At 48.7% G+C, this 55553-nt stretch carries 63 protein-coding genes, 1 rRNA gene, 1 other RNA gene and 1 other annotated feature (1 of these 66 cut by a window edge); of the genes, 45 read left to right on the top strand and 20 right to left on the bottom strand.

Features of this window, described 5'->3' with window-relative positions; genetic code table 11:
- Window positions 1–144: 144 nt before the first annotated feature.
- Window positions 145–2510 (top strand) — a sequence feature (most likely nonfunctional fraction of RNA operon).
- A 235-nt stretch (window positions 2511–2745) separates the two neighbouring features.
- Window positions 2746–2861, top strand: a 5S ribosomal RNA gene (gene rrf, locus EYR25_RS19065).
- A gap of 225 nt (window positions 2862–3086) precedes the next feature.
- Here the strand turns inward: rrf and hemB are convergent.
- The 12 genes from hemB to rraA form a co-directional block, all read right to left on the bottom strand.
- Window positions 3087–4097, bottom strand: coding sequence for a porphobilinogen synthase (gene hemB, locus EYR25_RS19070; protein ID WP_133182220.1), 1011 nt, complete (start codon window positions 4095–4097; stop codon window positions 3087–3089).
- 9 nt (window positions 4098–4106) lie between these two features.
- Window positions 4107–5984, bottom strand: coding sequence for a sensor domain-containing diguanylate cyclase (locus EYR25_RS19075; protein WP_133182222.1), 1878 nt, complete (start codon window positions 5982–5984; stop codon window positions 4107–4109).
- On the bottom strand, window positions 5977–6780 hold the full coding sequence (locus EYR25_RS19080; protein ID WP_133182225.1) for a TatD family hydrolase: 804 nt from the start codon (window positions 6778–6780) through the stop codon (window positions 5977–5979). The genes EYR25_RS19075 and EYR25_RS19080 overlap by 8 nt, the downstream gene beginning before the upstream one ends.
- Entirely contained in the window at window positions 6780–7292 is a 513-nt protein-coding gene (locus EYR25_RS19085; protein ID WP_133182227.1) for a hypothetical protein, read from the bottom strand. The genes EYR25_RS19080 and EYR25_RS19085 overlap by 1 nt, the downstream gene beginning before the upstream one ends.
- Before the next feature lie 49 nt (window positions 7293–7341).
- Window positions 7342–8091 (bottom strand): twin-arginine translocase subunit TatC, encoded by a 750-nt coding sequence (tatC, locus tag EYR25_RS19090; protein WP_023266862.1) that lies wholly within the window; start codon window positions 8089–8091, stop codon window positions 7342–7344.
- Window positions 8092–8094: 3 nt separating this feature from the next.
- Window positions 8095–8538 carry a Sec-independent protein translocase protein TatB gene (gene tatB, locus EYR25_RS19095; RefSeq protein WP_133182229.1) on the bottom strand — a complete coding sequence of 148 codons (444 nt, stop codon included), beginning with the start codon at window positions 8536–8538 and terminating at the stop codon, window positions 8095–8097.
- Between the two features lie 6 nt (window positions 8539–8544).
- A complete protein-coding gene (gene tatA / locus EYR25_RS19100) occupies window positions 8545–8811 on the bottom strand; it encodes a Sec-independent protein translocase subunit TatA (RefSeq protein WP_133182231.1) in 267 nt (88 codons plus the stop codon).
- 59 nt (window positions 8812–8870) lie between these two features.
- Window positions 8871–10520, bottom strand: coding sequence for a ubiquinone biosynthesis regulatory protein kinase UbiB (ubiB, locus tag EYR25_RS19105; protein WP_133182233.1), 1650 nt, complete (start codon window positions 10518–10520; stop codon window positions 8871–8873).
- On the bottom strand, window positions 10517–11137 hold the full coding sequence (locus tag EYR25_RS19110; RefSeq protein WP_133182235.1) for a ubiquinone biosynthesis accessory factor UbiJ: 621 nt from the start codon (window positions 11135–11137) through the stop codon (window positions 10517–10519). The genes ubiB and EYR25_RS19110 overlap by 4 nt, the downstream gene beginning before the upstream one ends.
- Window positions 11137–11892 (bottom strand): bifunctional demethylmenaquinone methyltransferase/2-methoxy-6-polyprenyl-1,4-benzoquinol methylase UbiE, encoded by a 756-nt coding sequence (gene ubiE, locus EYR25_RS19115; protein WP_133182237.1) that lies wholly within the window; start codon window positions 11890–11892, stop codon window positions 11137–11139. Before ubiE ends, EYR25_RS19110 begins: the two co-directional genes overlap by 1 nt.
- 241 nt (window positions 11893–12133) lie before the next feature.
- The gene (locus EYR25_RS19120) at window positions 12134–13186 is read right to left on the bottom strand and encodes a formimidoylglutamase (RefSeq protein WP_133182239.1); all 1053 of its coding nucleotides are present in this window, start codon (window positions 13184–13186) and stop codon (window positions 12134–12136) included.
- 130 nt (window positions 13187–13316) lie between these two features.
- The gene (gene rraA, locus EYR25_RS19125; RefSeq protein WP_011624278.1) at window positions 13317–13802 is read right to left on the bottom strand and encodes a ribonuclease E activity regulator RraA; all 486 of its coding nucleotides are present in this window, start codon (window positions 13800–13802) and stop codon (window positions 13317–13319) included.
- A gap of 323 nt (window positions 13803–14125) precedes the next feature.
- On the opposite strand from rraA, the gene EYR25_RS19130 reads away from it, so the two are divergent.
- From EYR25_RS19130 to EYR25_RS19145, 4 genes are all read left to right on the top strand, one after another.
- Entirely contained in the window at window positions 14126–14374 is a 249-nt protein-coding gene (locus EYR25_RS19130; RefSeq protein WP_023266869.1) for a YgjV family protein, read from the top strand.
- A gap of 358 nt (window positions 14375–14732) precedes the next feature.
- A complete protein-coding gene (locus EYR25_RS19135; protein ID WP_133182241.1) occupies window positions 14733–15245 on the top strand; it encodes a phosphatase PAP2 family protein in 513 nt (170 codons plus the stop codon).
- 73 nt (window positions 15246–15318) lie between these two features.
- Window positions 15319–16359: an MJ1255/VC2487 family glycosyltransferase gene (locus EYR25_RS19140; protein ID WP_133182243.1), complete on the top strand. Its 1041-nt coding sequence runs from the start codon at window positions 15319–15321 to the stop codon at window positions 16357–16359.
- Between the two features lie 140 nt (window positions 16360–16499).
- The gene (locus EYR25_RS19145) at window positions 16500–18035 is read left to right on the top strand and encodes an alpha/beta hydrolase (protein ID WP_133182245.1); all 1536 of its coding nucleotides are present in this window, start codon (window positions 16500–16502) and stop codon (window positions 18033–18035) included.
- Window positions 18036–18050: 15 nt separating this feature from the next.
- Here the strand turns inward: EYR25_RS19145 and EYR25_RS19150 are convergent, their stop codons facing one another.
- From EYR25_RS19150 to EYR25_RS19165, 4 genes are all read right to left on the bottom strand, one after another.
- Complete coding sequence (locus tag EYR25_RS19150; RefSeq protein ID WP_023266874.1) at window positions 18051–18662, bottom strand: DedA family protein; 612 nt, start codon at window positions 18660–18662, stop codon at window positions 18051–18053.
- A 167-nt stretch (window positions 18663–18829) separates the two neighbouring features.
- Window positions 18830–19750 (bottom strand): manganese-dependent inorganic pyrophosphatase, encoded by a 921-nt coding sequence (locus tag EYR25_RS19155; protein ID WP_133182247.1) that lies wholly within the window; start codon window positions 19748–19750, stop codon window positions 18830–18832.
- 130 nt (window positions 19751–19880) lie between these two features.
- Entirely contained in the window at window positions 19881–20342 is a 462-nt protein-coding gene (locus EYR25_RS19160) for a NanQ anomerase/TabA/YiaL family protein (RefSeq protein WP_011624946.1), read from the bottom strand.
- Window positions 20343–20469: 127 nt separating this feature from the next.
- Window positions 20470–22863 (bottom strand): TonB-dependent receptor plug domain-containing protein, encoded by a 2394-nt coding sequence (locus EYR25_RS19165; protein WP_133182249.1) that lies wholly within the window; start codon window positions 22861–22863, stop codon window positions 20470–20472.
- A gap of 307 nt (window positions 22864–23170) precedes the next feature.
- Here EYR25_RS19165 and EYR25_RS19170 point away from each other — a divergent pair, with 307 nt between their 5' ends.
- From EYR25_RS19170 to EYR25_RS19185, 4 genes are all read left to right on the top strand, one after another.
- A complete protein-coding gene (locus EYR25_RS19170) occupies window positions 23171–24226 on the top strand; it encodes an alpha/beta hydrolase (protein WP_133182251.1) in 1056 nt (351 codons plus the stop codon).
- A gap of 139 nt (window positions 24227–24365) precedes the next feature.
- Window positions 24366–24941, top strand: a complete 576-nt coding sequence (locus EYR25_RS19175; protein WP_023266878.1) for an LON peptidase substrate-binding domain-containing protein — start codon at window positions 24366–24368, stop codon at window positions 24939–24941.
- A 52-nt stretch (window positions 24942–24993) separates the two neighbouring features.
- Window positions 24994–25911 (top strand): pseudouridine synthase, encoded by a 918-nt coding sequence (locus EYR25_RS19180; RefSeq protein ID WP_133182253.1) that lies wholly within the window; start codon window positions 24994–24996, stop codon window positions 25909–25911.
- Window positions 25912–26058: 147 nt separating this feature from the next.
- Window positions 26059–26424 (top strand): hypothetical protein, encoded by a 366-nt coding sequence (locus tag EYR25_RS19185; protein WP_133182255.1) that lies wholly within the window; start codon window positions 26059–26061, stop codon window positions 26422–26424.
- Window position 26425: 1 nt separating this feature from the next.
- Here EYR25_RS19185 and EYR25_RS19190 read toward each other — a convergent pair whose 3' ends face one another.
- Window positions 26426–28273, bottom strand: a complete 1848-nt coding sequence (locus EYR25_RS19190; RefSeq protein WP_133182961.1) for an alkaline phosphatase D family protein — start codon at window positions 28271–28273, stop codon at window positions 26426–26428.
- Between the two features lie 180 nt (window positions 28274–28453).
- Here EYR25_RS19190 and EYR25_RS19195 point away from each other — a divergent pair, with 180 nt between their 5' ends.
- Genes EYR25_RS19195 through EYR25_RS19210 form a run of 4 tightly spaced genes read left to right on the top strand, consistent with a single transcriptional unit; the run spans window position 28454 to window position 31720 of the window.
- Window positions 28454–29383, top strand: a complete 930-nt coding sequence (locus EYR25_RS19195; protein ID WP_133182257.1) for a dTDP-4-dehydrorhamnose reductase family protein — start codon at window positions 28454–28456, stop codon at window positions 29381–29383.
- A complete protein-coding gene (locus EYR25_RS19200; protein WP_133182259.1) occupies window positions 29376–30665 on the top strand; it encodes an ATP-binding protein in 1290 nt (429 codons plus the stop codon). The genes EYR25_RS19195 and EYR25_RS19200 overlap by 8 nt, the downstream gene beginning before the upstream one ends.
- Window positions 30662–31213 carry a response regulator transcription factor gene (locus EYR25_RS19205; RefSeq protein WP_133182261.1) on the top strand — a complete coding sequence of 184 codons (552 nt, stop codon included), beginning with the start codon at window positions 30662–30664 and terminating at the stop codon, window positions 31211–31213. The genes EYR25_RS19200 and EYR25_RS19205 overlap by 4 nt, the downstream gene beginning before the upstream one ends.
- A gap of 30 nt (window positions 31214–31243) precedes the next feature.
- Window positions 31244–31720 carry a hypothetical protein gene (locus tag EYR25_RS19210; RefSeq protein ID WP_133182263.1) on the top strand — a complete coding sequence of 159 codons (477 nt, stop codon included), beginning with the start codon at window positions 31244–31246 and terminating at the stop codon, window positions 31718–31720.
- Between the two features lie 76 nt (window positions 31721–31796).
- Here the strand turns inward: EYR25_RS19210 and EYR25_RS19215 are convergent, their stop codons facing one another.
- The 3 genes from EYR25_RS19215 to EYR25_RS19225 form a co-directional block, all read right to left on the bottom strand.
- A complete protein-coding gene (locus tag EYR25_RS19215) occupies window positions 31797–32507 on the bottom strand; it encodes an SDR family oxidoreductase (protein WP_133182265.1) in 711 nt (236 codons plus the stop codon).
- Between the two features lie 25 nt (window positions 32508–32532).
- Entirely contained in the window at window positions 32533–34098 is a 1566-nt protein-coding gene (locus tag EYR25_RS19220; RefSeq protein ID WP_133182267.1) for a cryptochrome/photolyase family protein, read from the bottom strand.
- Between the two features lie 348 nt (window positions 34099–34446).
- A complete protein-coding gene (locus EYR25_RS19225) occupies window positions 34447–35184 on the bottom strand; it encodes a LexA family transcriptional regulator (protein WP_133182270.1) in 738 nt (245 codons plus the stop codon).
- A 191-nt stretch (window positions 35185–35375) separates the two neighbouring features.
- On the opposite strand from EYR25_RS19225, the gene EYR25_RS19230 reads away from it, so the two are divergent.
- The 32 genes from EYR25_RS19230 to EYR25_RS19385 all read left to right on the top strand — a co-directional run.
- Window positions 35376–35675 carry a helix-turn-helix domain-containing protein gene (locus EYR25_RS19230; RefSeq protein ID WP_133182272.1) on the top strand — a complete coding sequence of 100 codons (300 nt, stop codon included), beginning with the start codon at window positions 35376–35378 and terminating at the stop codon, window positions 35673–35675.
- Window positions 35676–35795: 120 nt separating this feature from the next.
- Window positions 35796–36281, top strand: a complete 486-nt coding sequence (locus EYR25_RS19235) for a MerR family transcriptional regulator (RefSeq protein WP_133182275.1) — start codon at window positions 35796–35798, stop codon at window positions 36279–36281.
- Window positions 36278–38287, top strand: a complete 2010-nt coding sequence (locus tag EYR25_RS19240; RefSeq protein WP_207953664.1) for a transposase domain-containing protein — start codon at window positions 36278–36280, stop codon at window positions 38285–38287. Before EYR25_RS19235 ends, EYR25_RS19240 begins: the two co-directional genes overlap by 4 nt.
- Before the next feature lie 42 nt (window positions 38288–38329).
- On the top strand, window positions 38330–39313 hold the full coding sequence (locus EYR25_RS19245; protein ID WP_133182278.1) for an AAA family ATPase: 984 nt from the start codon (window positions 38330–38332) through the stop codon (window positions 39311–39313).
- A 42-nt stretch (window positions 39314–39355) separates the two neighbouring features.
- Window positions 39356–39568 carry a hypothetical protein gene (locus tag EYR25_RS19250; RefSeq protein ID WP_133182280.1) on the top strand — a complete coding sequence of 71 codons (213 nt, stop codon included), beginning with the start codon at window positions 39356–39358 and terminating at the stop codon, window positions 39566–39568.
- Window positions 39569–39571: 3 nt separating this feature from the next.
- A complete protein-coding gene (locus EYR25_RS19255; protein ID WP_133182282.1) occupies window positions 39572–39841 on the top strand; it encodes a hypothetical protein in 270 nt (89 codons plus the stop codon).
- A gap of 14 nt (window positions 39842–39855) precedes the next feature.
- The gene (locus EYR25_RS19260) at window positions 39856–40380 is read left to right on the top strand and encodes a host-nuclease inhibitor Gam family protein (protein WP_133182284.1); all 525 of its coding nucleotides are present in this window, start codon (window positions 39856–39858) and stop codon (window positions 40378–40380) included.
- Between the two features lie 2 nt (window positions 40381–40382).
- Window positions 40383–40835, top strand: a complete 453-nt coding sequence (locus tag EYR25_RS19265; RefSeq protein WP_133182286.1) for a hypothetical protein — start codon at window positions 40383–40385, stop codon at window positions 40833–40835.
- A 4-nt stretch (window positions 40836–40839) separates the two neighbouring features.
- Window positions 40840–40911: hammerhead ribozyme type II (locus tag EYR25_RS19270), an RNA gene on the top strand.
- A 16-nt stretch (window positions 40912–40927) separates the two neighbouring features.
- On the top strand, window positions 40928–41146 hold the full coding sequence (locus tag EYR25_RS19275; protein WP_133182288.1) for a hypothetical protein: 219 nt from the start codon (window positions 40928–40930) through the stop codon (window positions 41144–41146).
- Window positions 41146–41766 (top strand): gp16 family protein, encoded by a 621-nt coding sequence (locus EYR25_RS19280; RefSeq protein ID WP_133182291.1) that lies wholly within the window; start codon window positions 41146–41148, stop codon window positions 41764–41766. Before EYR25_RS19275 ends, EYR25_RS19280 begins: the two co-directional genes overlap by 1 nt.
- The gene (locus EYR25_RS19285; protein WP_133182293.1) at window positions 41763–42122 is read left to right on the top strand and encodes a hypothetical protein; all 360 of its coding nucleotides are present in this window, start codon (window positions 41763–41765) and stop codon (window positions 42120–42122) included. Before EYR25_RS19280 ends, EYR25_RS19285 begins: the two co-directional genes overlap by 4 nt.
- Window positions 42119–42649: a hypothetical protein gene (locus EYR25_RS19290; protein ID WP_133182295.1), complete on the top strand. Its 531-nt coding sequence runs from the start codon at window positions 42119–42121 to the stop codon at window positions 42647–42649. Before EYR25_RS19285 ends, EYR25_RS19290 begins: the two co-directional genes overlap by 4 nt.
- On the top strand, window positions 42639–43085 hold the full coding sequence (locus EYR25_RS19295) for a Mor transcription activator family protein (protein WP_133182297.1): 447 nt from the start codon (window positions 42639–42641) through the stop codon (window positions 43083–43085). Before EYR25_RS19290 ends, EYR25_RS19295 begins: the two co-directional genes overlap by 11 nt.
- Before the next feature lie 61 nt (window positions 43086–43146).
- Window positions 43147–43527: an outer membrane protein assembly factor BamE domain-containing protein gene (bamE, locus tag EYR25_RS19300; RefSeq protein WP_133182299.1), complete on the top strand. Its 381-nt coding sequence runs from the start codon at window positions 43147–43149 to the stop codon at window positions 43525–43527.
- An 83-nt stretch (window positions 43528–43610) separates the two neighbouring features.
- Window positions 43611–43919: a hypothetical protein gene (locus tag EYR25_RS19305; protein WP_165953527.1), complete on the top strand. Its 309-nt coding sequence runs from the start codon at window positions 43611–43613 to the stop codon at window positions 43917–43919.
- Window positions 43909–44466, top strand: a complete 558-nt coding sequence (locus tag EYR25_RS19310) for a lysozyme (protein WP_133182301.1) — start codon at window positions 43909–43911, stop codon at window positions 44464–44466. The genes EYR25_RS19305 and EYR25_RS19310 overlap by 11 nt, the downstream gene beginning before the upstream one ends.
- On the top strand, window positions 44463–45032 hold the full coding sequence (locus EYR25_RS19315) for a hypothetical protein (protein WP_133182303.1): 570 nt from the start codon (window positions 44463–44465) through the stop codon (window positions 45030–45032). The genes EYR25_RS19310 and EYR25_RS19315 overlap by 4 nt, the downstream gene beginning before the upstream one ends.
- An 84-nt stretch (window positions 45033–45116) precedes the next feature.
- Window positions 45117–45329, top strand: coding sequence for a TraR/DksA C4-type zinc finger protein (locus EYR25_RS19320; protein WP_133182305.1), 213 nt, complete (start codon window positions 45117–45119; stop codon window positions 45327–45329).
- Window positions 45326–45661 (top strand): DUF2730 domain-containing protein, encoded by a 336-nt coding sequence (locus EYR25_RS19325; protein ID WP_133182307.1) that lies wholly within the window; start codon window positions 45326–45328, stop codon window positions 45659–45661. Before EYR25_RS19320 ends, EYR25_RS19325 begins: the two co-directional genes overlap by 4 nt.
- Window positions 45661–45957: a VpaChn25_0724 family phage protein gene (locus EYR25_RS19330; RefSeq protein WP_133182309.1), complete on the top strand. Its 297-nt coding sequence runs from the start codon at window positions 45661–45663 to the stop codon at window positions 45955–45957. The genes EYR25_RS19325 and EYR25_RS19330 overlap by 1 nt, the downstream gene beginning before the upstream one ends.
- 2 nt (window positions 45958–45959) lie before the next feature.
- The gene (locus tag EYR25_RS19335; RefSeq protein ID WP_133182311.1) at window positions 45960–46232 is read left to right on the top strand and encodes a hypothetical protein; all 273 of its coding nucleotides are present in this window, start codon (window positions 45960–45962) and stop codon (window positions 46230–46232) included.
- Window positions 46222–46794: a DUF3486 family protein gene (locus EYR25_RS19340; protein ID WP_133182313.1), complete on the top strand. Its 573-nt coding sequence runs from the start codon at window positions 46222–46224 to the stop codon at window positions 46792–46794. The genes EYR25_RS19335 and EYR25_RS19340 overlap by 11 nt, the downstream gene beginning before the upstream one ends.
- Window positions 46794–48476, top strand: a complete 1683-nt coding sequence (locus tag EYR25_RS19345) for a hypothetical protein (protein ID WP_133182315.1) — start codon at window positions 46794–46796, stop codon at window positions 48474–48476. The genes EYR25_RS19340 and EYR25_RS19345 overlap by 1 nt, the downstream gene beginning before the upstream one ends.
- Window positions 48476–50224 carry a DUF935 domain-containing protein gene (locus EYR25_RS19350; protein WP_133182317.1) on the top strand — a complete coding sequence of 583 codons (1749 nt, stop codon included), beginning with the start codon at window positions 48476–48478 and terminating at the stop codon, window positions 50222–50224. Before EYR25_RS19345 ends, EYR25_RS19350 begins: the two co-directional genes overlap by 1 nt.
- Window positions 50224–51468, top strand: coding sequence for a PBECR2 nuclease fold domain-containing protein (locus tag EYR25_RS19355; protein ID WP_133182320.1), 1245 nt, complete (start codon window positions 50224–50226; stop codon window positions 51466–51468). Before EYR25_RS19350 ends, EYR25_RS19355 begins: the two co-directional genes overlap by 1 nt.
- Before the next feature lie 95 nt (window positions 51469–51563).
- Window positions 51564–52022 carry a phage virion morphogenesis protein gene (locus tag EYR25_RS19360; RefSeq protein ID WP_133182322.1) on the top strand — a complete coding sequence of 153 codons (459 nt, stop codon included), beginning with the start codon at window positions 51564–51566 and terminating at the stop codon, window positions 52020–52022.
- A 176-nt stretch (window positions 52023–52198) separates the two neighbouring features.
- Window positions 52199–52585, top strand: a complete 387-nt coding sequence (locus EYR25_RS19365) for a hypothetical protein (RefSeq protein ID WP_133182324.1) — start codon at window positions 52199–52201, stop codon at window positions 52583–52585.
- Window positions 52586–52663: 78 nt separating this feature from the next.
- The gene (locus EYR25_RS19370) at window positions 52664–53794 is read left to right on the top strand and encodes a phage protease (protein ID WP_133182327.1); all 1131 of its coding nucleotides are present in this window, start codon (window positions 52664–52666) and stop codon (window positions 53792–53794) included.
- 7 nt (window positions 53795–53801) lie between these two features.
- Window positions 53802–54704, top strand: coding sequence for a Mu-like prophage major head subunit gpT family protein (locus tag EYR25_RS19375; protein WP_133182329.1), 903 nt, complete (start codon window positions 53802–53804; stop codon window positions 54702–54704).
- 89 nt (window positions 54705–54793) lie between these two features.
- Window positions 54794–55309 carry an HI1506-related protein gene (locus EYR25_RS19380; protein WP_133182331.1) on the top strand — a complete coding sequence of 172 codons (516 nt, stop codon included), beginning with the start codon at window positions 54794–54796 and terminating at the stop codon, window positions 55307–55309.
- Between the two features lie 2 nt (window positions 55310–55311).
- Window positions 55312–55553 carry the 5' portion of a gp436 family protein gene (locus EYR25_RS19385; protein WP_133182333.1) on the top strand. 190 nt of this gene lie beyond the right edge of the window, so 242 of the gene's 432 nt are visible here — the first part of the coding sequence; the start codon lies at window positions 55312–55314; its stop codon lies off the right edge, out of view.

A 55553-nucleotide genomic window follows, 5' to 3' on the forward strand; every position in this document is an offset into this window, starting at 1 on the left:
ACACGTGATATCCTGTTTGAATATGGGGGGACCATCCTCCAAGGCTAAATACTCCTGACTGACCGATAGTGAACCAGTACCGTGAGGGAAAGGCGAAAAGAACCCCTGTGAGGGGAGTGAAATAGAACCTGAAACCGTATACGTACAAGCAGTGGGAGCGGTACTTGAGACCGTGACTGCGTACCTTTTGTATAATGGGTCAGCGACTTACGTTTTGTAGCGAGGTTAAGCGAATAGCGGAGCCGTAGGGAAACCGAGTGTTAACTGCGCGTTTAGTTGCAAGGCGTAGACCCGAAACCCGGTGATCTAGCCATGGGCAGGTTGAAGGTTGAGTAACATCAACTGGAGGACCGAACCGACTAATGTTGAAAAATTAGCGGATGACTTGTGGCTGGGGGTGAAAGGCCAATCAAACCGGGAGATATCTGGTTCTCCTCGAAAGCTATTTAGGTAGCGCCTCGGACGAACACCTTTGGGGGTAGAGCACTGTTAAGGCTAGGGGGTCATCCCGACTTACCAACCCTTTGCAAACTCCGAATACCAAAGAGTGCTATCCGGGAGACAGACGGCGGGTGCTAACGTCCGTCGTCAAAAGGGAAACAACCCAGACCGTCAGCTAAGGTCCCAAAGTGTATGTTAAGTGGGAAACGATGTGGGAAGGCTTAGACAGCTAGGATGTTGGCTTAGAAGCAGCCATCATTTAAAGAAAGCGTAATAGCTCACTAGTCGAGTCGGCCTGCGCGGAAGATGTAACGGGGCTAAACATACCACCGAAGCTACGGGTGCAATTCATTAGAGTTGCGCGGTAGAGGAGCGTTCTGTAAGCCGTTGAAGGTGAAGGGGTAACCCACACTGGAGGTATCAGAAGTGCGAATGCTGACATGAGTAACGATAAAGGGGGTGAAAAACCCCCTCGCCGAAAGACCAAGGGTTCCTGTCCAACGTTAATCGGGGCAGGGTGAGTCGACCCCTAAGGCGAGGCCGAAAGGCGTAGTCGATGGGAAACAGATTAATATTTCTGTACTTCCGCTAACTGCGATGGAGAGACGGAGAAGGCTAGGCTAGCGCGGCGTTGGTAGTCCGCGTTTAAGGTGGTAGGTGGGTGACTTAGGCAAATCCGGGTCACTATACACTGAGAGCTGATGACGAGTCCCCAAGGGGATGAAGTAGTTGATGCCATGCTTCCAGGAAAATCTTCTAAGCTTCAGGTTAGCGGGAATCGTACCCCAAACCGACACAGGTGGTCGGGTAGAGAATACCAAGGCGCTTGAGAGAACTCGGCTGAAGGAACTAGGCAAAATGGTACCGTAACTTCGGGAGAAGGTACGCTGCTGTTGGTGATGGGACTTGCTCCCTAAGCTGACGGCAGTCGCAGATACCAGGTGGCTGCAACTGTTTATCAAAAACACAGCACTGTGCAAACTCGCAAGAGGAAGTATACGGTGTGACGCCTGCCCGGTGCCGGAAGGTTAATTGATTGGGTTATCGCAAGAGAAGCTCATGATCGAAGCCCCGGTAAACGGCGGCCGTAACTATAACGGTCCTAAGGTAGCGAAATTCCTTGTCGGGTAAGTTCCGACCTGCACGAATGGCGTAATGATGGCCACGCTGTCTCCAGCCGAGACTCAGTGAAGTTGAAATTGCGGTGAAGATGCCGTATACCCGCGGCTAGACGGAAAGACCCCGTGAACCTTTACTATAGCTTGGCACTGAACATTGACCCTACATGTGTAGGATAGGTGGGAGACTTTGAAGCGGGAACGCTAGTTCTCGTGGAGTCGTCCTTGAAATACCACCCTTGTAGTGTTGATGTTCTAACTTGGGCCCCTAATCGGGGTTAAGGACAGTGCCTGGTGGGTAGTTTGACTGGGGCGGTCTCCTCCCAAAGAGTAACGGAGGAGCACGAAGGTTGGCTAAGTACGGTCGGACATCGTACGGTTAGTGCAATGGCATAAGCCAGCTTAACTGCGAGACAGACACGTCGAGCAGGTACGAAAGTAGGTCATAGTGATCCGGTGGTTCTGAATGGAAGGGCCATCGCTCAACGGATAAAAGGTACTCCGGGGATAACAGGCTGATACCGCCCAAGAGTTCATATCGACGGCGGTGTTTGGCACCTCGATGTCGGCTCATCACATCCTGGGGCTGAAGTCGGTCCCAAGGGTATGGCTGTTCGCCATTTAAAGTGGTACGCGAGCTGGGTTCAGAACGTCGTGAGACAGTTCGGTCCCTATCTGCCGTGGGCGTTGGATGATTGAGGGGAGTTGCTCCTAGTACGAGAGGACCGGAGTGAACGAACCGCTGGTGTTCGGGTTGTCATGCCAATGGCATTGCCCGGTAGCTATGTTCGGAATCGATAACCGCTGAAAGCATCTAAGCGGGAAGCGAGCCCCAAGATGAGTCATCCCTTGGACTTTAAGTCCACTAAAGAGCCGTTCGAGACTAGGACGTTGATAGGTCAGGTGTGTAAGCGTTGTGAGGCGTTGAGCTAACTGATACTAATGACTCGAGAGGCTTAACCATACAACCCAGATGGGTTTTACTGAAAATGTTCCAGACATTTTCCAGTACTTCCTCCTTCCCTGGAGGTCGTACAGTACTTAGCTTGAATATGAACACTTAAGAAGTGCAACTCAAACCAGCTTTCCNAATTTACTGGAATAAGAATTTATCAACTACCTCCCTGTAGTTGACCCTAACGGGCCGCGCTAAAGCGCGTTAAAAATTGTTCCAGACAATTTTTTGCTTGGTGACAATAGCATTGTGGTCCCACCTGAACCCATCCCGAACTCAGAAGTGAAACGCAATCGCGCCGATGGTAGTGTGGGGTCTCCCCATGTGAGAGTAGGTCATCGCCAAGCGCCTAATTAAACAATGAAGCCAGCTGAATAAGCTGGCTTTTTTGCTTTTGGCGTTTGCCATTTCAACGTTCTATTCCTTCCTTTTATTCGCCTCTGCGATGACCATATTCATTGTCTGCTTATCGTTTTGAACGATAAAGCAGTAGTTTCAAGAGCTTTATTCGAGCCAATAAAAAGGGCAGCGTATGGCTGCCCTTTATGCTTAGAATTGGTTTCTAAGCCCGATTATTTAGCTTCTTTTAGCCACTGTGCTGCACGTTTGGCAAAGTAGGTTAGGATGCCATCGGCGCCAGCGCGTTTGAAGCATAGTAGCGATTCCATGACGATGGCCTTTTCCGCTAACCAACCATTTTGAATGGCCGCCATATGCATGGCATATTCGCCACTCACTTGGTATGCGAAAGTGGGCACTGCTAATTCGGTTTTTACGCGGTGAACGATATCTAGGTAAGGCATACCGGGTTTCACCATTACCATATCTGCGCCTTCTTGGATATCTAGCGCAACTTCATGCAGAGCTTCATCGCTATTGGCCGGATCCATTTGATAGCTATGCTTATTGCCACCTTTTAGGTTGCCTGCTGAGCCGACGGCATCGCGGAATGGGCCGTAGTAGCTTGAGGAGTATTTGGCTGAATAGGCCATGATTTGAGTGTTTACATGGCCTGCGGCTTCCAGCGCTTGGCGAATCGCACCAATACGACCATCCATCATGTCCGATGGGGCAACAATATCTGCGCCCGCTTCGGCGTGGGATAGGGCTTGTTTCACTAAGATCTCTGTGGTGATGTCATTCAGGATGTAGCCTGTTTCATCGATAATGCCGTCTTGGCCGTGGGTGGTGAAAGGATCTAAGGCTACGTCAGTCATGATACCCAGCTGTGGGAAGGCCTTTTTCAGTTCACGTACGGCGTGTTGCACTAAAGCTTCGGCATTGTAGGCTTCTTCTGCCATCAGCGATTTCTTCTCTGCTGGCGTAACAGGGAACAGGGCAATTAACGGAATACCGAGTTCGACTAGCTCTTCGGCTTCTTTTAACAGTAAGTCGATAGAGTAGCGCTCAACCCCTGGCATAGAGGCAACTTTTTCACTGCGATTGGTGCCTTCAAGCACAAACATGGGATAGATCAAATCATTGACTGTTAGATGGTTTTCAGCCATCAGACGACGGCTAAAGTCATGTTTACGCATGCGGCGCATTCTGCGCTGAGGGAAGGCACTGGTAATGATGTTCACATTAGACTCCTAAGTAGGTTCTGTTTGTGCTGGCGCATACAATTTGACTTGATTGCGTCCGCTATTTTTTGCCTGATAGAGCGCCTTGTCGGCTTGCTCTAATAATTCGGTACTGTGTTGGTCGTTACTGATCACGTCGGCACTGACACCGATACTCACGGTCAAGGGAATGGGCTTTCCTTCCCATTCTAGGCCGATGCTAGTCACTGCATCTCTTATGCTTTCAGCGACTTGAATGGCGCCGTCCGCAGTCGTATTGGGGAGAATAATAGCAAATTCTTCACCACCAAAACGTGATACTAGATCGGTTGGTCGTTTTAAATGTTGCTGCAAGGTTGTCGCTATCACTTTTAAGGCCTGATCCCCAGCTAGGTGGCCGAATTGATCGTTAATCGATTTAAAGCGGTCGATATCAAGCATCAGTAAGGCGATGGGGGTCTCTTGGCGACGGCTGATTCTACTTTCGGCTAGCAGTCGTTTATCGAAGGCGCTGCGGTTTTTCACACCGGTTAAGCTATCGATAGTGCTCTGTTCGGTAAGTTTTTGGTTAACTTCATGCAATTCGCGCAGGGTGATCTCAAGTTCTAATGTGCGCTCCTGCACCATCTGTTCGAGTCTTTCATTGGTTTCCGCTTCCACTTTTAAGGCTTCCTCACGGGCACTACGGATCTTTTGTGCTTGCTTGAGGGCCTCCTGTTGAATGCGGAGCTTAGATTTACGCTCATCGTTATAGCGGATGGCGAGTACCAGCGACATAAAAATGATTTCGAAGGTGAGCCCAAGCATCACCGGTGTTTGCGGCTTGATATTGAACTCGATAACACTCAAATAGAGGAGGCTGCTGATGCAGGCGCCGGTAAGCATACTCACCCAGCCTATGGTATAGAGCTTTGCCAGTTTTTGACCGTTAAACGCTTGGACAACCGCAAGTACCATCAAAATAATACTGAGTATCGCTACAGAAATAATCTCGATATAAAGTGCTGTACCATAGCGGATAAAAGGCACGAATAAGCCGACCAAAAGTATGTAAACAGCACTATAACGACATATCAATAACATACGACGGTTATAGTATTTCAGTTGCAGGATTTTCTCGGTGAACATTAAGGCAAAGGCCATCACCAGAGGTAACAGCACGGGAACCATCAGTTGCTGTAATGCAGGCCAATTTGGCCAGAGAAAACGGAATGCATAGCCATTGATCGTGGCCACTAATAGCGTCATGCACAGGACATAACCTGAGTAATAGCTATAGCTGAATGAACCTGAGGCCAAGGCGATAAATAGACTGAAAATCCCTATCGCGGCGAGCACGCCGAGCTGAAAGCCATGTTCAACGGCAGTCGATTCGGCAATTTGAGCTAAATCATTAGCGGACCATAGATTGAGGGGGATGGCGGCATTACCTTCAGTCTCTATATGCAGATAAAAGGTATGCTGCTCATTAGCATTTATTTTAAAAGGGTATAGAAAAATATTACTCAGTAGTGGACGTTGCTTGTACGGGAACGTATCTCCCATAAATGTGGTGTTATTGAGTTGATTATCCACAACATGATAAAGAGTGATTTTATCGAGCAAGGGATTATCGAGGGCGAGAATGCGCGCAAGACTCTCATCTCTACTCGTCAGATTTACGCGAAGCCAAAAATCATGTTGGCTAAGGCGTTGAATATCACCACTGGTAAACTTGTGCCATTGAGTCTTGGGTAGGGCTTGAATATCGTCTAGCTGACTATTGGGATTGGAGTGCGTCACCATCAACCACGGGGTTAGGTTAAGTGGTGTAGGCGTGTGCTCATCAATGCTCATCGTATTGGCAAAGCTGCCAAATGATATGAGCATTCCGAGTAACAATACCAATAAACTGACGAGCTTAGCCATTCGCTTGACTCAAATTAAAAAAGGCTAGGCTATTTTGATAGCACTGTTTGGCAAATTCAGCCGCATTTTCACCCCGCAAATTAGCAATATATTGCGCAATATAGGGCAAGTACTCGGGTTTATTTTTACTGGACTTAGGTTTGGGCCGCATACTGCGTGGCAGCAGGTAAGGGCTGTCCGTCTCAATCAATAAACGCTCTTTCGGAATAAATGGAACGAGCTCGGCAAGTTCCTGGCCGCGTCTTTCATCACATACCCATCCTGTAATGCCTAAATGTAGATCGAGCTCGATATAGGCTTCCATCTGAGCACGTGTGCCAGTAAAGCAGTGCAATAATGCGCCGCTGAGATGGGGGCGGTATTCTGTAACAATACTCAAAAAATCAACGTGGGCATCTCGCTCATGCATGAGTACCGGTTTTTTGAGTTCAATTGCGAGCTCGAGTTGGTCGATAAACGCTTGGCGCTGGGCCGGGCGAGGGGAGAAGTCCCGGTTGTAGTCTAGTCCACATTCGCCGACAGCAACCACTTGTGGCGCTTGGCAAAGCTTAGTTTGTATCTGTTTGGAGCCTGCTTGCCATTCACTAGCATGGTGGGGATGTACGCCTGCGGTGCAATAAAGCTGGTTAGGATACTGTTGGCATAATTGAATGGCGGCAGCGCTTTCAGTTAAATCGCTGCCAATAACAATTAACGGCGAAACCCCTTGGTCCGCCGCTGCTTGTACGATTTGCGCTATGTCTGGTTCGAGTGCGCTGCCAAGCAAGTTGACAGCGATATCTATATAAGATGACATTATTTTAGGCGCTTTACCCTCACCTTAGCATTACGACTTTCTGTGCCCATTAAGAAAGAGCCAAGCGCGGCTTTTTCAATAAATACCTTTTCACCGACTTTTAAGTTGAATTTACGGTTTTCGGTTTGTTTCCAAACTTGGCCATTGGTAAAGGTAACTTTTAAAGCGCCGTAGGCATCTTCTGCTATTGACTCCACATTGAGATAAATTTTGTCAACAACATCTTCTTGCACAGGTTTCGGTGCAATTCCAAAATCATTTTCGACTTTAGCTGTTGAGGCTACTGTGGTGGATACTGCTGCAGAGGTTGGAACTGCGACAGCCACTGGTGCTATTGCTTTAACTGATGTCTCAGCATTGGCTCCTTGAATGCTTGCTGCTAAATTATCGTAACAGATCAAGCGGTCTAATTTATCAGGTATCACTGAACACTCTGTTAATTGTTGTTCAGTACTCGCATAGGTTTGTGCCGATACCAGTATCAGAGCCATAGCTAGAAAACTTAAACGCATAAACTTGTCCTTCCCTTATTATTATTTTCCTCTAATGCCGATTAAGGCATTAGTCGTTCGTTGATTCTTCTTCGTCGGACTCGTCATCAGGTTTACTGTAAAAACGAGCCGCAAATAATCCGCCTTCGAACAATAACAGCATTGGTACGGCAAGCATAGTCTGGGAGATAACATCCGGTGGTGTTAACAGCATACCGACCACGAATGCGCCGACAATGATATAAGGGCGTTTTTGCTTAAGATCTTCTGGAGTAGTTACGCCCGCCCAGCACAGCAGGACTACGGCAATAGGGATCTCAAAGGATAAGCCGAATGCAAAAAATAATTTCAGTACAAAATCAAGGTAACTGCTGATATCGGTTGCTACCTGCACGCCCTCGGGAGCTGTATTGGCAAAGAAGCCAAACACCACTGGGAATACAATGTAATACGCAAAGGCAATCCCTAAATAAAACAATACAGTGCTGCTAAAAAGTAGCGGCATAACTAAGCGTTTTTCATGCTTATACAAACCAGGTGCAACAAAAGACCAAATTTGATAGAGCACATAGGGAACTGCCACAAAAAATGACAGGACTAACGTCAGTTTGAAAGGGGCGAAGAAAGGCGCGGCGACATCGGTCGCAATCATGCTGCCACCTAAGGGCAAAGACTGCATTAAAGGGATTGCCATGTAGTGGTAAATATCATTTGCCCAATACACGCTACAAATGAACACAATTAACACACTGGCAATGGATTTAAGCAGCTTGGACCTGAGTTCAAGCAAATGGCTGATAAGTGGCTGCTGTTGCGACATGAATTATCCGTTAGCTTTCGGGTTAGAACGGGTATCCTCGCCCTGATGAGATTCGCTAGTAGGGGCGGAGGAAGCCGAAGGACTTGCCTCTGTAGAAACAGTTTGGCTCGCAGGATTGTGTATCTGGTTGTCCTGTGTGGGAATATCTTGCACTTGGTAAGGACGATTCACAGACTGCGCAGCTTGCTTCAACTGCTCGATCGACTCTTGCAGTTCGGGTGAGAGGTTCGATAGACCTTTACTCTCTGCTTTTTTGAGGTCGGCGTGCAACTGCTCGATCTTTAGCTCTTGCTCAAGTTCTTCTTTGACTGAGTTGGCCATGCGCTTCATCGCGCGGATCCAACTGGTTACTGAACGTACTGCAACCGGTAGACGTTCGGGGCCAAGTACCACAAGCCCCAAAACACCGATCAGCAGCAGCTCCATAAAGCCGATACCGTCAAACATAAAGAGTTACGCCTGTTCTTTGTTAGACTCAGGTTTCTTTTCAGTCGCCTGTTGAGTTGGTTGCGCATTTTGCACTGTTTGCGCAGTTTGCACTGATTTTGCTGCTTCAGCATCTTCTAACGCTTTTTTATCTTCGTCTGAAGACATAGCGTTTTTAAAGCCCTTAACAGCACCACCTAAATCACCACCCAAAGAGCGTAATTTCTTTGTTCCAAACAATAAGACAACGATTAACGCGATGATAAGAAGTTGCCAAATACTAATGCCACCCATGAAGGTATCCTCTTAATTGAAAACGGTTCTATTATGAACCTCTGATTAATTAGTGCTAGCTAAAATTTACGATTCTTTGGCCTAGATCGCCATCCGATAATCCACAATACTGCGCCTGAAATCAGGCACAAATAAGGACTCAACAGTGTAGCGTCTTGATTGAACAATAACGTGCCGCAGATCAATAAAATTGCAGAAGTGATGAGTAAGTAATTACTCTTATGTGCTTGCTGCTGATATTTCAGATACTTATCTAGCATTTGTTGCTGAGAACTCAGCAATTTCCTGCCTAATTTAAGGTTGTCGTAGATTAGCTCAGGGAATTCTGGAAGCTTATCAGACCAATATGGCAGTTTTGTGGATACCTTTTTAAACATGGCCTTAGGACCCACTTGCTCGGCCATCCATTGCTCTAAAAAGGGTTTCGCCGTTTGCCAGAGATCCAGCTGCGGGTAAAGCTGGCGTCCTAAGCCTTCGATATAGAGCAATGTCTTCTCGAGTAGCACGAGCTGAGGCTGCACAACGATATCGAAATGGCGTGCGGTGCGGAAAAGTTCCAATAAAACATGGCCGAAGGAGATTTCATCCAAGGGCTTGTTAAACATGGGTTCGCAAACGACCTTGATGGCTTGTTCAAAAGCTTGTAGATCGGTTTTTTCCGATACCCAACCCGACTCGATATACAGCTGCGCGATACGGTGGTAATCACGGTTGAAAAACGCGAGGAAGTTTTCCGCTAAATAGCGCTTATCGACTTCGCTGAGTGTGCCCATAATGCCGCAATCTAGGCCGATATAATAAGGATTTTCAGGATGGTCGCGGGAGATAAAAATATTCCCTGGATGCATATCGGCATGGAAAAAGTTATCGCGGAACACTTGGGTGAAAAACAGCTCTACGCCACGCTCGGCCAAGAGTTTAAAGTTAGTTCCCTGTGCCTTCAGCGCAGCGATATCCGAAACCGGAATACCGTAAATGCGCTCCATCACCATTAAACGTGGATAGCAAAACTCTTCGTAAACATACGGAATATAGAGCGCGTCTGAGTCGAGGAAGTTATTGCGCAGCTTAATGGCATTGAGGGCCTCAAGCTTAAGATTGAGCTCACCTAAAATTGTCACGCAGTAATCTTCAATCACCTCTGATGGGCGCAGACGATTCCCTTCACCGAGGAGATAATCGATGACCTTAGCCGTTTGCGACATCAACAATAGATCGGCTTGAATTTTAGCTTCCACATTCGGGCGCAGCACTTTTAAGACCACGGCCTTACCGTTGGATTTGAGCGTGGCGGTATGCACTTGTGAAATCGAGGCTGAGGCTAAAGGTGTTTCGTCAAAGTCGTCGAAGTAGCTCTCGATGGGGGCTTTAAGTTCGGCTTCAATCGCTTGACGCGCCAAGGCGCTATCGAAGGGCGGAACTTTATCCTGCAACATGGCAAGTTCATTGGCCCATTCATCGCTGAGTAAGTCTCGGCGGGTTGACAGCATTTGCCCGAGCTTAATATACACAGGGCCAAGCTCTTGCATCGCTAGCTTTAAACGCTCGCCGCCAGATTTACCTTTGTGCTTGTTGCGGATCCAAAACAGGCTATTGCGGGCGAGTTTAAAGTACCAAGGGGTCATCTTTGGCGGTAATACCTCATCTAACCCATATTGCAGTAGGGTTTTAATGACATGATAACCGCGGCGGATACTGGCAAGGGTCATGGCTTAATTTGATCTCTTAATTTGGCAATCCGTTGTTCGAGCGCACGAGTATCGTCAACTAAGTCATCCATTTGATCGCGAAAATGAATGAGTTCAATCCGGTGTGGTGCAAGGCGATATTCTTCGATAGCGAGTTGCCCCAAATGCGAGCGGGTCTTACGCATCACTTCAAGTGCTAAGGTTTTGGCCTGCAGTCCCGTGCTCAGCAGCTTATGGGTTGGCCCATCACCTAAGTAACGCGACAGTGGCTCGGCAAAATCAAACTCTATGCTACGCAGATAATGGCTGAAGCTTTGTAATAGATTGAGGTCACCTTCGAGGCTGAGCTTATCCTGTTTGATAAGTTCGGTGAGATTTGCACCTTCAGTTACGCGATAGAGCGTTGTAGCATCGGCGTGTAGACTGACATCCACATCGCCTTCATAGCGACTCAGCACTTGGATTTCTTTGGCGAAGACCAAGTAAATTGGCCAACTGAGTTGTGATAATTGAATGCGAAAGACTTTGCCATGTAACTCACGCTGGCGTGCATAGGCGTCGCCAGCTAGGGTCTGAAGTTGCTTCAGACCCGTCTCAATGGCGGCGCAGGCAAGTAACACCACTTCTTGCGGCATCATTAGAATTTATAACCGCGGTGCAGGGCAACAATACCGTCGGTCATGTTGGTGTAATCGACCTGTTCAAAGCCCGCATCGACCATCATTTGCTTGAGGGTCTCTTGGTCTGGGTGCATGCGAATCGACTCGGCTAGATACTCATAGCTGTCGGCGTCTTTCGTAATGATTTCACCCATTTTCGGCAGCACTTTAAAGCTGTATAAGTCATAGACTTTGCGCATCAGCTCGTGTTGCGGCTTAGAAAACTCCAACACTAATAACTTACCGCCTGGCTTAAGCACGCGATTCATTGAACGCAGCGCCGCGTCTTTATCGGTCACGTTACGCAGACCAAAGGCGATAGTGATGATATCGAAGTGGTTATCGGGGAAGGGCAGTGCTTCGGCGTTGGCTTGCACATAGCTCACATTGCCAACGATGCCGCGGTCACGCAGTTTAGTGCGGCCCACTTTCAGCATAGAATCGTTGATATCCGCTAATACCACTTCGCCTTTATCACCCACCAGATGGGAGAACTTAGCGGTTAAATCGCCAGTACCACCTGCAAGATCAAGCACTTTCATGCCAGGGCGAGCACCAGAGACTTCAATGGTGTAACGCTTCCAAAAACGGTGAATACCGAAGGACATAACGTCATTCATGATATCGTATTTAGCGGCAACCGAATGAAACACGCCAGCTACGAGATCGGCCTTTTTATCCGCCTCTACGGTTTTATAACCAAAGTGGGTACTTTTAGATTCACCCTCAGACATCAATGTATTCCTATTGTTTTGCAAAGTATTAGTGGCGAGTGTAAGCCATCGCCTGCATTTGCTGAATCTTTGATCTATCACTCTGTGATCGAGTTAGTAAACTCTCCTCAAGGCGTAGGCTTGAGGCGTTTGGCATTGGCCAATGTTGAGTGCGCCGACCCGATAAAATGGATTGGCATTAGACCACAATATCAGGATTTGGTGAATAGCTTAGCGCCCACAAGGGCGCAAGCTTAACATGCTATTGGGCTAAAAAATGACGCCTTGCCTGCACATAGGCATAGATTAGCTCGCTGATACTCTGGCCGACATCCCTAAATCCGGCTTCAATACCCGCCTCATGGCAACTCGGCGCGGCTTCGGCCAAGTGCAAATAAGCACAGGGGCAATGGCTGGCGATGTAACTGATATAGTGCGCTGCATCCAGCAGTGGAATGCCCGCCGCCGTTGAGGCGCTGCTGGGCATTTTTGCAATAGCATCGACATCGAGCTCTAATCCAACGGGCAGGGCGGTATGATTGAGTTTGCCGGTAATCTCCTGCAGCGCCTCAGCGAGGCTCACCTCACGGCGAATCCAGATCTGTTGCAGGCTATGCCAAGTGCCACCAAAGTCAGATAGCTGTTGTAAATTAGCCTCGCTGTTTTTGAGCTCGTGCAAACCGAGCACATGGTAATAACCCAGCGCGCCGCGATCGGCGGCATAACTAAAGCCGTTACCGCTGTGGCGCCCTTCGAGTAGGCGAAAATCACTGTGGGGATCTAAATTCACCGCGGCAACTTGGCGTTGATAATGGGCCGAAGTCGCCATTAACAGACCATAGGCATTGTTGTGGCCACCGCCAATCAGTATGGGTTCAAGTCCTGCTGCTTGTATGGCGCTAACGATGCTAATGACCCGTTCATCGAGTTGTTCAACCGCTTGGCGAAGATGGTTTAGGCTCGCGCCTTCGCCGTCCTGCGCCTGTAATTGCAGATCCGCCGTGTGAACTTGCCCTAAAATCAGGCATTCGGCGCCCGAAAGAAAACGATTCGACTGTAAATTCAACCATTGGCGCATGCTGGTGGTAAAGGCATCGGTGGCACCGCCTCTGCCTAGGTTAGCTCGAGGGCCGATATCTTCCCCTACACCCAGAATGGCAAATTGCGCACCGTGGGCTTTGGCGGTGGCAAGTATCGCCTCGAGCGGATGTTCGTGATTGGCCAAATGTACGCATTGACCAATTTTGGTTTCACCCGCTCTTGGGCTCACTAGACTGGCCATATCGGCTTGAGTAAATGGAATAAATTCAGACATGGATTCGTATTCTTATCGATAGGGACTGGGATATTGTGGCGTACCCAAGGACGAATATTCAATGGGACTTAGCGAAAAACAGCCAATAAAAAAGCCAGCTTAGCTGGCTTTCTTGTTAGGTGATTTGTCATTACTCAATGTCGAGTGGTTCTGGCGACAGGATAATACCGGTGTTATCGGCATAGATATGATCGCCTGGGAGGAAGGTCACGCCGCCAAAGTTGACCGGAATTTCCACTTCGCCCACTGAATTGCCATCGGCACCCACTGGAATTGAGGCAAGGGCTTGAATGCCGATGTCTAATTCTTCCAGAGCATCCACATCGCGTACTGAACCGTAAACGATAATGCCTTCCCAGTTGTTGTTGACTGCGATTTCAGCGATAGACGCATCGATCAGGGCGCGGCGTAATGAGCCACCACCGTCAACCAGTAAGACTTTACCTTGGCCATCTTCTTGTAAGACCTCGGTGATTAGGCCGTTGTCTTCAAAGCACTTAATTGTGCTGATAGAACCGCCAAAAGAGCTACAACCACCGTAGTTACTGAACATGGGCTCGACTACATCTACGACATCTAAGTACATGTCACATAGTTCTGAGGTGTTGTATTCCATATTTACACTCCTATTGATCCGCGTTGCGTACAGTTTAGCGAGTTTACGCCAGTATAAAAGGGATTACTGAAAAGAAAAGTGTTATCAATCACGGTATTGTTGCACTTGGAGGTTAACACTTCTGTTGTAAACTTTCGTCACTTAACAGGTGTTTGTCCTCAAAATTTGATATCGGTCATTAAATAACGGTTTTTTATTACAACTCTGTTGCGTGTTTTGGTATTATATCCCAAGTTTAAATTAACTTACTTAACTTAATTTGCTTTAGGGGCAAGGACCCCCCGGTACGCTTATGGACGGTAGAGGGCCTTCGAGAGGTGCCTATGGAAGCTGTAAACACAATTGAAATTATTGGTTATTTTGCCTCAGTGATGGTGGCAATTTCACTTATGATGAAGAACATCATCTGGTTAAGATGGTTAAACTTTGTCGGATGTACCCTGTTTGTTATCTACGGCGTATTTATTTCAGCCTGGCCAGTTGCAGGTATGAACGCTTTCGTAGCCTGTATTAATATCTATCATTTGACGAAAATTTACCGCGCCAAAGCGTTGGAACAAGCCATCGCTTGAAGGTTTTCTGGCAGTGTTGTCCGTTTATAGCAACTGGGCAGCACTGTATCTCCCCGCACGTTTTCCCTAATCTTTGCTGTCATTACTTCATCCCTCGCGATTCATTTCCTCTGCGCTAGTGTCATAAAACTTTAGGCCGGATGTCACTTTGCCGTCATCGGCAGTTCTTAGTCTCAATATTAACACTGAGTACTTAAGCAATATCTGTTTAAGTCACCATAGGGTTTAGCGTGGGGTTCTATCGTGAAATAGTCGTCTGACAGTGAGTTGAAACATGCAGACGCTAACGGTTGTCGAAAGAATGCACTCATTAACATCGCCATGATACTCGCTGGCATGCCAGCAAGGAGCCTGTTTTATGTTGAGTTACATTACAGACTTAGATAAGCGCATGTTTTATCGCATTGTAGGTTTGAGCCAACGTCACGGTGTTTATGACTGGGCGAAGCGGATATCGGCAACTGGAGATGGGCATGTGTATTTGTATCTTGCCGTCGGGTTGATGCTGACACACGCCCAAGGACAGAACCTATTCAATCTGCTGTTAGCGAGTTTTTTGATTGAATTGCCACTGTACTTATTACTCAAAAATAGCATTCGCCGCACTCGGCCCTGCCACGCCTTGGTTGGGTTTGAGAATGGATTCGAACCTTCAGACCGATTCAGTCTACCTTCTGGCCATACGGCGGCCGCCTTTGTCATGGCCACGAGTGTGGCGCAGGTGTATCCCGTGGTTGCGCCTATTGCCTACCTGTGGGCGCTCTGTATTGGTGCTTCACGTATCGCACTTGGGGTGCATTACCCTTCAGATATTGTTGCCGGCGCCCTGTTAGGCACGGGTGCTGTACTGCTCGTGCATCCCGTGATTTAACCCAAATCAGGCGCTTATTCGTTGGATATCTCCTTGATTCACAAATATTTCATTCACAGTTAAAGGATAAGTAATGCGAATACTCTACGGAGTTCAAGGCACAGGGAATGGCCACCTAAGTCGTGCTCGAGTGATGGCAAAAGCCTTAATTGAGCACAATATTCAAGTCGACTTTTTGTTTTCAGGGCGTAAGCCTGAGCATTTTTTCGATATGGAGTGTTTTGGGGAGTATCGCGTACAGGCGGGAATGACCTTTGCAACCCACTCTGGGCGGGTGAATGTGCCGCAAACGGTAAGACAAAATTGCTCCTTATCGTTGCTTAAGGATATTCAAGCACTAGATTTGAGTTGCTACGACCTTGTACTGAATGATTTTGAACCCGTATCCGCATGGGCGGCGAGGCGTCAAGGCGTCCCCTCCATTGGGATAAGTCATCAAGCGGCCTTAACGCACCCTGTGCCTAAATTGGGGAGCACTTGGTTTAATGAATTACTACTCAATTATTTTGCGCCGGTGGATGTGGCACTGGGGTGTCATTGGCATCATTTTGGTTTTCCGATCTTACCTCCTTTTGTCGAAGTCGATGCCAGTCCCATTGAGCATACCCATCAAATTTTGGTGTATTTACCCTTCGAAGAGGCGGATGCGATCGCCGCATTTTTTAAGCCATTTACGGATTATCAATTCTTGGTGTACCACGCTAAGCAGCCGACTGCACCGCTTGCCGACCATATTCTATGGCATGGTTTTAACCGTGACGGATTTAAACAGCACTTAGCGACTTGCGGCGGTGTGATTGGTAATGCCGGATTTGAGCTGGCGAGCGAGGCACTGACCTTAGGGAAAAAGTTGTTGGTCAAGCCGCTGATTGGTCAATTTGAACAGTTGTCGAACGTGGCAGCGCTCCAATTATTGGGCGCGGGTGACAGTATGATGAGTCTGGATACGGGCGTGGTTAAACGTTGGCTCAAGGCGGCATCGCCAAATCCAATTGCCTATCCACAGGTGGGCGATGCCTTAGTGAAATGGATTTGCAGCGGTCAGTGGCAACATACTGCGCCATTGTGCGATGACCTTTGGAGTCAAGTGAGGCTGCCCGACACCTGGCGCTAACTCGAGCTAAGCTTGATGATAAAAGGCGTCGTCGGCTCTAGCTGGAAATTTGGGGTTAGCGTATAATTTGGCCAATTTTGCTGTTAGCCCCAGCAGCGTGTCTATATTGGCCTAGTCTGGCCACAATTTAGTTGTCATAAATGAGCCTTAAGAAGTTTACTCAGTACAAGTTACTGTTTTTAATGTTGTTGTCCCTCGGTATTTTACTTCCTTTTATTCCTGACCAAGCCTATCACATCCCCGGCCCTGATATTGCTACGCAAAATCTGCATGTGATTGAATTTAATGATCAAGGTCAGCCACACAACGATGGACAATGGCAAGGGCTCAAGGCGCGGATTTTACAACCCAATAATGGCACTGCTCCCGAGCTACTGATTTTTGTCCACGGCTGGCACCACAGTGCAAATCCGACGGACGAGAACTTTGTCGCGTTCGAGCAGTTTTATCAGCAGATGGCGGCATCCGACTCCCAGCGTAACCTACTGGGTTTATACATAGGTTGGCGAGGCGACAAGCTGGATCCCTTCTGGCTCGATGGCTCAGAAGATGCCACCAGTTGGATTGAGCCGCTGGATTTCCCGACCATTTTACAGCGTAAAGCCGTGGCCAAGCGTATAGGGCAAACTGGGCTATCACAGTTGCTGGATAAGCTGGATGTGCTAGTCGCTGAGCATCAATTACTGCGTTATACCGTGATTGGTCACAGCCTTGGCGGCTTAGTGGTGTTGCACGCCAGTAAAGACAGAATCAAGGCGGCCATCGATAATGAGCAGGATAATCCAAATCTTTTCTTACTGCTAAACCCCGCCGCACCAGCGCAGGATTTTAAGCCACTCGATACTCTGATGAGTCTAGATAGGCAAAAACCGAGTATGGTGGTGCTGCAATCTAAGGGCGATTTTGCGGTAAAAGAGGCCTTTAATTACATCAAGGACGGCGAACGGGCACTGGGGAACTCTTGGGCTATTACCCACGATATCGATAAATGTTCTGGCGGTAATTGTTCGACCCCGATGAAGATGCCTTCGGCATTAATGGCCCATGACGAAATTCCCGGTTGTATGATGACCTTGCCGCATTCGGGGTGGAAAATCCGTGCTCGCCTGCAGGCGCGGCGCAGTGTGCAAACCTGTCCCGACGCCAATATGCAGGCAGTATGGGTGCTGGCCGTGTCCGATGAAATTGTCTCTGGGCATAATGGTATTTTAACGCCTGCCCACGCCAAGGCGCTATCCGAGGTGATGGGCATGATTGATTTGTATCGAAATCAACTGCCTAAACATGCGGTTGAAAGCCCTGCGAATGAAGATTTAGCGACGTTGGTGCCTGACTCTGAGGCAACAAATACCAACGATACACAAACCAGTACCCCAGCCGAACCCGTGGTGTTAGTCGAGCCGCTACCTGAAGGCGAAAAACCTAAGCCACAAGAGACTCAAGCGCCGAGTGAGGTGAGTCCTCCAGTTGCGCTACCACAAGCCGATAAACAAACACAGTCGCAATCGACGGAGGGTAAACCGAGTGAAGTTGGTGATAAGACCAAACAAGAGATAACTGAGTCCACGGACAAGCAATCAATAATCAATGCCGAACTTCAACCTCAGAAAAATACTGCTAACGAGATTCCGTCGAATGAACCAACTCAGCCTCAACCTAAGGTCAAGACTGAGTAAAGGATCGTGCTAGCCTTACTGATTTTTAACCTGCCATTTACGCCAGCTAAAATGAAGTAAAAGGACTAAAAGCAGACTAACGATCGCCCATGTAGGGTATTTATGTTGATGATAAAACGTGAGTATTGGGGCGATTTCATCGCGGATTAATACTGGGCCTAAGCCAAAAAGCGTTACCCAAATGCTGGTGGCGAGTAGGTTGCCCATCACGAATGTTTTAAAAGGCATTTTGGCTAGTCCACAGCCAATAAACATAAACTGCTTAAGCCCTTCGACAAAGCGGCTGAGTACTAAAGCTGCAATGCCATACTGGCCAATCACACTGTGGATCTTGTCCTCAAGCTGCGGCTTTATCCAACCTTTTCGCAGTAATACCTCACCGAAGCGGCGACCGATAAAGTAGCCCAAACTGTTGCCACTCAGGGCGGCGGCGCAGGCAACGATGAGGACTAATGGCAGCGACATTTGCCCAGTCGCGGCCAATAAACTGGCAACAATCAGTAAGGATTGTCCCGGTGCAGGAATCCCAAATCCCTCAACGGCAATGGCCAAAAACAGCAGCAGATAACCGTATTGCTGCAACCAAGGTGTCATTTCGGTGATAAGGTGTTGTAAAGCTTCTGGCATGATGAAAACAGAGTGCGAGAATGAATCATCCCATCTTACTCGGCACTGTTAAGTTTCGGATAGCTTTATGAGCAAAGTTTCATGCCGATTTTATGGAATGGCGCATATTCAAGGCACAAAAAAGCCGAACTGAGTTCGGCTTTTTTGTATGACAACTTAATGGTTGCTTAAGCGAAAGCAGCCTGCAGTTGTGGCACAACTTGTTTCTTACGGCTTAATACGCCGTCTAACCACACTTTGCCATCGACAGGGGTTTTGCCGTAGGCACGGTTAACCAGATCGGCATCGTCAGAAACCACTAACAGCTCTGAGCCTTCTTTCATAATGTCGGTCAGCAGTAACAGTACGCTGTGACGGTTACCTTCAACCTTCAGTGCTTTGATATCGGCTTCAAGCTCGGCTTTGATGTCATCAAATACTGACAGATCAATTACTTCTAGCTGGCCGATACCGACTAAGTTACCGTTCATATTGAAGTCTTTAAAGTCGCGCATCACGAGATCGCGTGCTGGCGTGCCTTCAACGGCTGATTTTACCTTGAACATTTCCATGCCCAGTGCTTTAAAGTCTTCGATACCAGCGATTTCGGCTAAGGCCTCAACGCAACGAATGTCGGCAGTGGTGCAGGTAGGTGATTTGAAGATCACAGTGTCGCTCAGGATGGCGCACATCATGATGCCAGCGATATTTTTAGGGATGGCAACTTGGTGGAAGTCGTACATCATCTTAATAACTGTGTTGCTGCAACCAACAGGGCGGATCCAGCACTCTAAAGGCGTATCAGTGGTCAGATCGCCTAATTTGTGGTGATCCACAATACCTACGATGGTCGCTTGAGCGATATCGTCCGGTGCTTGAGTCAGTTCTGAGTGGTCAACAATGTAGACCTGCTCGCCAGCATAGCTGGTTTTGTATTCTGGCGCTTCAAAGCCAAAACGCTCCAGAATGAAAGCGGTTTCGGGTGATAATTCACCTAAACGTGCGGCAACGGCTTCTTCACCGATTTGGTTTTTTAAATAAGCTAACGCGATAGCACCGCAGATTGAATCAGAATCGGGGATTTTGTGACCGACAACGTACATAGGCATTTCAGGGACTCTCCTTTAAATTTGTGGCAATTTTAACAATATTTCGCCCGATTCGGAAATAGCCAAAGCGCATATCACTGCGCCTTAAGCGGCTATTTCTGTCAAAACTTAGGCATTGTTGACTCAGATTTTAGATCTTCACTTTAATCACGACTTTACGTACTGCTGTCGGTGTATCACTCGTACCGGGCATATGCATATCGCCGGGGAAAAATAATGCAAACATACCCGCCTTTAGTTGAATGTAGGAGGCGTTGGCTTTATTCGACTCGTAATCGAACTCGGCGTAATCGTGTTTTTCGAAATAAGGTTTTGATGGGGTTTGGTCGGCCAATGGTAGATAGCCAAACTCTTCTTCGCCACTGACCACATACTGCACATCGATGTATTTTTGATGTACTTCAAAGGGTTCGGTCGATTGTGGTTTGGTGTGGTAGTCGTTGACTATCACGAAAATATCCTCGCCATCGAGGGGATAATTGCCAACGGGCAGTTGGCTAAAGTCAGTGCTGGCAAGATGCGCTAATGCCGTGGCAATGCGTGGGCTGAGTGATTGATAAATATGGCGATTAGCTAAGGTATCGACAATCATGGGGTACTCGATATGGCGTAAGTAAATGAGTGAATTGTAAAGATTATAATCAGTTCACCGCCGTTAGAACATAAGCGATAGACATAAAAAAACAGGCCATAAATGGCCTGTTTTGATTGTTTGCGGCTTAGTAAGTGTACTTGGCCTCGAGGAAGTAGTAGCCCCCATTAAATCCAAACGGTGTATTGGTTAACGGATAGACGAAAATACCATTGAAGTTATTGTCATCTGGGCGTTTTTCAGGATACACATCAAACAAGTTTTGTACGCCAGCGGTGAAGCTTAAGGCATCGGTTGCGGCGTAGCGCACGGATAAATCCATCACCCATTGGTCGCTGTAATTCACATCACCCGTTGAGTAACCCACAGTGTAATCGCCGAAATAGCTGAGGCGAATATTAGTCTTAAAGTTACCTAATTCATGGGTCAGACCTAGGTTACCCGTATTGTGCGGCGTGGCCGAGGTCATGCGGGTTTGTTCGATATTATCGAAGAGTTTAGGGCCGAGTCCGTCCAAAATTTCAGGGAAATGAATATCTTGGATTTCAGTTTTGTTATAGGCGTACGCCAAGTTGGCGCGTAAATCGCCCCAGTTGCCGAGATCAAAATCTTGGCTCACCACTAGATCGACGCCGCGAGTTCGGGTATCAACGGCGTTAATAAAGAAGCGTGCCGATTCAGCATTGGTATTGGCCAGCGCCGCTGCAACTGCGGGCGAGTCGTTTGGCGTCACTGAGCTTGAGAGGATAATCCTGTCATCGATTGAAATCTGATAGGCATCCAAGGTCAGGGCTAGACCCGTATCATTGGTGTAGACCAAGCCTAAGCTGAAGGATTGCGACAGCTCTGGGTCGAGCTCGTTAATGCCTAGGGCCTTAGTCACTGGCGATAAAGTGTTGAAAGTGCCTGATTCTGTTGGCACTAACTGGCCGGTAGTCGGATCAGGATTAAACAGGGTCGAGATATTGCTGAAGTACAACTGTTGTACGCTCGGCGCTCTAAAGCCGGTGTTCACTGTGCCGCGCAGGGCTAAATGGTCGGTGAAGTCGTAACGGCCTGCGAGCTTCCAGCTGGTGTTGCCACCAAAGTCAGAATAGTTTTCGTAACGAAGCGCCGCCGCCCAATAAAACTCTGTGGTTAATTGGTTTTCAAGTTCGACATAAACACCGGTATTGTCGCGAGTCTCATCGACTTCTGATTCAGGCGTAAAGCCAGTGAAGCCTTGGCTGCCCGCGGCACGGTTATCATAACCGCCATTGATATAAGAACCCGGTTCGCCCGCCTCAATCTGATAACCGTTTTGGCGCCAAGAGACACCCGTCGCCACTAAGATCTCTGAGTCATTGGCGAAGTTATAGTAACGCGAGGCATCGATGTTCAGGTTTGCTTCGCTGGTGGACAGGGTTCCAGCATCGAATTCGGTCGGGCTATCTGGGCCGAGTGATGCATTTAGGGTGTTGACAATGTTGTATTCGAACGAGTTTCCGCCATAGCCCGCTGAGGTATCGATATTCCATTCACCGAGGGTGAACTCATAGCCTAGGACTAATGATGAGTCGATGATCTTAGGATTTATCTGCGGTAAAAAGCCGTCGGGATACAGTTCGAGCAAGTTACGGGCATCGAGCGCACGGCGATAAAATGCACCGGATTTGGTTTCACGCTGGCTAATGCCACCAAAGGCATAGAGTTTGCTGTCGTTTGAGAAAGGCTGCGCCGCGTTGATAAATAAGCCTAAGTTATCGTATTCGGCGTCGCCCACTTGGTGGCTCTTACGGTTGAAAGTCGCTTCGCGCGGATCAGCCGAACCGTCTGGCTGCTTAGGATATTGTTGGCGTGGATCTAAGCCAGCGCGGTTGGTGCTGTCTTTATGGTGAGCTTCGACGCCAATATTCACAAAACCATCGTTGTTTAAACTGATCCCGTGGTTCACGCCAACGCGCCATTGTTCACCGTCACCCAGATAGGTCTGTCCGGCTTGAGCCGATACACTACCGCCTTGGTCGTTATCTTTTAAGACTACGTTGATAACACCGGCAATCGCATCTGAGCCGTATTGCGCCGAGGCGCCATCACGCAGGATTTCAATGCGTTTAATCGATGTCATCGGAATAGCGTTCAAATCGACGTTAGATGAGCCCTTGCCGACAGTGCCGCTTAAATGCACCAGCGCCGAACCATGGCGGCGTTTACCGTTTACCAGTACTAGCGTGTGATCAGGCGACAGACCGCGTAAGCTAGCAGGGCGCACCGCGTCTGAGCCATCGGTGACCGATGAGAAGGGGAAGCTGTAACTTGGCGCAGCAAATTGCAGCGCCTTAGCGGTTTCGGTCATACCGGTTGATTCGAGTTGCTCCGCGGTAATGATATCGACGGGGGCAACGCTGTCGGTTGCGGTGCGTAGGGCGATCCGCGAGCCGACGACTTCAATTTTCTCAAAGCTGCTGGCTTGTTCTTCTGCGTGTACGACAGGAAAAACCAAAGTTGAAGATACTGCTAATGCGATAACGGCTGGACGCATAAAACCTCTCAATGTGGAGTAACCTTTAGGCTGGAACGAAAACATTGAACCAACGAAAGTAACAATTCGATAGGGCGAAGGTTATCACTGTAACAATTGTTACATCTAGACAGAAAAGAACTAACTCAGAGCTTACTGTTCTAGATAATTCTTGAAAGCCAGTCGAATATGTCGCCATAGGAGAAGTGATGGGCTAAGTGAATAAAATCATCTAGATCCATTAGGTGGGTTGAAGGTTTATCGCGCTTGGCGGCTGTGTTTTAATGGCACGAAACCTCAGGTTTGAGGCACTTTAAGGAGTTAAGTTTTGCCCGCATTACGCTTTCTTGCAGGTCCTACGGCCTTTAACATTATTAGGGAACAAGGTCTGCATCCCGATGCTTTTACACAACTATTGGCTGCATCCGGTGGACCAAAATGGTTAGGGATTGCGGGTCTTGATAAGTATCTCTTCACGGAATTCTTTAAGCAGCGTAAGACACCGCTTTATACCTTAGGGGCGTCGTCGGGAGCGTGGCGTTTAGCCTGTTTGGCGCAGCAGGATCCACTACAAGCCTACGGACGTTTAGAGGATTACTATATTGGCCAGCGGTATGAAACCATACCGACACCGCAGGAAGTAAGCGAGCAGGTGAAGGGTATAGTTCAAGGTATTCTCGGCGAGACGGGCGGGCGCGAGATAGTGAATCATCCCTTCATTCACAGTCACTTGATTGCCTGCCGGGCTAAACATATCAATCGCCTTAGCCATAAATTGCCCTTGGCAGCAGGGCTAGCGATGACGGCCGCGACCAACCTTATTAGCCGTAAAACCTTGGGTTGGCATTTCGAGCGGGTGGTTTTTAGTCAGCAAGTGGCAGCATCACCCTTTAGACAACTTGCGGATTTACCCAGTCAGCAGGCGCAGCTCACCGAGACCAATATGAACTCAGTGATGTTAGCGACGGGATCGATTCCCCTGGTGCTTGCACCCGTATCTCAAATTGAGGGTGTTGCCTCAGGGCAATACTATGATGGTGGCATCACCGACTATCACTTCGATTTGCCTTTATCCCATGCCACAGGTTTAACCTTGTATCCGCATTTTTATCCCCATATGAGTCCCGGATGGTTTGATAAATCCTTAACCTGGCGCCGTGCACGCACCAATTACGATAACGCTTTGATATTGGCGCCTTCGGCGGAGTTTGTGGCTTCGTTACCTTTTAGTAAGGTGCCCGACCGTGAAGACTTTAAGCAATTGGATACGGCGCAGCGGATGCAGTATTGGCGCCGCTCTGTTGCCTTTAGCGAACGCCTAGCCGATGAATTTGCCGAGGTGTACGAAAAAGGAAATATTGCCGAACACTTAGCACCGCTGTAAGGAAAGAGCGGCAAGCAAGCCTAAATTCTTTTTTGCTGTCAGCGACTTTAGGAAGGAAATTATTTCTCCTGCTACACTCTAAATTAATAAGGAGTGGCTAATTTTTGTTCGCTCCGATGTCAGTGGGCAGGAGGTTGCTATGCAAACACGAGAAATGGCGTTAATTATGCGCGATGCCTTGTTGCTGCCACAGGGAAGGATTGAAGTCCGCGTGGTCGAGCCGGGTCAATTACGTATGGTCGCGGATGTCTTGAAAGGCAAATATCATTTAGCCTTTGCGGCGATGAAACCCAGTGGTACTCCTCCCTGTTATCCCACAGCCACTCAGTGCGACATCATCGATTTCAACCAACTGGAAGATGAGTCCCTCAGCATAGTGTTAGAGGGGCGACAAAGAGTTAGCATTCTTTCGGCGGCAGAAGCAAAAGATAAGCTGTGGATGTCCCGCACTTTGCCCTGTCAAAATTGGCAAGAAGAGCCGATTGAAGGGGAGTTCGAGCTGATCAGTGCCGCGCTGGAGCAATTCTATGAGGTGAACCCTGACTTGTTGGAGCTGTATTCCCAAGTGCATTTAGAGGATGCGGCTTGGGTGAGTCAGCGTTGGTTAGAAGTGTTGCCCATGTATAACCGCGATAAGCTGGTGCTAGTAAATCAACCCGACTGCCATAAAACTATGGATTTTGTCCTGCAACTCATCAAGTCCCATGTGGACTGAAAAACCACACCGAGGCTAAAATAGCGGCTCATTGTAGCCGCTAGTTGTTTCTATGACTCAAACCGCCCGTGCCGCCCAACCTTCCTTTGTGGTTCTTCCTTTAGAAGTGGTTGATAAACCAACGGTATTTTCTTTTTTGATCGACCATTATGCCCATATTGGCGAAGGGGTTTGGCGCCAGCGGATCCTCGACGGTAAAGTACATTGGCAAGATGGCAGCTTAATTGGGTTGGAGACTGCCTATCGCCCGACGGCGAGGGCCTATTACTACCGTGAAGTCTCCGTCGAGGCACAAGTTCCCTTCGAATCGCCGATTTTGTTTCAAGATGACAATCTAATCTTGGCCTACAAACCGCATTTTTTACCCGTCACCCCCAGTGGCGATTATGTCAATGAGTGCCTAGTACACAGATTACGCTTAAGCACTGGGATAGACACTATCGCTCCAGCACACAGGTTAGATCGGGAAACCGCGGGCGTGATCCTGATGACGACTCGCCCCGAGACGCGGCATATTTATCACCAATTATTTATCGATGATGCGATTCGTAAAGATTATCAAGCGATTGCCAAACTCACCCCAGAGATAATGGCGCAATATGCCAGTGGCGAATTAACCCTGCCATTGCATTGGACGGTAAAAAATCGCATGCAACGAAGCGAGCCGAGTTTTACCATGAAAATAGTCGAAGGAGAGGCAAATACCCACTCTGAAATCAGCTTAGTGGCGATTCATGGGGAGTTTGGTTTATTCGAGTTAAGCCCTATTACGGGCAAGACACACCAGCTACGAGTCCATATGCAAAGCCTTGGTATGCCACTGTTAAATGACCGCTTTTATCCGACCTTATACCCTAAAGGACCGGATGATTTTAGCAAGCCGCTACAACTCTTGGCGCAGCGATTACGTTTTGTCGATCCAATCAGTGGTCGCTCGCACGATATTGAATGTGATGGATTAACGTTTTAGTCAGCGGAAAGCATTATTGCCACAGTGTAAAAAGTGGGGTACTGCAAGATGATTGTGTGAGCTTCTCTGCAATGGTAAGAATACAGACTCTGTTATGCTCATGAGTTGTAAGGAGTCTGACGCTGATTGTTTGAGGAACTCAATAGAATGACCAAATCTGCAATCGTTTCAATTTTACTCTGTGCCGCGGTGTTGCTGGGCGCCATGTATTTTGGCAGCTGGACTAAGCATCCCTATGTACAAGAGCTGACGACGGAAATCCGTAAAGCCAGCGCGGTGATCGAGCCGAAGAAACCGAGTGCCGAGGCGATGCAGGATGCTGACAATCAAACTGATGTGTCGTTACAGCTCAAGGGCGTTTGGGATCAGATGCGTGATGATGCAACGCCGCCTAAACGCCCCGAGTCTCAGCTATTTCAGCAGCGTTTGCCAAATCAAGAAGCCACCGCTAAACCTGTGGATTCGGTCAAGGGCGTGACCAGTTCTGAAGCGGCAAAACACAACCCAGTTTAGGCTATTCCTGCCTCGGTGGTTCGAACCGAGTCTCGGTCATATCCCCATGTAAAACAGCGATTTTTGTCGGTTCACCATCTTCAGCTAACGCCAAAATTCCTATCCCACTGCGGTTGACTAAACGCTTGCTGCGCTCGCCATTAGGGCGCCGACCACGCAGCGACATTCGCTTACGCTTAGTGAAGAGGTTTAACGGCGAGAAGTGGCCGTAAAGCCAGCCGTTGAGCTTATCGAAAAACGGCAGTAGTTTCTCGGGGAACTGGTTTTTAATCCCGCTACAGGTAATTTGGTAAATATTAGGGCTGCTACGACGAAAGCGAATGCTGATGTCATAGGCGAAGGAGTAGTGCACATCCCCCGAGAGGATCACAAATTGCTCCGGAGTCTTGCGGTGCATAAAAATACTCAGCAGGGTATTGGCGGCGCCTGGATGCGCCATCCAGTTTTCGGCATCAACTAGCAGTGAAGCGCCTATAAATGTCGCCATACGTTGCACGGCTTCAATCACCTTGACCCCAAACATCGGCGCGGGTGAAACAATAATCACCTTAGATTGGCCGAGTAGCGCCTGTTGTAAGTCCATTAAGGCTTCCCAATCCATTAGGCCTGAGGGTTTGGCGAGATTAGATTCACTGCGCCAGCGGCGGGTGCGGGTATCTAACACAACCAGCTTAGGCGAAGTGTCTAAGGTGTAATGCCATTGCTCGAATTTGAGTAATAGATCGATTAAGTCATCTTGGGTTTCTGGCGCTGGGCGGGCGAAAAAACCATCTAACAACGGTCGAACCTCGGCATCAAACTGGCTCGGTGCGTTGCCTAAACCTTGGAATAAGGTATAGGCAATCAAGGCATTACCAATAATGCGTTTTGAAAAGGCATGGCCGTAGGCAGCCTGTTCCCACTTAGCGGTGAGGTTCCAATCGTCGGTGATGTCATGGTCATCGAACATCATATACACGGGAATATGCGCCATCAGGCGCCTAACCTGTTTGAGCCCCGCCTTAAAGGCCAATAGATTTTGCCATTCGCGCTGCCAACGTAGCTGATTCGCTGCCGAGAGTCCCTCAACCTCCTTGGGTAAGTCGATAAGCTCCCATAATTCGGGTGACCAAGTCAGCAGATACAGGGCAATCATCTCATTGAGACTGACTAAATGGTTTTCGGCAATCGATGAGGTAAAAATCGGATGATTGATATACCAGCGCCAGAGCGCGGTTTTAGCGGGATATTCGGTGCGTGGCAGCAGATTCTTGTGGCGTAAATATAAATGCTCGGGCCGATAACTTATGGCTTCGCTTCCCGCAATATTGGCGCCGTGAAAGGCTTCATGGTGCAAACCTAGTTTTTCGATCACTTGACCTATGGCGGATAGCATGGGGCCCGCCACATCATCCACATAGACCTGATCGCCGCTGAGCATCAGTAGCGCTGGGCGTTCGTTAGCACCTTTATCGATAAGCCGGGCGAGTTTGGTATCGGCGGCGACTAAGGCATCCTCACTGTGGTGATGGGGATTGCGGCATGAGCCATGCCATACCTGTGTCAGTGTTTGGCTAAAGTAAAGATGGGGCGAGTCAGCATCGCCATAGCTCAACTCTTTGACGTTATTGAATAGGTCATCAATCCCCTTGGCGGACACTCGATATTGGATAACCGTTTGGGGCGTAAGTAGTTCGGGGCGCGCCAGGCGAAGTAAATACTGAAAGGCATGCTGACCGAGCGGCACACAGTGCACTTCTTCCTCTGTTAACGGGTAACTTTGCTCCCCTAAGGTAAGCTGTAATTCGCTTAACGGCTCGCGGCTCACAAACCAGAGAGTAAAGTGTGAGGCGTCGCAGTGGCGCAGCATGGGGCCTGCAAGAATAGGGGGAAGTGCTTGAGTCAAATTCAGCCTTTTGGTCGTTAATTGGGTTAAGTGGTACAAATTCGATGCGGTTAAGCACAGGTAAATAAGAGTAAACAAGTGCGTTGAATATGAAAAGCTTTTAGAATTATGAGCCTAATGAATGGCTAAGGATCGCGGGGCAATATGGCAAACATTATGGTAACGGGCGCAACCGGATTACTCGGCAGGGAGGTCGTCAAACAGTTAACCGCCGTGGGTCATAGGGTGATTGCCACAGGTTTTAGTCGCGCCGAGGAGGGGATTTATCGGCTCGATTTAACCCAAGCCGCCGAGGTCGAAGCTTTTATTGCCCGTGAGCAGCCCGAGGTGATAGTGCACTGCGCCGCCGAGCGTCGTCCCGATGTGTCCGAGCGCTCGCCAGAACATGCCTTAGCACTGAATCTCAGCGCCAGCCAAACCTTAGCCGAGGTCGCCAAGACCCATCACGCTTGGCTGCTCTATATTTCTACCGACTATGTGTTTGATGGCACAACGCCTCCCTATGCCGAAGATGCAGCGCCCAATCCGGTCAATTTTTATGGCGAGTCTAAATTGCAGGGCGAAACCTGTGTGCTCAACATCGACAGCGGTTTTGCGGTGTTACGTTTACCTATCCTCTACGGCGAAGTGACTCAACTGAGCGAATCTGCGGTATTGGTACTAATCAACCAATTGCTGGATAGCAGACCGCAGCGGGTCGACCATTGGGCTATTCGCTCGCCAACATCGACGGCGGATATTGCCAATGCTATCGCTAAGCTCATCCAGCGGCAGGCTGACCGCGCCGATGTGTCGGGAATTTACCATTTTAGTGCCACGCAAACCATGACTAAGTATCAGATGCTGCTCAGCTTAGGTGAACTGCTGGGGATAGATACTGCGCATTTACTTCCTGAGCCAACGCCTATGGATAGCGCCAAAAGGCCGCAAGATTGCACCTTAAGTTGTGGGCGTTTAGCGGCGCTGGGGATTCAATCTGAGTTAGCGTTTAAGACAGGGCTTAGTCAGGCGCTCGCTCAATCCAGTGCGGCACTGGCAGCGGTAGGCTGTCGTTTAAGGAATCACCATGGTTAAGATTTTAGGTACTAATCTGCAAGCTGCTGACCAAGTGGCGCTGCTGCGAACCTTAGGCTTATTGCTGCAAATCGGTTTGACGTTATTTGCCGCCGACACCTTTGGCCTGAGTTTACAAATGGAGCCGCTGGTGCATGTGTTTGTGCTGGAGGTGTTGTATTTGTCGCTCACCTTGGCATTGCGTAAGCCTTTGTTTGCGAAAGAGCGTGGCCTGTTTATCGCCCTGAGTCTCGATACCTTATTTTGGATCTCTTGGCTGTATTTTTCGGGCGGGGCGACCAATGCGTTTATCTCCTTACTGCTATTACCGATTGCGCTCGCCGCCGTGACGCTGCCGATTTGGGCACCTTGGAGCCTAACGGCGATCTCTACGCTTGCCTACAGCCTGATGATTTTTACCGTGCCAGAATCGCAAATGCATCACCACGGTATGGATATGAGTTCCCACTATCTCGGCATGTGGTTTAACTTTGTGATTTCGGCGCTGGTATTGACCACCAGTGTGGCGTTAATTGCCAAGCGCATGCGGCGTCAGGATGCGCAGCTTGCCTATATGCGTGAAGGTCAGTTGAGACAAGAACAGTTATTGGCGCTCGGTACTGTGTCAGCACAAATGGCCCATCAACTGGCAACGCCACTCTCGACACTGAGGTTATTGCTCGACGAATTAAGGGAAGAAACCCCTGAACCTTCAATAACCGTAGTTGAAATGGAAACTGCGCTGGGGCGCTGTGAACATACTTTGGCAGAGCTGCGCTTGGCGACTGAGTCGATTCGCGACCGTCGTCAGCGGCCACAAAAGATCACTGAGCTGGTGGCCGGATTAAAGCAGAAAACCCAGTTGCTGATGCCGCAGACCGAACTCAATTGGTTGATCACCTGTGCGCCTAAGCAGTTGGAAGAACAACAGATCTTAACCGATATGAGCTTAACCCCCGCCATTATGGCCTTGATTGAAAATGCCGCCCGCGCCAGCGCCGAAACCTTAGGCGTCGCCCAAGTGGATATCAGTCTCGATAGCGCGCCGAGCGAAGGACAGATCTATTTGCAGATCCGTGATTATGGCGCGGGTATCGCTCCCTCATTATTGCCACAATTGGGGACCTTATTAATCGAGAGCCCCAAAGGCTTAGGCGTGGCCTTGCTGCTGAGCCACGCTAGCCTCGAGCGTTTGGGCGCAGAGTTGATCCTCGCCAATCATCCTCAAGGGGGCACTGTGGCGCAAATTCGTTTTACCCTCTTGCAGCCTAATGCATCGGCCACGACGACGGAGGCGCTATGAAACGGCTATTGATTATTGAAGACGATCAGGCGCTTGCAGGCGTGCTTGCGCGGCGGTTGACTCGCCATGGTTTCGAATGCCGCTTAAGTCACGATGCCAGTAATGCGCTGCTGGTGGCGCGGGAATTTTGCCCTACCCATATCCTGCTGGATATGAAACTGGCCGAGGCCAATGGCCTGAGTTTGATTGTGCCTCTGCGTAATCTGTTGCCTAAGGTCATTATGGTGCTGCTAACGGGCTACGCCAGCATTGCTACCGCGGTAGAGGCGATTCGCCTCGGCGCCGACAACTATCTTGCAAAACCCGTCGATACCCAAACCTTGTTGGCCGCCTTTGAGGTGAACAGTCAGGCGAGTGCGCTGCCTGAGGATGAAATCGATGACTCGCCGCTCAGCCCTAAACGGCTGGAATGGGAGCACATTCAGCAAGTGCTCAATGCCAATCAGGGCAATGTGTCGGCTACCGCCCGCCAACTGGGTATGCACCGCCGTACCTTGCAGCGTAAGTTATTAAAGAAACCCGTGAGTGAAACCGGGCCGCTCAAATAAGGGCAATGCACTTAAGAAAGGAGTCGTCGCATGCGTGAGTATGATGGTATTGAGGTACGTTATCGCAGGCCCGATACCGATTTAGCCAAAAGCTTGCAAGTGATTGAAAACCTATTGGGCTTTGCCCCCGAACTGCAGCAGTTAGACTTTGATTTATCCTTTTGGGCTGGCGGTGCTGGGGTGCTTGATAAGCTGGCAATCTCCTGCAATGTTTCGCCCGAGCAGTGGTTAACACTCAAGCAAAAGCTGGACTTATATTCCCCCGAAGAGATGATAGCTAGGGAAGATTGTCGCGAAGACTTTATCTGGTTAGTTGCCGACGATGAGGAATGCTGTGATATTTTGGCGGCTTCAGTACAATTTATTAATGACAACAAGGCGCCGTTTCAAGAAGCATGCGATACATCGCAGTCAATCCACTTTGGTTATATGAGCGATGTGAATACTTGGACGGCTGTATGGGGGCAAGGCTGCCGAATCAATTATGCCTACTTTTGTGAAGGTTAAGAATTGTCTGGGCTAAGCGCTGTCAGTACTGAAAGCTGCCAAGGTTTATCTGCATTAGCGCTAAATGTTTGTATCGCTACCAAGGCAGCTCAGTACCATCGTAGGCCAAAAAGGTGCCCGTTTGTGCTGGTGTGGCATTGGCAATAATACTCACCAAACATTGGGCGACGTACTCTGGTGTAAACAGCTTTTGTTTGGGCACGTTCTGCTGAAAAGGTTTGGATAATCGCGTATCCGTAGTGCCGGGATGCTGTGCTAGCACCACGCAGTGTTTCATCGTTCTTTGCCATTCAATCGATAGCGTTTTAAGGAACATATTCAGCGCCGCTTTCGAGGCGCGATAGCTATACCAGCCACCCAAGCGGTTATCGCTAATGCTGCCGACTTTGGCCGATACCACGGCAAATCTTGCTGAGTTACTTTGTTTTAAGGCATGGCAGAAGTGTTTTGCCAGCACCATGCTGGGAAGGGTGTTTAGCTTGATATTATCCATGAAAAAATCCCCATCGAGGGTCTGTAAGCTTTTTTCTGGCCCCTTATCCTCGGTGTGTAGCATGCCAATACAGTTAATCAGCCAATCTAACTGGGGAATGCTTTGGCTCAGTTGCTTAATCTCCTCCTCATGGGTGATATCCAGCTGATGCCAAATCACTCCATCGTCTCGCCCAGTATCGGGCCTATGCTGTTTATAGGTCGCATAAATTGTGGCCTCGGGATAGGTTTCGCGAAGCTTATTGACCATGGCTTGACCTATACCACCGCTGCCGCCCAGTACTAGAATATGCATGGCTTTTCTCCTCAATACTCAGTCGTTATAGCTGTTCCAGTTGCGCGATATGCTGTTCGGCAGTAGCCAAAATCGCCTGTTTAACCGACTCCTCAGTGTTATCCCAAGTGCGGTACAGCATGGCGATGCGTGGATTATGGGTGAGCTGCGCGCGGTGTTTATCCATAAAGCGCCAATACAGGCTGTTTAACGGGCAGGCTGATTTGCCGCTACGTTCTTTTATCTTGTAATGACAACTGCCGCAGTAATCACTCATTTTATTGATATAACTGCCGCTTGCGGCATAGGGTTTAGTGCCGACGATGCCGCCATCGGCGAATAGCGCCATGCCGCGAGTGTTGGGCATTTCGACCCACTCAATCGCATCCACATACACGCCTAAGTACCATTTATCCACCTCATCAGGGGCGATTTCGGTCAATAAACAAAAGTTGCCAATCACCATTAAGCGTTGAATATGATGGGCATAGGCAAAATCCAGTGACTGAGATAAGGCATGGCGCAGGCAGTTCATTCGAGTCTTGCCATGCCAAAAGTAGTCGGGCAGCTTGCGCGTGGCCTCGAGGGCATTAATGCTGGCGTAGTTGGGCATATTGGCCCAATAGATGCCGCGCACATATTCACGCCAGCCGAGGATTTGCCGAACAAAGCCTTCGACCTGGGCTATCTCAATAAAAGGATTGGCATGATAGTGCTCAATTACCGCATTGATCACTTCTAATGGGCTGATAAGTTTGGCGTTTAAGCTAAAGGACAGCCGACTATGGTACAGGCTCCACTGCGCCGGATGTTGCTGGGTCATCGCATCTTGAAAGCGGCCAAAGGCGGGCAGGCAATACTCACAAAAATGTTTTAGTAATTCGAGGCTTTGTGCACGGTTTATCGGCCAGAGTAAATGCGTATCCGCCTTGCCCATAGTATTAATCCCATGGCGCGTAAGGCGCTCGAGAATATTTTGCACATTATGGCCAAACATCAAGGGTGTAGGTAAAGATTTGATATCTTGGGATTTAAGCTTTTGCCTGTTGCTCGCATCAAAATTCCACTGCCCGCCAACGGGCTTGCCATCCGTCATTAAGATATTGAATCTTTTGCGCATGCGCCGATAAAAATGCTCCATCAACCTGTGTTGCCCTTGGGGGAATTCCCGATCAATCTCGGCAAAGGGCAATAAAAAGTGCTCGGTATCGACGCAATTCACCATGGCATTGGCAAACTTAAGCTGGCTTAATTGCACGAAGAGTCGATATTCGTCAGGCCGTTGATATTCAAACTTAATCGCGCCAGTTTCGGCGACAAAATACTGTAGCAGTGCGTTGAGATCGGCAAAGTCTTGGGTATCGTCAAGGGTGAGGTAACGCACTTGATGCCCCGCCGCACCAAGCTCGCTGGCAAACTGCGCCATAGCGCTGAAAAACGCGCAAATTTTTTGCACATGGTGAGTCACATAGGTGTTTTCTTGATGCAATTCTGCAATTAAATACAGTACCTTAGGATCGGCTTGCTGATACCAAGTATGTTGGGCATTAAGCTGATCGCCTAAAATTAGCCTGACCGTATGGAAGTGCTGTGATTGCTGCCGTAATTGCATTAGGTGGACTCTGGTGGATGGTATTTGCAATTGAGGATTACGATGATATGGGTAGTTGGGATCAATCTGAAGGTTGCTTTACAAGGGTAGTTTTATCACTGTATAGACTCTTAAATAATGATCAGAAACCAATTAAATCGAGATTAGATAAAATTTGGCCTGAATAAATGAGATCGATTGAGGAATGGCGCGGGTTTGCTGGTGGATTTGTCCTGGCTACCGCGCCTTTTTTGATCCTAGTGTGTGCGATCTCAATTTTGATCAATGGCGATCCAATTTAGCCAAATGACGCTAAAAAAGTGATCACAGTGATTTAAACCCATGTGACGTTTAAAAGAGGTTTAAATCTTAATCCCCAATATCCTTTGAGATGTGCACTACCTGACCAACTACATGGAAGTTGTGTTGCTCCGTCTTAGGCACTTCGATTGGCGGGTATAAAGGGTTATCACTCAATAAAAGCCAAGCGTTTGGTTTAACCTGGACACGTTTTACCCATAGCTGGTTATCACTGCGTATCACATAGATATTGCCATCGGTCAGCTCGGTGCGCTGCGTGTTGATAAGCAAAGTGTTGTTATTGCTTATGATGGGTTCCATGCTATCGCCCTTGGCCCATACTATAACTAAGTCCTTTTCGGCAAAACCGCGCCATTTAAGCCAACGCTTTCTAAAAGCTAGATGACGACTAGGCTCAATGTCATCCGAACCTTCACTTCCCCAGCCAGCGGATACTTGTATGCTATAGCCAGGTATCAAGGCAAACTCAGATAGAAAGTCTCTATTAGCTACATAGCCACCGCAAACCCCTTCAGTGACTTGATGCTGATAGGGTTGCTCAATCTCATTGAGATACTTCGGTCCATCTCCTGTCGCTAACCATAAAAGATTAACCTTGCCAACTTTAGCAATGGAAACAATCGGCTCAATCGTGGGCTGGCTTGTATCTGCAATGTAACGATGCAGCTGCGATTCAGAAATCCCCGCCATATTTGCGAGTCTTTTTTTGCCGCCAACCATATCTGCAACTTCTGATATGCGAGTCCCTATAGTAGAACTCGAAACGGAACCAAGTTCCTTTTCCATTATTAGATACCGTAAATAGTGATTATTCTTTTGTAAGCAATGGCTTAGTGTATAACTCCCCTAAATTGTTCACATAAGACAATCGGAACTGCCATATATGAGTTGATAGTCTCTCATATATGCGTTATTGTTTAGCTGTCAGATTAAACTAAACGCATAAACGGAACGACTAACTTTAGAGGCAAAAAAATATGCGTCAGCAAAAAGACTCACCACGCATAAAAACAGACTGGCATAGGGCAGATATTATTGCCGCCATTCGTAAACAAGGCACCACATTAGCAGCGGTTGCTCGTGAACATAGCCTTGCATCAAATACCTTACAAAATGCTCTTCGCGTTTCTTGGCCTAAAGGTGAACGCATTATTGCCAATGTGATTGGCGTAGCACCAGAAGATATCTGGCCAAGTCGTTATCCACATCCTAACAAGTCTATCAAAAGTAATGTTAGCACAAATGATTGTGTAAACGCACAAAGGGAGGTCGCATGAATTCATTTATGTTCACTCCGCTTTCATATCAGCACCCGATCAATGGTAGTCAGGCGATCGCTTCTTTCATAGCAGCAAGATCTGGCTTTGTTTGGAACACCTCTTTAAAGGCATAACCCAATGAGTAGACGCAACTGGAAAAAGGTACGAGCCAATAGCCTGCGCCATGCAATGGAGCTGTGCTTAGAGTTTGCTCGCGAAAAACAAAACCTTTCAGTAGACCGCGTTGCCGATCTGATGGGGTTACCTAGTAAATGGACACTCTATAAGTGGCTTGAGAATGGTCGCATTCCTGCCGTATTGATCCGCCCTTTTGAGCATGCCTGTGGTGCGGATTATATGACCTTGTATATCGCAACCTCTAGCAACCGACTTGTTATCGATATTCCCAGCGGCCGTAAGGCGACCAATGCCGAAGTCAACGAACTACAAGGCTCATTTAGTGAAGCTATGGGTTTACTGATCCGTTTCTACCAAGGACAAAGTGCCGCTTCTGACACTATTAATTCGCTAAATAATGTTATGGGCGGTATTGCGTGGCATAGCGAAAACGTTCGTAAAACAGAAGCCCCAGAACTATCGCTGTTTGGAGGGGATGAAGAATGATGGATTTATGGATTACAGCTAAGGAAGCCGAAGGACTTCCTGAATTTCCAAACACAGAACGTGGCTGTAGAAAAGCACTAGATAGACTCGCTGAAGGATCACCTGAGAAATATCGTAAAAGGATAGGCACTAAAGCGACTGAATACCACCTTAGCTTGCTACCTCCCGCCGCTAAAGCCAAGTTGCTTGCACAGCAAGGCAAAATTGAGCTTAACGGTACTGTGCTGAATGCCCCAAAACCTAAAGCCGCGCGGGAACGTTACGATGCCGCTAGCCTGTGGCAATTGTGGGAACGTGCGGGTGAACATGCGCAATCTGTCGCTAAAAGTAAACTGGCCTATGTCAGTGCCTTTTATGCGTTAGTGGAAACAGGTACCAACAAAATGGCGGCTTATGAGCATATCGCCGCTGAGTTTGGTGTCGCTGTACCAACCTTGCGCCGCGACTGCAAAAAGGTAGAAGGCTTTGATAAAGCCGATTGGGCACCGCAACTGCTGACCAAAAACAAAATATCAGCCATGAATAATGCCTTAAACCGTTTAGCGCCCGTGAGTGATGAGGCATGGGCTTGGTTTAAAACTGATTACCTACGGGAAGAACAGCCTAACTTTGCTACTAGCTATTACCGCTTAATTGAAATGGCAGCAAAGCGCGAATGGCAAGTGCCATCGGCAGATAGCCTTAAACGCCGTTTAGATAAAGAAGTGCCGCACGAACATCAAGTATTACTGCGTAAAGGTCAGCATGCGTTAATGACGCTCTATCCCGCGCAACAACGTACCGTGCTGGATATTGAGGCAATGGAGTGGATCAACGGTGATGGCTATCAACACAATGACTTTGTTGCATGGCCTAGCGGCGAAATTATCCGTCCTAAAACATGGTTTTGGGCTGATATTCGCACTCGTAAGATCCTTGGTTGGCGCACTGGTGTATCCGAAAACACCGATACCATACGCCTATCCTTAATGGATGTGATCGAAAAATATGGCATCCCCAAACATATCACCATAGATAACACCCGTGCCGCCGCAAACAAGTGGATCACAGGCGGTGTGCCAAACCGTTATCGCTTTAAAGTTAAGCCCGATGATCCGATGGGATTGATCCCCATGCTTGGTATTCAATTGCATTGGTCAAGTGTGATTTTTGGTAAAGGCCATGGTCAAGCCAAACCGATAGAACGCGCCTTTGGTATCGGCGGTTTAGGTGAGTTTGTCGATAAGCATATCGCTTTTGCTGGTGCCTATACAGGGCCAAATACCAGCGCTAAACCCGATAACTACGGCAGTAAAGTGATCTCTTATGAGGAGTTTATCCAACGCTTAGCAGAAGGTGTTCAAACCTATAACCAACGGCCAAACCGTGAAACCGAAGTATGTCGCGGCATTATGTCGTTTGATGAAGCCTTTGCTGCTAGCTATCAAAATGCCACGGTTCGCAAAGCCACTAGCGAACAAAAACGCATGCTGCTACTGAGTGCCGAAGCGGTACGCGTCAGCAGTCAAGCCACCATAGTGTTAAACGCAGGTGGTGCCGTTGCCAGTCGCAAAAACCGTTATCACCATGAAGCCTTATACAACTATATCGGCCAAAAGATCGTCGCCCGTTTTGACCCCGATAACCTGCATAAAAATGTAGTGTGTTACACGCTGTCAGGCTTACTGATCTGTGAGGCGACTTGTATTGAAGCCGTTGGCTTTGGTGATACCGATGCCGCCCGTGAACATACTCGCCAGCGTACCCAATTTGTTAAAGCCAACAAACTCGCCGCCAAAGCGCATAAACGCATGAGCAACCTTGAGGCCGCCGAGCTAATGCGCGGGGTTGAGTCCGAGCCGCCATTAACACCAGCAGCCACCGAGATGGTGCATATCCGCCACGGCAATACCGTGCGCACTGTCGCCGCCCAGCCTTTAGCCCAAACAGAAAGTGAAAACTTTGAAGAAGCCTTTGCACTAGGCGTATCGGCACTGTTTGCCGAGAAAAATAAAAACCGACTTTAACACCCGTTTAAACCCAAGTTAATTACGACCAAAAGGAAAAAAATGATGAACAAGGTTGTCAGTATTTCTCAATCAGAAATCCAACGCTCACAACAGCAGCCAGACCAACAGCAGCAGGTTATCGACGCAGTAAAAGCGATGATCGACGGCAAAAAAGTCACCCAAGCTAAATTGGCTAAAGAGATCGACGTGAGCACTAGCGTGATCAGTCAATATCTCAACGGTAAATATGATGAGCAAGGTGGCGATGCGGCAGGAGTAACCGAAAAGCTTAGCGCCTGGTTAGCACTGCAAAACCACCGTGCCACAAACCCTGTTGCACCGAAGTTTGTGCAAACCCAAACCGCCAATCAAATCCATACTGCCTTGGCCTATGCCCATGCTGCCGAGTGTATCAGCGTGGTATTTGGAGCCTCTGGCGTGGGTAAAACCACCGCAGCGAAACACTACGCTAACGATAACCCCAACGTATGGATGATCACTGCTTCACCAAGCGCATCCAGTCTTAGTGAATGCCTGTATGAACTGGCATTAGAACTGGGTATGGATGATGCACCACGTCGCAAAGGCCCGCTGGCTCGCTCGATTAAACGCCGTTTAACGGGCACAGGTGGACTGGTGATCATCGATGAGGCGGATCATTTGGATTACGCCACGCTCGAAGAACTGCGCATTTTGCAGGAGCAAACCCAAGTAGGCATGGTGCTGGTTGGTAATAACCGCGTTTATGCCCAACTGACTGGCGGCCGCCGCAATGAAGATTTTGCCCGCTTGTTTAGCCGTATTGCCAAAAAAGTCGGCATTCACAAAGCCAAGAAAAACGATGTAACCGCCATCGCCACTGCTTGGGGCATTCACGGCGACAGCGAACGCGCATTGATGACGCAAATATCCGAACGCCCAGGTGCGCTGCGCCTACTTAACCAAACCCTACGCCTAGCCGCCATGATGGCCAGCGGCAGCAATAGCGCCATTGGCGTTAGCCATTTACGTGCCGCCTTTAAAGACCTTGAAGGCGTGGAATAACACCATTACCTAACCCGTTTCAGCATAAGCAAGGAGCAAAACATGAGACACCAAAACCCTAAATTCGATGTGATTAGTGCGCTGCATTTACGCGGTATGAAGGTAGTTCACTCAGGCGTGAAAGTTGTGCAAATCGACAAGCCGAGTGCCGATTTTCGCCGCATGGCTGTGGACATTATCGAGAACATAAAAGGCATTCGTCGCCGTTGTATGGCGGTGCAATTTCACGGCGTTACCGTGCGCTGGGAGGAGTAATCCATGGCCAAGCTAATTATTGAAATTAACGATGGTGAAGTGGGAAACACTACAGGCATTCAAGTGGAAATGAAGTTAGAAGTTTCTAAAAAAGGCCAGCGAACATTGTCGGATGCCGTTGTTGCGAGCCTTGCCAAGAGCATGGAGTACATCCTGCCTGAAATAACAAAAGATATGGTCGAGCTAACTGGCCGCAAGGTGATGAATACGGAATTAAAGAAAGACCAAACTCTTTCAGAAATGCTGGCAGCAGCCCAAAGAAAAGCACATTAATTAAGGAGTTAAATATGGCTACAAAACCTAAAAGAATTAAAGCAGCTGCGGCGCTATATGTGCCACAGAGCAAACAAGATGTGACCTGTGATATCCGCAAAATTGGCGACTTACAACGCGAAGCACTGCGCTTAGAAACACAAATGAATGACCAAATTGCAGCGGTTGCAGAGGCGTATTCCCCACAACTAGAAGCAATAAAGAAAGATCTTGGGGTATTAACTGCGGGAGTCCAAAGCTGGTGTGAGTCGAATCGTGATGAACTGACTAAGGGCGGAAAAACCAAGACTGCAAATCTTATCACGGGTGAAGTGTCATGGCGTATGAGACCGCCATCGGTATCTATTCGCGGTATCGATACTGTGTTGGAAAACCTCAAGTCTCTCAAGCTTGACCGTTTTATCCGGACTAAAGAAGAAATCAATAAAGACGCCATTTTAGCCGAGCCGAAAGCCGCCGCAGGCGTGGCGGGGATCACCATTAAGACAGGGATTGAAGATTTTGCGATTGTCCCATTTGAACAGGACGCGGGGGTGTAATTATGGCGATCACAAAAGAGCAATGGCAACAGCTTGAAACGGAAATGGCGGGATTAATGGTAAATATTAGTTTCAGTTATCAAGGACATGAATTAACTATCAGGCGTTGTCGCGACGGTGAATCTAAAACCGTTTTAGCCGTTTTTATTGATAGTTCTATTGATGAGCAATGGTTTACACAGGTTGAAAATTTAACTGAAGATGCGCCCAAAATTTTACCAGAGGTTTGGTGCCATAGAACCATATCGCGATACAAGCCAAAGGATATTGCAGAGATAGAGAAGATCCTCGGCAAGCGTAAAGCGAAAAAAGAATATCCCAACTTACATGACAAATTGGTTTGGCTTTCACCTTATTACTCTAAAGCTTCGGTGCTCTGCCGCCAGTTTAAAAAGTTAAAAGGTTTGGAAGTGACTAAAGCTGATTGCTTAGCCCTGACGATGAATCTGAGTTAACCGTAAGCGAAACCCGCCTCAGTGATGGGGCGCGGTCTATCCAGCGTAGTGGCTGGGTACTGATGAGCAGCTAATAAAAAGAGTAAAGATGAATGACCCCCTACGCGAAACGCTTACTCAAATATGCCATTGCAAATTGTTCATTACGGCTCGTTCGTAAAGGCAAAACTGAAGAAGAGTTGGAGGCAGAAAAAGAACAATGGGCGATCAATTTTCTTAACGGGGCATTAGGTCTTAGTTGGCCGCAGCGTAAAGGCCAGCCCAAAGCTGTTCGCGTAATCGTAACGACAACCGATGAGGATGACGAATAATGCTCGACACTAATCAACAAACCCCTGCGCCAGTCGCTCAACGTAAGAAGCGTCTAATTACCTTAATCAATGTGGCCAAGGGATCATTGCAGCTCGATGAGGCTATCTACCGCGCCATGTTAAAAGATGCCACAGGCAAAGACTCGCTGCGTGCCATGACCTTACCCGAGCTAGAGCAGGCGCTCGAAGTGTTTAAACAAAAGGGCTTTAAACCCACGTTAAACATCCATAAAAAGCGCCGTTTAAGCCCAGCAGCTGGCAGCAGTAAAGTGGCCTCAATCGATAAAATTCGCGCTATTTGGATCACCATGGGCCACCACTTAGTGATCCAGGATAACAGTGAGTCGGCGCTCGATGCCTATGTGCGCCGTATGACGCTTCGCAGTCAAAACAAGGGCGTAGATGCAACCGCCTGGTTAACTGAGGATCAAGCCTACAAGGTATTAGAAAGCCTTAAAAACTGGCATAAGCGAGTGTTAATCGAGCGCATTATTGCCCGTGGTGAACGCTTAAAAATGAATGAGCGCGGCACCCGCCCAGCCAGCTACGATGAAATCGTCGCCCAATATGAAGGCCATGGCCGCAGCGCACTACCCACGGATCTTGAGGTCAGTAAATGAAATACGGTGATGAGTTAGTACTCGAAATACTAAAAAAAGAGTTTCGTCGCCAGTGTTCGGCAACTGAAAAAGCTAAAGCGGCTTGCCAAGAAATAATTAGTGCCCCCTCTGAATTAATCAAGTTACGTCAACAAGCGAACGTTGTTTTAAGTAAGGGAAACTTCACGCAGAAAGGGCTTGAGCAGCTGGAGGAGTTAGCAAAACGTGAAAAAAATCTTGTGAATATTATGAAAAAAGATCTCGTTAAATTGATGGATAAGGAATCCGAGACAGAGAATTTACGGGATGAACTAGCAAGAGAAATCAGTAAGTTGGAATTTAGGATTGGGATGCGTAATGGAGGTTCTCATTCATGAAGTTGTGCCGTTGCCCTGTGTGCCACACCACTATTCATCTTGATGCCATGGTAAATGACGAGGCCGCGCGCGAGCTGCTGGGGATTCTTGCCCCCATTGATGGCGCAACAGGCCGCGTATTGATGAACTATATCGCCCTGTTTCGTCCAGCCAAAAGCGATCTGAGCTTTAGCCGTGCCTTGGTATTAGTTAACGACACCTTAGCACTCACCACTAATCGTGACTGGTTACGAGCTGCGCTAGAAGAAACCGTAACCAAGCTGCGCGCCGCAAGGATTGAGGGGCAGCACCGCCAGCTGACAAACCATAACTATCTAAAAAAAGTACTCGAAAGCATTAGCCTACACGCAATAGCACCCGTCGCTGTGCATGTCGCTAATGCCAAGCCAAGCATTGAGATCACCAGCTATGGCCGCCCAGAAAGCCTTGCTGAAACTAAGGCGAAATTTGACGAGCAAATGGCAAGATTTAAAGCAAATGCTAAAAAGTCCAAGCCCATGGATCGCGGAGGTAACGATGAAGCCTAACTTCGATAACCAACAGGATAACCAGCTCGATTTGCTCGCGACCAATGCCGCCGAACTGGAACAAGCATTGGCTGCCTTAAGTGAGCTTAAAGACGATGAACGTAGCGACTTTATTCACCGTTGGCCCTCTACGTTGCAAAGCCTGAGCGCATTAATGCAAGTGACATTAAAAAAGCATGGGGTAAGTAATGCTGATCGTATCAGTGAGGATTTAGCCACAGGCTTAAGTCTCTATTTTGGCGGCCGTGATATGTATATCCCCAATGGCGAAAGCCTTAAAAAAGCGCTACGGGATATCAAGATTTGGAACGAATTTAAGGGTAATAATTTGGAACAATTAAGCCGCGACTATGGTTTAACAGAGCGTAGGATCAGCGAGATTGTGGCCGAACAGCGTGCCGCCTATGTGGCTAGAAAGCAAAGACGGTTGTTTTAATCTTATGACTTAACGTGTTAAGTTGTGCGGGTTTAGTAAGTGTATTTTAAGGGAGTTTGAAATGATATTTAAAAACATAAAGTTAGCACTTGCTGTATTAGTTGTGATAGGACTTACCGCATGTGCAAGTTCAAGAATGACCACAGGGGTTAATTTTGATGAAAAACAAATTACTCATATTAAAAAAGGTGAAACCACTACTGAGCAATTAGTGTCACTATTGGGCCAGCCATTCAATAAAAGTATTATTGATGCCAATAGTGAAAAATGGGTTTATCTCTATACAGATGTTACTTCAAAAGCCCAAAGCTACGTATTTGCAATGAAGGTAAATACAACAGGGGTTAAGAAACAGTTAGAGGTTTTAGTGGAAAAAGATACCGTCACAAATTACACCTACACTGAGGCTCCATTGGGTGATCAACTCAATGTTAATAACTAGCTAGACAATCCCGAAACCTTTCCAATCCGCTCCAAACCCTTAAGCCGAGACAATGAACCCATGTTCACTGTCTCGGTTTTTTTATGGCCTTTGTTACCCACAACAACTATCGCAGCGGCGTTAACAGCATGCCGATTGCGAACGCGCGACCTAAGCGCATCTCAAATCGAGTCTATCGGCAGTGCGCTTTAGACGGCTTTAATGCACGTATCAAAGCCGAGCTAGCAGGTAATGTGCCTGCCGTTCCTCCCCTTTATAGCCACAGCGCCACCCGCCAGAGTTATTACTCCCAGGGCTGGCATAGCGTCACCTATCTGCACGTATTGAAAGCAAAGGAAAAAGCCCGCGAAGAACGCAAAGCACAAGCTATAGAGGTGCCGAATGAACAGTAAACTCAAGGCATTTTTAATGGCCGCAGGCTTAAGTTCGGCTGCGATTACTGGCGCACAGCTTACCGATAAATGGGAAGGCAATAGCCTAACGGTTTATGTCGATGCCGTGGGCGTACTTACCGCCTGCCGTGGCCATACAAGTAAAGACTTGAAGCTTGGGCAAACCTTTACCGAGCAGCAATGCATGGAGATTTTTGCCAAGGATATCGCCAAGGAAGATAAGCAACTGCTCAGCCTCACCGCACCTGTAAAGCTCACCCACAGCGAGCACGCCGCTTATTTATCGTTTTTGCATTGGGCGGGATACGGCAACTTTGCCAGCTCAACCCTACGTAAAAAGTTACTTGCAGGGGATCGTGTAGGTGCCTGCATGGAACTAACCCAAGCCTGTTCTACCAACCCACAAACGGGTGAGCGCGTTTGCAATGGTTGGACGTATGGCACCCGCCTAGGTGTCAAAGTGCGCCTAAATGGACTGATTAAACGCCGAGCCGAAGAGCAAGCCATTTGCTTATCCGAACTCACAGCCGGAGGGATAACGCAATGACGCCCGCCCAAATTAGTACCGCCATTCAATGGCTAATCGTGTCGCTTTTTGTGGCAGTGCTTTGCTTAGCTCAATACCAATTAGCGACAACAAGAAACCAACTTACCCAAGCGCTAGCGGATAAATCAACGTTGCAAACCGATGCGGATAACTTGGCGGAAAGCTTGCGTAAATCCAATGCCGATAGGGCCGCATTAGCGGCTGAATCAGAGCAGCTTGCCCTGCAATTACAGCAAGTCTCGCTGCAAAAGGCAGAGCTAATAGGTCGCCATCACGCCCTTAAAAATCAACTCAATCAACTGTTGCAGGACACTACCAATGAAGATGCTAAAGCATGGCGCGATGCTCATGTGCCTAATGATGTTGTGCGCTTGCTCAGCCACGCAGCCGATTGTGCGCAACGTGCCCGTTTACACGACAGCCTATGTGTTGCCGCCCGTAGTACTGATGCGCGAGTGCCAAGTGACCCAAGTGCCACACCCCGTGCTCCAGTGCCTACTGACGCAGCAAATAGTGTGCCTAGCCAATCCCGCAATGGCCGAGCTGATGCTGTCTCTGATCGCTGACTTGGGGCAATGCAACCTTTACTGGCAAGCCATACACGATTGGCGGCAACGGCACCAAGCAGACCAAACAAAATAAGGAACCCCATGGATAAACCTGATTGGGCGAGCACGATGGAAACCCGCGAGCGAGATGCTTGCATTGATGCCGCCCGCCATAAACAACAGCCTCAGGGCAATGGCATTTGCATTGATTGCCATGAGGCGGTGGAGCCAGAACGACGCACAGCCCAGCGCTGTATTAGTTGCCAACAGGATGAAGATAAGCGCCAAAAGCAGCGCTATGGGACGCGTTTATGATCGAATCGTTATTTGAATTTTTCGGCAAGTACTGGGGCTTTATTGGCAGCGTGATTAGCGTGTTCTGCGCCCTGTTAATGGCGTGGTTTAGCACTCGCTTTACCCCACGCATCGAGCACGACAAGGTCGTCCAAGCGGTGGCCGAAATCGACAAGCGCCTAAGCGAAACCGAAATGGTATTGGAGTACATACCGACCCGTCCAGAGTTCCATGATCTCGATAAAAACCTAGCGGGCTTAGTTGAACGGCTTGGCTCAATGGAACAGGGCATTAACCGACTCGAAAAAAAGACCGACATGCTTCTCGAAAACGAACTGAAAGGAGGCCATTAATGGCGATGCAGCAAATTATCAATGAGCACCAACGCCTAGTGGTGCTTCGATTACTGACCGAGGCGGGAGCCTTCGCACTCAATGAGTCCATCTTACAAGATGGCTTGATTGCCTATGGCCTCGATATTAGCCGTGACACGTTAAAGGTGCAGCTCGCGTGGCTGGCCGAGCAAGGGCTGATTAAAACTGAGCAAGTGGGCAAAGTGACCACCGCCACCCTAACAGGTCGCGGCCAAGATGTAGCCACAGGCCGCGCAACAGTGCCAGGCGTTAAGCGTCCACGGGCGGGAGAATAGCCATGGCCGTTAAACCGTTAACCGCTGGCCAAAAGAAAGTGCTTTATCACTTAGCCCTGAGTTTGGTTGCCGCCAACCTAGAAAGAGAAGTGCTCAAGCCCATGTTGGAAAAAGAGGGCAAGCAGTATATCGAAGGTGACTTTCGTAAAAAGTACTTAGCCAAAATGCCCCAATGCGCACAGGCCGAGAGAGCACTGCAAAAGGCCATGGCTCAAGCCAATACCGATATTGCTGATTCATTGAAGCTTTCTAAAGGAGCTGACAATGGCAAATGAAACCCGAGGCCGCCGCTCTAAAGTGGATTTGCTGCCTGCCAATATCCGTAAGCGCCTCGATGCAGGGCTGCGTGATGGCTCGATTCAGCAAATTGATCTGCTTAATGAAATCAATGCCCTGATTAAAGCCGCAGGCTTACCAGAAGAACAGTTGCTTTCCCGCGCGGGTATTAATCGCTATGCCACCAAGATGGAGGCCGTGGGTAAATCCTTAAGGGAAATGCGTGAGATCACCCAAGTGTGGACGGCTGAATTGGGCGATAAACCCACGGGTGAAGTCACTAAGCTGATCCTTGAAATGGCGCGTTCACAGCTATTTAAAGCCCTGTTAAACGAGTCTGAAACGGGCGAAGGTGCCGACGTTGGCATGATTAAAGATGCCATGTTAGCGGTGCAGCGTTTGGAGTCTGCCGCCATGGCTAGCCATAAGCGCGAGAAAGAGATCCGCCAAGCTTTTGCCGCCGAGGCCGCCAATGCCGTGACGGAAGAACTACGCGGTGAAGATGGGATGAGTGAGCAGCTCGAAAGCAAAATCCGCCAAATTCTATTAGGGAAAGCATAATGGCGAAATCAGGCTTGCATCTAACACCTATCACCAGTCCACGCAAAATTGATCTAGCCGAAGAAATGGCGCTGGCGGGTGTCGATGTACCGCAAGAGATTGTTGAGGCGCAGCCCGCCAACGAACCCGTGTTTTTGCCTTATCAGCAACGCTGGTTTGAAGATGAAGCGCAGATCATGATTGCCGAGAAAAGCCGCCGCACCGGCTTAACTTGGGCCGAGGCTGGACGTAACGTTATCAAAGCCGCCAAACCGCGCCGCCGTGGAGGTTGTAATACCTTTTACGTTGGCAGCAAAAAAGAGATGGCGCTGGAATATATCGCCGCCTGTGCGCTGTTTGCCCGTGCGTTTAACCAACTCGCTGAGGCAGATGTTTACGAACAAACCTTTTGGGATAGTGAGAAAAAAGAAGAAATTCTCACCTATATGATCCGCTTCCCCAAGACGGGGCGGAAAATTCAGGCGCTCAGTTCGCGCCCCTCTAACCTACGTGGTTTACAAGGCGATGTGGTTATCGATGAGGCCGCCTTCCACGAGTCTTTAGAAGAACTGCTAAAGGCCGCGCTAGCGTTAACTATGTGGGGCAACAAGGTTAGATTAATCAGTACCCACAATGGCGTGGATAACCTCTTTAATAGCCTGATTAATGATGCCAGAGAGGGCCGCAAAGACTATAGCATTCACCGTATTACCTTAGATGATGCCATTGCTGATGGCTTATATAAGCGTATCTGCTATGTCACAGGCCAAACATGGACTCCCGAAGGTGAAATTGCCTGGCGCGATGGGCTATATAAAAACGCCCCCAATAAAGAAAGCGCCGATGAAGAATATGGCTGTGTGCCGAAAAAGTCTGGTGGTACCTATTTAAGTCGGGTGCTGATTGAAACGGCGATGGTGGCCGATCGTTCTATCCCTATCTACCGTTTTGAAGCGCCTGAAAACTTCATGAGCTGGACGCCAGAAATGCGCGAAGCCGAAGTGCACGATTGGTGCGAGCAGCATTTAAAACCAGAACTGGCCAGACTCAATCCCGATCATAACCACTCATTTGGTGAAGACTTTGCTCGCCGTGGCGACTTAACCGTGTTTGTGCCTTTGGCCATTAAACCCGATTTAAGAAAGCGCGCTCCTTTTGTGGTGGATCTGAGGGACACCACCTACGAGCAGCAAAGACAGGTGATGTTTTACATCTGCGATCGCTTACCAAGGCTTGTGGGTTTGGCGTTTGATGCCACAGGTAACGGCGGCTATTTAGCCGAGCAAGCCGCGCTGAGATACGGCACTGAAATGGTTGACCAAGTGAACCTGTCACAGAGCTGGTATCACGAGTGGATGCCAAAAATGAAGGGGGAGTTTGAGGCATTTAACCTTGAGATCCCCCGTCACCAAAGCGTGCTCGATGACTTACAGCATATCAAGTTAGTTAATGGTATCCCCTCGATCGATAAAGGTCGTAAGGCTGACTTAGAGTCAAACAATAGCAAAGGCAAGCGCCATGGTGACTTTGCCGTTGCCCTGTGTATGGCCGTTAGGGCGTCATATATGGAGGGCGGCGCCATCGAATTTACCGCCTTACCTAAATCCGCTAGCCGCTGGGACGGTAATGGCAATAGCCGCGATTATAACCACCACGCTGATGAAGATAGTGATTATAGCGTGTCGACTAAAGGAGGCTGGTAATGGCCACGCCAGAGCAAATTAAACAACGGCTGGGGCGTGCAAACCCCGCCTTAAATAATCAACAAACCGACCGTGCCCAAGTGGGCTTTATTCGTAAAGAGTGGGCTGAGCACCCTACCAGTGGGCTAACCCCTGCGCGATTAGCAGCGATTATGCAGGATGCGGAATATAACAATCTCACTGCCCAGTTTGATCTGGCCGATGATATTGAAGAAAAAGACGCCCATATCATGGCCGAACTGCAAAAGCGCAAGAATGCGCTGCTGGGTAAGGCATGGCAAATTGTGCCTCCCCCAAACGCTAGCAAGGACGAACAGCGTGATGCGGATATGGTCACCGATGTGATTAACGGCATCCCCGATTTTGAAGATTTGATCCTCGATATGGGCGACGGCATTTTACGCTGTGTCGCTAATAGCCAAATCCATTGGGAGCAAGATGGCAGCATTTGGTATCCAAATAAGTTTGAGTCTATCCCCGCACGGCGGTTTACCGTGGATGATAACAACCGCAATAAAGTCTTACTGCGCCTTGATGGTGGCGGTAAGGAGGAACTTTGGCCACTGGGCTGGGTACAACATACCCATAAAGCCAAGTCGGGCTATGTGGCGCGGGCAGGCCTAGTGCGTGTATTGGCGTGGCCCTTCCTGTTTAAGAACTATTCGGTTAGGGATCTTGCCGAGTTTTTAGAAATCTATGGCCTACCACTACGTCTAGGTAAATACCCTAATGGTGCCAGTAAGGAAGAAAAGGCCACCTTGCTGCAAGCTATTATGAGCATTGGCCATAACGCGGGCGGAATTATCCCCAAGGGGATGGAAATTGAGTTTAAGGATGCAGCCCGTGGTGCGAGCGACCCCTATATGGCCATGCTAGATTGGGCAGAACGCAGCCAATCTAAGGCCATTTTAGGTGGCACACTCACCAGCCAAGCGGATGGTAAGAGTTCAACCAATGCCCTTGGTAATGTGCATAACGAAGTGCGCGAAGAATTGCTGCTCTCAGATTTGCGCCAAATTGCCTCCACCTTAACTCGCGATCTTGTGTGGCCCTTGGTGATGATGAATGGCACCACCTTTGGCCATCCTCGCCGCCGTGCCCGCTTAGTGTTTGATACTCAGCAAGCCGAAGATTTAGTGCAGTTTAGCCAAGCAATACCCTCACTGGTGAACGTAGGTGCAAAAATCCCGAGCGCCTGGGTAAATGAAAAGCTGCGCATTCCTATGCCCAAAGAAGGTGAAGCGGTATTGGGTTCGAGTGGTAACTTGCCTATGGAACAAAACGGACAGGCCACAACTGGTGCAGACTCAATCCAGCAAACCGCACTGAACGGTGCTCAAATTAAGTCACTTAGTGAAATTATCACGCAACTTAATGCTGAACAGATTGATAAAAACAGTGCTAGAGCGCTGATTAAAGCGGGGTTCCCTGCTATTCCTGAATCCTTAATTGATGAAATGCTAGGGGGAATGCCTACCCCTATCGCATCACTTAAGCAAATGCCCAGTAAAACCATGGAGCTGACCCCGCTTACTCAGTCCCTTGCTAATGCCGCAGGGGCACAGCTGGATGCGGAGATCACAGGTATTGCCGCGTTAGTTGAAAAGGCTGAAAGCTGGGATCAAATCGAGCAAGTGCTAATAAATGCCTACAGCAACCAAGGAGCGGCAAAGCTGGCGGCGATTATGCAGCAAGCCATGTCTACTGCTGCGTTGGCTGGTCGCTATGATGTGGAGCTTGGTAACTAATGTCTCCAAAATCAGTGCCGTCAAAATCCGTGCCCTTAAAATCACCGCCCACAGCCCAATACGGCGGCGTACAATTTCAACAGGCTATCGACTTTTTTCGGCAAAAGTTGAATATGCCAACGCAGGCGTGGGATGACTTGTGGGGTGGAATGCACAGCCGTGCTTTTGTGGTGGCAGGGGCACAAAAGGCCGAATTGCTTACCGACTTACGACAATCGGTGGATAAGGCCATAAGCGAGGGCATGAGTTTAAACGAGTTTAAAAAGCAGTTTAAAACCATAGTGGCCAAGCACGGTTGGGATCATACGGGTAATGCCGACTGGCGAGCGCAGATTATTTACGATACCAATATGCGCCAAAGCTACAACGCGGGGCGCTGGGATCAACTGCAACAATTCCCCTACTGGCAATATAAACACGGCCATAGCGCCACCCCAAGGCAAGATCATTTACGTTGGCACGATATGGTGTTGCCAGCGAGTAGCCCGTGGTGGACAACGCATTTCCCACAGAACGGTTGGGGCTGCACTTGCTCGGTACGCGGGATGACTGAGGGCCAACTCAAACGCCAAGGTTTAAGTGTTAGTCAATTGCCCGCCGATGAAAGCTATGAATGGGTAAACCCTAAAACGGGTGAAGTACTTAAGGTGCCTAAAGGGATTGACCCTGGCTTTGATTATTCACCAGGGCAAACCCATTTAGGTCAGCAGCTTACCGACAACGCTATGGCGCAATGGCGTGCGATTAAAAGCGAAGCCTGGGAACCTCTCACCGCTGGGAACTGGCGAACCGCAGGCCGACCTGAGTTATTACCCTTACACCCTAATACTGTGGCCTTGGCCGACAAGGTAAGCACGCAAGCCGAATTACAAGCCTTAGCCACTCAGGTACTCGGTGGGGCTGATACCGTGTGGCAAAGTGGCCCTTACCCTGTGTACGTAAATGCCGCAAGTTTAGCCAAACATATCGATATCGCCCGCGCTCCTTTGCTGCCGCTATTACCCGAAGTGTTAACCCAACCTGATGAAGTATGGGCATCGTTTGAGCGCCACAAAGGCACGGGCAAGATTGAGTTACGTTGGCGGATTATTCGGATGGTTAATGCGGGTAAGTACAAGGGGCAATTAGTCGTAGCGCAAGTGGCTAAGGGCGTGTTGGAAGCATGGACATTTATCCCAGTAAAGCAACTGAACTATATAAATGGACAGCGACAAGGGATGTTGATTTACAGCGCAAAGGAATGATTTAGGATCTTGCATAGTCTCGGCTATGCAGACAGCGGTTTACGGTATTGAGCCGAGCCTCACCTTCACCACTTGAACACTTAAGAGCATAGCACATGGCTGGTACACAGATCACTATTACTGAACAGGGTTTTGATGGTGCGGTTACTGCATTTCAACAGTTGATTGATCGAGGTCAGAATTTACAACCTGCTTTAAATGCAATTGCAGAGTATCTCAGAGGAAGCACCCAAGACCGCATTACCGCAGGAGAATCCCCTGACGGAACCCCATTTGCGGCGCTGAGCGATTATACCCTTAGTGTCAAAAGCCGTAACCAAGACAAGATTTTGATTGAGCGGGGTTACCTGTATAACTTGGTTTACCAAACCACCGAAGACCAAATGCAACTGGGTAGCACTATGGTTTATGCCGCGATGCATCAATTTGGTGGCACTACCGCGCCCAATAGCATGATCCCCAATAAAGCGATCCCAGAGCGTCCTTATTTGGGGGTTAGCGAAACCGATGAGGCCGAGATTATTGCCACCATTGGCGACTATTTAATGACTTAGGGCTTATTTACTGCTTGAGCGCCTAAAACGCGATTTAAGCGACGCAATACACAACTTGGTATAACGGCTTATCTAAAAACCACTTAAACGATTTCAGGAGGATTTAAACGGGTTTTAAACTGGGTTATGCTGCCGACCCATATTGAAACAAGTTAACTATCTATAAGGATATGCATGTGAAAAAGGCTTTACTCATTTTACTTGTTGCTTCGCTTACCGCTTGCGCTTCGCCAACCAGAACCGACACCGAAGAATTTACGGTTATTTCATCCGGCAACATTATGCCTAATAACGTGGCCCACTTTGTTGACTGTTTAACGGATGGTTTTAATAAAGCCCATTGGGGCGGGGTAAACATTGAGGTTCGTCAATCAACCCGCGCTACAGGGTTTAGAGTTGAAACCTATACAGGAACGATGAACTACCTGATTATGAGCGCCGATGTAATGAATGATGGCAAGGTTGCATTGTATGAGAGTAGTGCTGCGGCGCTCATTAATACCACTGGTGAAGTGGAAGCGTTTAAAGGTTGTTTAAGCCAATATCAAATCCAAATTAATTAATCCCGAAACCTTTCCAATCCGATAGTTTTACCGCTCACCACAGAATGGGTACTCACGTTAACTGAGTACCCATTTTTTATGCCTAGATTAAACGAGATTGCCATTGCTGTTGCTGCACTTTCAGTGAAAGCCTCTGCGTCAGAGACTGTGGGCACAGTGGCGTGCTCGCTAGCGCTAGAGCCTGGCGATACCAGTGTGCAGTTGCTCCCAGATGGACTGTTTAAGGCCACGGATGGCCGCCCATTCGATGTACCCACTGGCCAATGGCTAATGAATGATGCCGCTTGGCAATCTATCCAAGCCGCAGCCATGGCTCAAGTGAACGACTTTCACTTTGACTATGAACACCAAACCCTCAACGCTGAGAAAAACGGCCAACCCGCCCCCGCTGCGGGCTGGTTTAAAGGCAGCGCATTGCGTTATGTGCCTGGGGAAGGTTTGTTTGCTAATCCGGTGGAATGGACACCTAAAGCCAGCGCCCACATTGCAGCCAAAGAATACCGCTATATCAGTGCGGTATTTTCCTACAGCAAGACAACAGGCCAAGTGCTAGAGCTGCTGCACGTGGCCCTCACCAATCAACCCGCGCTCGATGGTATGCGTGCCATCGCCGCACTTAAAAGTTCTACACCTTACAACCCCACTAATGGAGACAACACCATGAATGAAGAGCTACTGCGCCTACTCGCAGCGCTCGGGATCAGCGTCGAGGGGGTAAACCTCGAAGATGCTGCCGCCCTAAAAGCGCTGATTGATAAGGCCATTGCCGCCATTAAGGCAAACACCGATTCGGCCACGGCCGCAGCAACAGAAATTGCAGCGCTCAAGGCCAAACCAACTGGTATCGATCCATCTCAGTTTGTGCCTGTTGCGGCCTTTAATGAGTTGCAAGTGCAGGTGGCCGCACTCAGTAAGCAAGCGGGCAGCGATGCTGTGGCCGAGTTGCTGGACAAAGAAAAGGCCAAGATCTACGGCAAATCTGACCGTGAGTGGTTAGAAACCGTGGGTAAAGAAAAAGGCGTGGCAGCCCTTAAAGCCATGCTTAACGATCGCGTGGCCATTGCGGCACTCACCACCACCCAAACCACCACTACGACCACAGACCTTGATAAAGACAAGGGGTTAGCCGCCTTAACAGCGGAAGACAAAGAGGTCGCCGACTTACTTGGCATTAGTCACAAAGACTTTGCCGCTTCTAAACAGGGGTAATTGACCAATGATTATTACACCAGCAACCCTCACCGCCCTGATGACAGGCTTTAATCAGTCATTTGAAAAGGGCAAGAGCCAAGCCGCAAGCCAATACAGCAAAATTGCTACAGTGATCAAATCGACCAGTAAGTCCAATACTTACGGTTGGTTAGGTAAGTGGCCTAAGTTCCGCGAATGGATTGGCGATCGTGTGATTAACGATATGACCGCTAGCTCTTACGCGGTAATTAACAAGCCCTTTGAATCTTCGATTGGTGTTGATCGTGACGATATTGAAGATGATGAAATTGGTGTGTATGCGCCAATGTTTGAGGAAATGGGCCGTTCCTCTGAAGTCTTCCCTGACGAACTGCTGTTCCCGATGCTCGATGCGGGCACCAGTAGCTTGTGTTACGACGGGCAAAACTTCTTTGATACCGACCACCCAGTGTACGCCAATCACGATGGTACAGGCGCTGTGACCAGCGTCAGTAACTACGATAACAACGGTGGTGCACCGCAAACCAAGTGGTACTTACTCGATACCACCCGCGCTTTAAAGCCGCTGATTTATCAAGACCGTAAGGCAATGCAGTTTACTGCCATGACCAAGCTGGATGATGAAGCGGTATTTACCTCTAAACAGTTCCGCTATGGCGTAGATTGCCGTGCTAACGGCGGTTACGGCTTCTGGCAAATGGCCTATTGCTCCACCAAGCCATTAACCGCCGCCAATATTTGGGCCGCAATCCAAGAAATGCGCGGGTTTAAAGCCGATGGCGGCAAGCCATTGGGTATCAAGCCCAATATGCTGGTGGTACGCGGTACTCAGCAACAGGCCGCACTCGAAGCCATGAAGCAAACCATTAATGGCGACACCAACACCTTGGCAGGTCAGCTCGAAGTGTTAGTGGCTGATTATATGTAGGAATAAGGACGCTCTGCGATTAGAGCGTCACGTCATTCCTTCAAGGGCCTAGTGTCTAGGCCCTCGTATTTCTTAGGAGAACCCATGTTATGTCTCAGAAAACGATTGTTGTTACTTGCCGTGCCCATGATGGCTATCGCCGTGCGGGTGTCGGATTTGCTAAAGGCAAAAATGAATTTGAAGCAACGGCATTTACCGATGCTCAGTTACAAGCCATTAACGCTGACCCCCGTTTGGTGCTTAGCATCGAAGAAGCTGCACCTGCAAGCTTACCTAGCGCGGGTGACACCAGCACGGTTGGTGTGGCACAAACGCAAGGGAGTGTGGGCACTGCAAATAGTGCAGATGGTGTAACCACCACTGAGTTAACTGGCACGATTGGCGGCGTCGTAACCCAGGATGGCGAGCAAAAGAGCTTGGCTGATATGACAGTTCCTGAGCTGAAAAAGCTGGCTGAGTCATTAGACGTTGTCGGTTTTAAGAGCATGAACAAACCTGATTTAGTTGCTGCCATTGCGACAGTTCAGGTGCAAGTGCCTGCCGATGCCCAGAATGATGCCACTAGCGATGCGGCCACAGCACTGACCACTGAGCAAGGTGCATAACGATGAGCTACGCCACGCCCTATGCGACCCTAGCCGATATGCAAAACCGCTTTAGCGAGGCTGAGCTTATTGATTTAAGTGATCGTAGTGGCGCTGGTGTGATGGATAGCGCGGTGATTGATGCCGCGCTTAATGATGCGAAAGCCACGATCGATGGCTATTTAGCCGCACGTTATCCATTGCCCCTTGCAACTGTGCCCGATGTATTAAATCGGGTGAGTTGCGACTTAGCCCGTTACTACCT

Source organism: Shewanella decolorationis (genome assembly GCF_004354305.1).
GTDB classification, from domain to species: Bacteria; Pseudomonadota; Gammaproteobacteria; order Enterobacterales; family Shewanellaceae; genus Shewanella; species Shewanella decolorationis.

Bases quoted from the DNA above. Each gene is read 5' to 3' on its own strand.
- EYR25_RS19245 (WP_133182278.1), top strand. From the start codon at position 38,330: ATGATGAACAAGGTTGTCAGTATTTCTCAATCAGAAATCCAACGCTCA.
- EYR25_RS19320 (WP_133182305.1), top strand. From the start codon at position 45,117: ATGGATAAACCTGATTGGGCGAGCACGATGGAAACCCGCGAGCGAGAT.
- EYR25_RS19335 (WP_133182311.1), top strand. From the start codon at position 45,960: ATGGCCGTTAAACCGTTAACCGCTGGCCAAAAGAAAGTGCTTTATCAC.
- EYR25_RS19380 (WP_133182331.1), top strand. From the start codon at position 54,794: ATGTCTCAGAAAACGATTGTTGTTACTTGCCGTGCCCATGATGGCTAT.
- EYR25_RS19240 (WP_207953664.1), top strand. From the start codon at position 36,278: ATGATGGATTTATGGATTACAGCTAAGGAAGCCGAAGGACTTCCTGAA.
- EYR25_RS19305 (WP_165953527.1), top strand. From the start codon at position 43,611: ATGGCCTTTGTTACCCACAACAACTATCGCAGCGGCGTTAACAGCATG.
- EYR25_RS19205 (WP_133182261.1), top strand. From the start codon at position 30,662: ATGAAACGGCTATTGATTATTGAAGACGATCAGGCGCTTGCAGGCGTG.
- EYR25_RS19180 (WP_133182253.1), top strand. From the start codon at position 24,994: ATGACTCAAACCGCCCGTGCCGCCCAACCTTCCTTTGTGGTTCTTCCT.
- EYR25_RS19285 (WP_133182293.1), top strand. From the start codon at position 41,763: ATGAAATACGGTGATGAGTTAGTACTCGAAATACTAAAAAAAGAGTTT.
- EYR25_RS19220 (WP_133182267.1), bottom strand. From the start codon at position 34,098: ATGCAATTACGGCAGCAATCACAGCACTTCCATACGGTCAGGCTAATT.
- EYR25_RS19370 (WP_133182327.1), top strand. From the start codon at position 52,664: ATGCCTAGATTAAACGAGATTGCCATTGCTGTTGCTGCACTTTCAGTG.
- EYR25_RS19265 (WP_133182286.1), top strand. From the start codon at position 40,383: ATGGCGATCACAAAAGAGCAATGGCAACAGCTTGAAACGGAAATGGCG.
- EYR25_RS19315 (WP_133182303.1), top strand. From the start codon at position 44,463: ATGACGCCCGCCCAAATTAGTACCGCCATTCAATGGCTAATCGTGTCG.
- EYR25_RS19165 (WP_133182249.1), bottom strand. From the start codon at position 22,863: ATGCGTCCAGCCGTTATCGCATTAGCAGTATCTTCAACTTTGGTTTTT.
- EYR25_RS19230 (WP_133182272.1), top strand. From the start codon at position 35,376: ATGCGTCAGCAAAAAGACTCACCACGCATAAAAACAGACTGGCATAGG.
- EYR25_RS19130 (WP_023266869.1), top strand. From the start codon at position 14,126: ATGGAAGCTGTAAACACAATTGAAATTATTGGTTATTTTGCCTCAGTG.
- EYR25_RS19310 (WP_133182301.1), top strand. From the start codon at position 43,909: ATGAACAGTAAACTCAAGGCATTTTTAATGGCCGCAGGCTTAAGTTCG.
- EYR25_RS19120 (WP_133182239.1), bottom strand. From the start codon at position 13,186: ATGTCTGAATTTATTCCATTTACTCAAGCCGATATGGCCAGTCTAGTG.
- EYR25_RS19235 (WP_133182275.1), top strand. From the start codon at position 35,796: ATGAGTAGACGCAACTGGAAAAAGGTACGAGCCAATAGCCTGCGCCAT.
- EYR25_RS19075 (WP_133182222.1), bottom strand. From the start codon at position 5,984: ATGGCTAAGCTCGTCAGTTTATTGGTATTGTTACTCGGAATGCTCATA.
- EYR25_RS19080 (WP_133182225.1), bottom strand. From the start codon at position 6,780: ATGTCATCTTATATAGATATCGCTGTCAACTTGCTTGGCAGCGCACTC.
- EYR25_RS19325 (WP_133182307.1), top strand. From the start codon at position 45,326: ATGATCGAATCGTTATTTGAATTTTTCGGCAAGTACTGGGGCTTTATT.
- EYR25_RS19140 (WP_133182243.1), top strand. From the start codon at position 15,319: ATGCGAATACTCTACGGAGTTCAAGGCACAGGGAATGGCCACCTAAGT.
- EYR25_RS19260 (WP_133182284.1), top strand. From the start codon at position 39,856: ATGGCTACAAAACCTAAAAGAATTAAAGCAGCTGCGGCGCTATATGTG.
- EYR25_RS19215 (WP_133182265.1), bottom strand. From the start codon at position 32,507: ATGCATATTCTAGTACTGGGCGGCAGCGGTGGTATAGGTCAAGCCATG.
- EYR25_RS19225 (WP_133182270.1), bottom strand. From the start codon at position 35,184: ATGGAAAAGGAACTTGGTTCCGTTTCGAGTTCTACTATAGGGACTCGC.
- rraA (WP_011624278.1), bottom strand. From the start codon at position 13,802: ATGGAATACAACACCTCAGAACTATGTGACATGTACTTAGATGTCGTA.
- EYR25_RS19155 (WP_133182247.1), bottom strand. From the start codon at position 19,750: ATGCCTATGTACGTTGTCGGTCACAAAATCCCCGATTCTGATTCAATC.
- EYR25_RS19185 (WP_133182255.1), top strand. From the start codon at position 26,059: ATGACCAAATCTGCAATCGTTTCAATTTTACTCTGTGCCGCGGTGTTG.
- EYR25_RS19110 (WP_133182235.1), bottom strand. From the start codon at position 11,137: ATGATGCCGCAAGAAGTGGTGTTACTTGCCTGCGCCGCCATTGAGACG.
- EYR25_RS19340 (WP_133182313.1), top strand. From the start codon at position 46,222: ATGGCAAATGAAACCCGAGGCCGCCGCTCTAAAGTGGATTTGCTGCCT.
- bamE (WP_133182299.1), top strand. From the start codon at position 43,147: ATGATATTTAAAAACATAAAGTTAGCACTTGCTGTATTAGTTGTGATA.
- EYR25_RS19350 (WP_133182317.1), top strand. From the start codon at position 48,476: ATGGCCACGCCAGAGCAAATTAAACAACGGCTGGGGCGTGCAAACCCC.
- EYR25_RS19190 (WP_133182961.1), bottom strand. From the start codon at position 28,273: ATGCTGCGCCACTGCGACGCCTCACACTTTACTCTCTGGTTTGTGAGC.
- EYR25_RS19250 (WP_133182280.1), top strand. From the start codon at position 39,356: ATGAGACACCAAAACCCTAAATTCGATGTGATTAGTGCGCTGCATTTA.
- EYR25_RS19275 (WP_133182288.1), top strand. From the start codon at position 40,928: ATGACCCCCTACGCGAAACGCTTACTCAAATATGCCATTGCAAATTGT.
- EYR25_RS19175 (WP_023266878.1), top strand. From the start codon at position 24,366: ATGCAAACACGAGAAATGGCGTTAATTATGCGCGATGCCTTGTTGCTG.
- EYR25_RS19085 (WP_133182227.1), bottom strand. From the start codon at position 7,292: ATGCGTTTAAGTTTTCTAGCTATGGCTCTGATACTGGTATCGGCACAA.
- EYR25_RS19150 (WP_023266874.1), bottom strand. From the start codon at position 18,662: ATGCCAGAAGCTTTACAACACCTTATCACCGAAATGACACCTTGGTTG.
- EYR25_RS19210 (WP_133182263.1), top strand. From the start codon at position 31,244: ATGCGTGAGTATGATGGTATTGAGGTACGTTATCGCAGGCCCGATACC.
- EYR25_RS19200 (WP_133182259.1), top strand. From the start codon at position 29,376: ATGGTTAAGATTTTAGGTACTAATCTGCAAGCTGCTGACCAAGTGGCG.
- tatA (WP_133182231.1), bottom strand. From the start codon at position 8,811: ATGGGTGGCATTAGTATTTGGCAACTTCTTATCATCGCGTTAATCGTT.
- EYR25_RS19255 (WP_133182282.1), top strand. From the start codon at position 39,572: ATGGCCAAGCTAATTATTGAAATTAACGATGGTGAAGTGGGAAACACT.
- tatC (WP_023266862.1), bottom strand. From the start codon at position 8,091: ATGTCGCAACAGCAGCCACTTATCAGCCATTTGCTTGAACTCAGGTCC.
- EYR25_RS19360 (WP_133182322.1), top strand. From the start codon at position 51,564: ATGGCTGGTACACAGATCACTATTACTGAACAGGGTTTTGATGGTGCG.
- EYR25_RS19330 (WP_133182309.1), top strand. From the start codon at position 45,661: ATGGCGATGCAGCAAATTATCAATGAGCACCAACGCCTAGTGGTGCTT.
- EYR25_RS19290 (WP_133182295.1), top strand. From the start codon at position 42,119: ATGAAGTTGTGCCGTTGCCCTGTGTGCCACACCACTATTCATCTTGAT.
- EYR25_RS19135 (WP_133182241.1), top strand. From the start codon at position 14,733: ATGTTGAGTTACATTACAGACTTAGATAAGCGCATGTTTTATCGCATT.
- EYR25_RS19280 (WP_133182291.1), top strand. From the start codon at position 41,146: ATGCTCGACACTAATCAACAAACCCCTGCGCCAGTCGCTCAACGTAAG.
- EYR25_RS19195 (WP_133182257.1), top strand. From the start codon at position 28,454: ATGGCAAACATTATGGTAACGGGCGCAACCGGATTACTCGGCAGGGAG.
- EYR25_RS19355 (WP_133182320.1), top strand. From the start codon at position 50,224: ATGTCTCCAAAATCAGTGCCGTCAAAATCCGTGCCCTTAAAATCACCG.
- EYR25_RS19345 (WP_133182315.1), top strand. From the start codon at position 46,794: ATGGCGAAATCAGGCTTGCATCTAACACCTATCACCAGTCCACGCAAA.
- EYR25_RS19145 (WP_133182245.1), top strand. From the start codon at position 16,500: ATGAGCCTTAAGAAGTTTACTCAGTACAAGTTACTGTTTTTAATGTTG.
- EYR25_RS19295 (WP_133182297.1), top strand. From the start codon at position 42,639: ATGAAGCCTAACTTCGATAACCAACAGGATAACCAGCTCGATTTGCTC.
- EYR25_RS19375 (WP_133182329.1), top strand. From the start codon at position 53,802: ATGATTATTACACCAGCAACCCTCACCGCCCTGATGACAGGCTTTAAT.
- EYR25_RS19160 (WP_011624946.1), bottom strand. From the start codon at position 20,342: ATGATTGTCGATACCTTAGCTAATCGCCATATTTATCAATCACTCAGC.
- ubiB (WP_133182233.1), bottom strand. From the start codon at position 10,520: ATGACCCTTGCCAGTATCCGCCGCGGTTATCATGTCATTAAAACCCTA.
- tatB (WP_133182229.1), bottom strand. From the start codon at position 8,538: ATGTTTGACGGTATCGGCTTTATGGAGCTGCTGCTGATCGGTGTTTTG.
- ubiE (WP_133182237.1), bottom strand. From the start codon at position 11,892: ATGTCTGAGGGTGAATCTAAAAGTACCCACTTTGGTTATAAAACCGTA.